We start from the raw sequence: 57,671 nt of genomic DNA, 5'->3' as shown, positions 1-57,671 counted from the left end.
CTTCGCGCAGGAATGTTTGCCGCTCAAGTACATGCCCGTTTCCTAACTCTTGCGGCAATAACGCCTCAACCTGCAAACCCAGCATAGCGCCCGTTTCGTATCCAAAGAGCTGCTGACAGCGACTGTTAGTAAAGACGATTTTCCCAAGTTCGTCGACAATGAGCATGGCCTCGGGAGCGGCTTCTAGTACGGCATTTGACCAAACTGCCGCTGAAAACTGCTCAGTAACATCGGTAAATAACATCTCCACCGACATTAACTCACCCGTATCTGATAATAACGGCTGCATAAACACATCGAGCCTTCTTAAATGCCCTTTTTCATCCAGCATTTCCACTTGGTGCGAAGGCACATTTTGGCCCTTTAAGGCCAAATCGGTATATTCCCAGTTCTTCTCATTGAGGGGATTAGCCGAGAAGAGCCTTTGATATTTGCGCTTGAGCAAATCAGGGGTAATCCCCAACACCTTAGTTACCCCCTCACTAACCTGGGCGAGTTGACCATTGGGTTCGAGGGAACAGTAGAAAGACTTTTCACTCATGCCATCAATTAGGCGCGCAAAGCGATTACCGCGGGAATCAAGAATGGCTTGTTCACGTTCTGCGAGTAATTCCGCCATTTGATTGAAGGTAGTACTCAGCGTCACAATTTCACTCACGGCACCTTTAGGTACAATGAGCTGCTGAGCTTTACCCTGTCCAAAGGACAAGATACCCGACTCGAGTAGCTCTAGCGGCCGAGTTAACCGTTTCGCCGCGAGATAACAGGTCAGCAATAATAAGAGGGTTAATAAACTTAAATTGAGGATGATGGATGCTAGATCATCAAGCAGGGAGTTGAATAAATCTTGTTCTGGCGCTAATACAATCACACGCCACTTTAATTGCGGTACAGTCGCAATACTCGCAAGATAAACAACATCTTGGTTATCAACAAACCTTGTTTGACCATCAAGCCTTTTATCCTGTAGCGTCCAAAAATCGGCATTTTTATTCTTATCGAGCCACTGGGCTGAAGTCGTTGCCAGCACTTTTTCTTTATCTATATGATAAATAAGCCGCCCTTGGTCGTCTAAAACCACCAGACGATTTGGTGCAATCCCCAATTGTTTTGGCAATCCATCTAAGGCTAAATCAACCGTCGCAACCCCAAAATAATTACCTACCGCACCAAAAGGAGCCGAATAGGTCAACATCAGAATATTCCCAGCCCCCTCATCAAAATATGCCTTTGACCAATAACCGTTCGCTTGATTGATAGCCTTGCTCCACCAATCCCAAGTACCATCGGTATAGTCGTAGCCTTCAGCGCCAATATCGAGATAATGGAGATCGTCGCTGCCACTGGTGTCGCGGTAAACATAGGGGGAAAAGAGCTTTCGATTGGGGAAGGTATTAGGTTTAAACGCGACTGCGGAGCCAAAAAAATCAGGGTTACGTTTGACTCGATTCATCAAGACACTTTTAACACTCTCAGTGTCATTCATGTCTTCTTTACTTGACAAAAAACCAATAAAATCAGCAAGACCTTGGGTGTTGGCCTGCGCATGCTCGAGCAGAAACTGCAGACGAGAAGCTGAATGACTCGCCTCTTGTGTCAGGCTATGGTAAAGCCGATTCTCTGTGGAGATATAACTAAACCAAGCGTTTACACCATAGACACTCGCCATAATTAAAATGAGAGGCAAGGCTATGTGGGATAAAATTCTACTGCGAAAAGTACGAAGTTTACTTTTTTCCATGGTGTCGCCCTAAAGCCCTCGATTTTATAAGCACTGCATTTAAAAATAGCACTTATAAAGTAAACGAAGAATTTAGTGGCGACAATGTCAAAGTTAAAATAATGTGAAGTAATTTATTGTTTTAAAAACACTAATAAGCCGTCTCTAAGGTTTGATTAGGTAAGATACGAGCAAAATAGCTTTGGGTTTCGGCGATAATGATATGCCTCAAGCCCACAATGGCGATCAAGTTAGGGATAGCCATCAAACCATTAACCGTATCGGCCAACAACCAAATCACATCCAGTTTGATAAAAGCACCACCCGCAATCAGTACCAAAAACACCACTTGATACATGCGTAATCCGCGCTCACCGACTAAGTAATACCAACAGCGTTCACCATAATAATGCCAGCCCAAAATCGTTGTAAACGCAAAACACACTAGCGCAATCGTCACCAAATACTGACCCACAAGCGCTGAGCCTCCCAGAGCAAAAGCAGCACTCGTCATCGCAGCACCCGCAGTTTCACCACTCCATACTCCTGTGATGATCAGCACTAAGCCCGTCATAGTACAAATAATGATGGTATCGAAGAAGGTGCCCGTCATGCTGACCAAACCTTGCTCAACGGGTTCATTGGTCTTAGCGGCAGCGGCGGCAATGGGTGCACTACCTAATCCAGATTCGTTCGAGAACACACCGCGGGCAATACCGATTTGAATCGCCTGCGCGACTGTCGCCCCTAAAAAGCCCCCCGCAGCTGAGAGTGGCGTAAAGGCAGATTCAATCACTAAAGCTAAGGCGGGTAAGATCTGCTCGGAAAAACCGACTAAGATCCACACGCAGGCCAGCACATAACCAATCGACATCGCAGGCACAAGTTTTTGCGCCACATTTGAAATGCGCTTTACGCCACCCAAAGTGACTGCGGCAACTAACACAGTCAACACGGTCGCGGTCAACCAAGTCGGCACTTCAAAGGCAATCGTCAGTGCATCGCTGATGGCGTTAACCTGTGCAAAAGTACCGATACCGAAAAAGGCCACACCAACCCCAAAAAGAGCGAACAATTTCGCCATCCAAGGCAGACCAAGGCCGCGCTCGATATAATACATAGGGCCACCCGCAATCTGCCCACGAGCATCGGTGGTACGGTACTTTACCGCCAACATACATTCAGCATATTTAGTCGCCATGCCGAAAAATGCCGCCAGCCACATCCAAAATAACGCCCCTGGCCCGCCCATTTTTATCGCCGTCGCCACGCCAACAATATTACCGGTACCGATAGTGGCGGACAGCGCCGTACAAAGCGCGGCAAAGGAAGATAAATCCCCATGACCTTTGGCGGGTTTAAACAACAATCCCATCGCCATCGGCAGACGAAATACTTGGATAAGCTTGAGACGCACAGTGAGGTAAACCCCTGTACCCACCAGCAAACAAAGGGTAATTGGGCCCCAGACGATGCCATTAATACTGGCAAGTAAAGCTTGAAAACTCATGATATTCCTCGAATATTAAACAACAAAATTAATAAACGGAGGAGGAAAAGAAATGGCTGTGACGCGCCGCAGTCGGACGCTATAGCGAACTATTTTGACCTAATCTCGGCCGAGAATCGCCTAAGCTGAACGCTAAAAGCGTAGCAAGCGAGAGCTCTACACGAGTGCTTTCAATAAGAGCAAAAGTGCTCCATCTCAAGCAAAAGAGTAAAAATAGCCCACGACGACAAACGACAGGGACTGTGCAGTCATCCTCTCCTCTGTCCTTTTGCCTGAGCGTTTCGCGTCACAGGTTATACAATAACACCACGACACTTTCGCCTTCGGCGCCACCTGATTGCACAATGAGTGCAACTGGTAGTCTCTCCAGAGGCTCGTCCAGTAACAGTCCACGCCTATCGGCACCTGAAAGAGTGCTTTGTTTTTATAAGAAGACTCGCTTCTGTAAAACCAAAGTTGCCTCGTCGGTGTGGGGTCAATTCCCCACTCTCCTGCTACCTTCATCCGAACGGATTGCTAGATTGAGATTTACTCCCAAGCTAACAGGACGCACAGAATGCAACAAATGCGGCGTCAGCTCAAGCCGTTTGCTCACAGTTCGCGGAGGATTTAATCCAGTTGACTATTTTTACACCAAATGACGATTTATGTTTTGTTACCCAGTGGATGATCCTATTACAAGAAAAATCAGTATCTATCTGAATAGAAAATGCTTTATCTTGAACATAAAATGGCAATGCTAAATTGCGGCCACTAAGTAAGTTGCCGCCGCAGTTTGAAACACGGCTTACCACACCCGCCGCCAATGGATATAAAGGAGTTGCTCAATGGCCGACGTCGCTAAGCTTAACCAAGTCACCAAAGGCTTTCGTGATGGTGAGCAATATCATCAAGTACTGCAAGCGGTTAATCTACAGATCCACAGAGGTGAAACCGTGGCGCTTACAGGTCCCAGCGGCAGCGGCAAAAGCACCTTACTCAACCTGATCGCCGGTTTTGAAATGCCAGACTCGGGTGAAATCTTGCTAGAACAAGCATCCACCTCAACTTGGCAAGATAAAGAGTGGAGCCGTTTCAGACGTAATTCCTTAGGTGTCGTGTTTCAGCAATTTAACTTACTCACGCCACTCAACGTGAAAGACAATATCGCCTTCTCCTTAAGTTTAACCGCGCAGCCATGGTCGCCTTGGTGTGACTATCTGGTTGAAAAACTTGGGCTGATGCCATTACTTCATCGCCAAGTTGAAGCCCTGTCAGGCGGTCAACAACAGCGTGTCGCCATCGCCCGCGCCTTAGCCCATAAACCGACCTTGCTACTGGCCGACGAACCTACGGGTAACTTAGATGATGTGTCAGGCAAACAAGTGATGGCACTACTGTGTGAACTGGCACGGGAAAGCCAAACTAGTATCTTGATGGTCACCCACAGCGAAGAATGCGCCGCCTTCATGCAAAAACGTTGGCATTTATCCCAAGGTGCAGTCGCTATCTATGAACAATAAACTGCTCACTAAGGCGACTCCCACAGAACTTAAGCAAACAGAACTTAAACAGGCTGGGCTTAAGCAAACAAGGCTAAAGTTAACTTGGCTGAGGCTGACGTGGCTCAGCCTAAAGGTTTTTATCGCCCATTATCGCCATTCGCCTATACAAGCAGGTGCCATTCTGCTCGGTATCGCCTTAGCTGTGACTCTGCTCATTGGAGTCAAGGCAACCAACGACAATGCCGTGCGCAGCTATAGCGAGGCGACTGAGTTACTGAGTCAACGCGCCGATGTGCTACTCACGCCGCCCCTTGGACAAAACACTTTAGATGAATCTGTCTATTTCGCCTTGAGACTAGCCGGATTAAGTCAGAGTCTCGCCGTCGTAAGTGGCAAAATCTCCAGTAAAAACGGTCAGTTCTGGCAACTGGAAGGCAGCGATTTGATCGCTGCATTAACACTACAAAAATCGAGAAGTAACGCCTCGACCGACACACCATCAGCTACCTCGCCACAGATGAATGACTTACCGCTTGCCGATCTCCTCAGCGGCGCAGCCACAGTAATCATGAGCCGCAGCCTAGCTCCCAAAGTGGCACCCGACGGTAAACTTGTTTTAGAAAATAGCACCTTAGATGTCATTGCAATTGATGACAGTTTTGGTCTCGGCAGCGCCATCTTGGCCGATATGTCCCTCGCCCAGCGATTACTAAACATGCAAGGCAGATTGAGCTATATCGCCATGTTCAGTGAGCGAGAAAACCTACCTAAACTAAAATCCCAACTCGACACTCTTGGCATTACGCCGCAAAAGGCCAGCTTTAGCCAGCAGGATCAAGGCCAAGCCTTGATTGCGCTGACCCGCAGTTTTCACCTTAATCTTAATGCCATGAGCATGTTAGCCTTCGTTGTCGGCCTCTTTATCGCCTATAACGGTGTGCGCTACAGCCTAATGAAACGGCAAAAACTGTTAGTGCAGTTATTGCAACAGGGAATAGAGCGCAGCGCCTTGATGACGGCACTGATGTTCGAATTAATTTTGTTAGTTGTCATAGGTTCAAGTCTGGGCTTTATCAGTGGTTTGCAACTCAGCCACTGGCTGCAACCTATGGTCGCCATGACCTTAGAGCAAATGTATGGCGCCCACTTGCTCCCCGGTATTTGGCAATGGACTTGGCTTTTTGAGGCAATTGTCCTCACCTTAATTGCCGCGCTCGCCGCTTGCTTGCCCTTGTATTTAGATCTTACCCGCCAAGCACTTGCACAAGGGGCGAATCGCTATCAGCAAATGCAGGCACACCGCAAAACCCATAGTATTCAATTTGCCTTAGCCTGTGGCTTATTGACCTTAGCGGCTCTGCTGTTTCCCTTCAGCCAAAGCTATAACATCAGCTTAGTGTTGCTCGGTATCGTCGCTATCGCTATTCCCTTATTGTTGCCACAATTATTGCATTGGGGCGTCAGTGCGTTAATGCCCTTGGCACGTCCTGGATTATGGCAATATCTGCTCGCCGAAACCCGTGAGCTTATTGCACCGCTTTCCCTTGCTATGATGGCGATCTTACTGGCGCTCAGTGCCAATGTGTCGATGAACACCCTCGTTGGAAGCTTCGAACAAACCCTGCGGACTTGGCTAGAAACCCGCTTGCATGCCGATCTCTATATCCGCCCACCGAGCCAGCGTATCGACACGATTCAAACACAATTGATGCACGATCCTAGAGTCAGCGGTCTTTATCAGCAGTGGCAGATTGAAGCCCTGCTTTCACTCCCAGCATCGACGGATAATTCGAGCGAGTTGACGATTCCAATTAGCCTACTCAGCCGCGATGAATTTTCGACTCGGCACACCAGTGCGCTTAAGGAAAGCCTGCCCACATTGTGGCAATCCTACTTTAATGCACCCGTTGTATTGGTGAGCGAACCTCTTGCCATCAAATACCAATTACAGCTTGGTGATACTGTGTCATTGGATGTGCTCGAGAAAACAGGTAACAGCAAAGCCATTATTGGCGGCATTTATTATGACCACGGCAATACCCGAAACGAGGTCATTATCAGCCAGCCACTTTGGCACCGGGCCCAGTTACCTGTACTGCCAGTGAGTTTAGCGGCGAGTTTTCACGGTAAAGAGCAAGGCAGTAGGATAAGTGAAGTGCAGCTTGATCAACTACAAGTCCAACTGGCGACTGAGTTAGGTTTATCCCAAGCGCAAATCTACAGCCAAACTAAGATTAAAACCCAAGCTATCGCTATGTTTAAACGGACTTTTTCGATTACCTTAGTGCTGAATAGTTTAACCTTGATTGTTGCCGCGATTGGCCTCTTTAGTGCCTGCTTAATGTTGACTCAGGCAAGGCAAGCGCCACTGGCACGGCTGTATTCCCTCGGCGTCAGTCGTAATGCACTGCGCGGCATGGTGTTTATGCAGATGCTGATTGTGGTGCTGATCACTTGCCTGCTCGCTATGCCAACGGGCGCGCTATTAGGTTACCTGCTTATTAATAAGATCACCTTGCAAGCCTTTGGCTGGACGATAAAAATGATTTGGGATTGGCAAGCCTATGGCCATGCAATACTGATTGCCTTAACCACCTGCACCTTAGCCGTACTCTTACCGCTGTATTGGCAAACCCGTAAACCACTGGTCGCCAGTCTGCAACAGGAGACACTGTGATGAAAACACTCAATCTAAACAGTATTGCATGGGCAGTGGTTGGGTTAATGCTTATCGGCGGATGCGATAAAACGCCATCGACGCAAAACACTCAGTCCAAATCCATGGCCAATGTGGTGGGGAAAACCTCTACTAATCAAGATGATTTAGCTTTTACGCCTGTTGTTCCCGGCTATAGATTTGAATTTCCGCGGGATCACTTGGCGCACAATGGCTTTCGCCAGGAATGGTGGTATCTGACCGCGAATTTAACGACAGAAACAGGTGAGCAACTCGGCGCTCAGTGGACGCAGTTTAGAGTCGCCCTTAAACCCCCTGCTCCGCAAGAAACAACTCTGCAAACAATCGCTCCACAAACAACAGTTCCGCAAGGAACAGATGTGATAGCTAAAAATGAATCCACGTGGGAGACTCAGCAGCTTTACTTGGCCCACAGCGCATTAACCTCGAGTCAAACTCATCTGACTCACGAAAAGTGGTCGCGCCGCCATAGCGAGTTTGCCGAGGTGAAATTAGATCCTTATCAAATCCGCCTCGATAACTGGCACTGGCAGAGCGAAACCAATGCACTCTTTCCCGCGACCTTAACGGTGGAGAATCCTGATTTTAGCTATCGACTTCAGCTTAATAGCCAAGCGCCACTGCAATACCAAGGCGTTAACGGCTATAGCCTTAAAAGCCGCGACGGCGAAGTAGCCTCTTACTATTACAGCCAACCCTTTATTGAAATTTCAGGTGAAATCAACCGCAATGGCAAAGTGGAGCGAGTCACAGGCCAAGGTTGGCTCGACAGGGAATGGAGCTCGCAATTTCTCACTAAAACGCAACAGGGCTGGGATTGGTTTGCACTTAGGTTAAATGATGGCTCGACGCTGATGTTGTTTCAGTTACGGGATCAGTCTCCGGCAGAGTCCGCAAAGAATGCACCTATCTCGGCATTTTATAGCGCCAGAAGAATGTTTGCCGATGGCACAGGGCGCAACATCAATTCCACTGACAATCCCAATGACATTCAGATGACGCCACTCAAATGGCAACACACAGTCAATGGCGGCTATCCCGTTAGCTGGCAAGTCAAAATCCCCAGCGAAAATATCGATCTCACTATCACCCCGCTCAATCCCAATAGCGCTATGCCATTATCAACGCCCTACTGGGAAGGCCCAGTGCAACTCTCTGGCAGCCATATGGGTACGGGTTATATGGAGCTGACGGGATATTAACGTCTATGCATACTAAACAATGTGAATATAACTAATTATTTCTAAATATGTTCTATCGCAGGATTTCGCAAGCATTCACGTCAACTATTGCTCTTACCCAGAAATTTTATATACACCTGTAATTGGTAAAAAAGTATTGGATTCCCATCTACACACTTGTGCTTCCGTTAATGTTCACGGGTTCCAGATATGCACAATAGTATTCTCCATAAATGTACTCATCACTATGCCCTAGTGACGACAGTGCTAAGCGCTTAAATATCAAACTGGGAGTTAGATCACTCGCAAAACTTTGATCCGGATCGACTATCGCTTTCAATACCTCTTGTGAGGTATACCCACATTTTTTATCAGGTCTAGACTCGCCAGTATCAGCACTCGGTTACCCTCCTTTTTAATCTTAGGCAACCGAGTTTACGCCACTACAGGTCATCCCATATGAGTCAGGAATACCACGTCACCAGCCTTGTGGTGCATGCCTCGCCTAAAGCCTTACAGCAGGTTGAAGCCAATATCCGCGCATTAGTGGGTACTGATATTCATGCAATTACACCCGAAGGAAAATTGGTCGTCACCCTAGAAGGGAGTAGCCAAAGAGCGATTCTTGACAATATTGAAGCCATCAATGCCCTGTCCGGCGTGTTATCTGCCAGCTTGATTTACCACCAAGTAGAACCATTAGCACAAGAGAGTGAGGAAATATTATGAGCATAAGCCGCCGCGAGTTTCTCAAGGCCAACGCAGCGGTTGCCGCTGCGACGGCCGTGGGCGTCACACTTCCCATTAAGATGGTCGAAGCCGCCGAACAAGCTGACAGTATCAAGTGGGATAAAGCTCCCTGCCGTTTCTGCGGTGTGGGGTGTAGCGTATTAGTGGGCACCCAAGCGGGCAAAGTGGTGGCCACTAAGGGCGATCCTGAAAGTCCAGTCAACCGTGGCCTTAACTGTATTAAAGGTTATTTCCTATCAAAAATCATGTACGGCAAGGACAGATTAACCACGCCATTGCTGCGGATGAAAGACGGCAAATACCATAAAGAAGGTGAGTTCACCCCAGTCAGTTGGGATGTGGCCTTCGATACTATGGCCGCGAAATGGAAACACAGTCTAGCCACCAAAGGTCCGACGTCAGTGGGTATGTTTGGCTCCGGCCAATGGACTATTTGGGAAGGTTATGCCGCCTCTAAACTTCATAAAGCAGGTTTCCTTACCAACAACATAGATCCCAATGCGCGCCACTGCATGGCCTCAGCTGTAGGCGGCTTTATGCGCACCTTCGGTATCGATGAGCCCATGGGTTGTTATGACGATTTAGAAGCCGCCGATCAGTTTGTGCTCTGGGGCGCAAACATGGCGGAGATGCACCCAATTCTGTGGGCACGAATATCCGATAGACGTTTAAGCAGTCCAACATGCCGAGTGCATGTGCTGTCGACCTTTGAGAACCGCAGCTTCGATTTAGCCGATAACCCTATGGTGTTCCGCCCACAGTCGGACTTAGTGATCCTCAACTTTATTGCCAATTACATTATTCAAAACAAAGCCATAAATACCGACTTTGTTACCAAACACACTAAGTTTGCCCTTGGGGTAGATGATATCGGCTATGGCCTGCGTCCAGATCATCCATTAGAGAAAAAAGCTAAAAATCCAGGCAATGGTAAATCCACGCCCATTAACTTTGACGAGTATGCCAAGTTTGTCAGCACTTATACGCTGGAATATGCCGCCAAGATGAGTGGCGTCGAGCCAGAGAAGCTGGAGATTTTAGCCAAAGCCTATGCCGACCCTAACGTTAAAGTCATGAGTCTGTGGACCATGGGCATTAACCAACACGTTCGCGGCGTGTGGGCGAACAACATGCTTTACAACATCCATTTGCTCACGGGCAAAATTGCCACACCGGGTAACAGTCCATTCTCGTTAACCGGTCAACCTTCGGCTTGCGGGACTGCCCGTGAAGTCGGTACTTTCGCCCACCGTTTACCCGCCGATATGGAAGTCACTAACGACAAGCACCGCGCCATTACCGAAAAGCTATGGCAAGTGCCTGAAGGGACAATTCCCGCCAAACCTGGCTACCATGCCGTACTCCAGAGCCGTATGCTCAAAGATGGCAAGCTCAACTGTTACTGGACCATGTGTACCAATAATATGCAGGCTGGCCCCAACATCAACGATGAAATCTATCCGGGTTTCCGTAATCCAGAAAACTTTATCGTGGTTTCAGATCCCTACCCAACCATCACAGCCATGGCGGCAGATTTAATTTTGCCAACGGCAATGTGGGTCGAGAAAGAAGGGGCTTACGGCAACGCCGAGCGCCGTACTCATATGTGGCATCAGCAAGTAAAAGCCCCAGAAGGCGCAACCTCAGATCTGTGGCAACTAGTCGAATTTTCGAAACGATTCAAAGTCTCCGAAGTCTGGCCAGCCGAACTGATAGCCAAACAACCGGAATACGCGGATAAAACCTTATATGAAGTGCTATTTGCCAATGGCGTGATCGACAAGTTCCCAACTTCCGATTGCAAAGCCGAATTAAACGATGAGAGCGAACACTTCGGTTTCTACCTGCAAAAAGGTATTTTCGAAGAATATGCAGCTTTCGGTCGTGGCCATGGCCATGATTTAGCCGACTTTGACCGTTACCACGAAACCCGCGGCCTACGCTGGCCAGTCGTTAATGGCAAAGAAACGCTGCGCCGTTTCGTTGAGGGGAGCGATCCTTATGTCAAAGCGGGTGAAGGCTTTAAATTCTATGGCAAGCCAGATGGCAAAGCGGTGATTTTCGCCCTGCCCTATGAGCCTGCCGCCGAAGAGCCGAATGAAGAATACGATTTGTGGATGTCGACTGGCCGCGTGCTGGAACATTGGCACACAGGCTCGATGACAGCCCGCGTACCAGAGCTTTACCGTGCCTACCCCGACGCGCAGATTTTCATGCATCCAGAAGATGCGAAAGCTCGCGGCGTACAACGTGGTGACGAAGTCATAGTGGCCTCACCGCGCGGTGAAGTGAAAACCCGAGTTGAAACCAAAGGCCGTAACAAACCGCCACGCGGCGTAGTATTTATGCCTTTCTTCGATGCGCGCCAGTTAGTCAACAAACTGATATTGGATGCGACCGATCCCCTGTCAAAAGAAACTGACTTTAAAAAATGCCCAGTGAAAGTCTTCAAGGCGGAGAATAACCAATGAGAAAAATACTCACCTTAACTGCGCTACTCGTCGCCATTACCGGCTGTTCAGGTCAGCAAACCTACACCAACGTAGCACCAGTTAATATTCAATCCCTCGCAGGAAACATGGCGATCACAGACACTCGCCCAGCCGATGCCATGGCGATTTATCCCAGTCGCGGCACCGCCATTGAGCGCAGTTTTAGCGAGCAACCACCGCTCATCCCACATAAGGACGATTACAAGATCACCTTAGATAAAAATGGCTGTTTAAGCTGCCATAGTTGGGACAAGGCAAAACGCATGAAAGCCACGCCAGTAGCTAAGTCCCACGTGATTGATGATAAAGGCACAGTTAACGGACATAACTATGCCTGTACTCAATGCCACGTCGCTCAGGCCGAAAACAAGCAACCACTCGTCGAGAATCAATTCTCCGGCAAGTAAATCTCCATCCCCTGCAGAGCAAAGCCATCCGAGTTTATGAGGGTGGCTTTTTTGCTATTTAAGCATCCAATCCTAATGAGTTGGCTTAGAGCCAGTAATGAGCATTCAAGTAAATATAAGACTAAACGTCTATCGCTGGTTCAGCATCCGTTGCTGAACAGTACTTTCACCAAGGAAGGGATTGAGCAGAAGTTAAAAAGGCAAAGTGAGAATAGAGGGAAATGAAAATAAGAGCAGAATCTAAAACACAGAAAAGTAAAAACCCAGCCTAGGCTGGGTTTACTTGTTGTTTTGCTTTATGCAAATCACCCGCTGGAGCCGTTTTAGTTACTTGCGCCGCTTTAGCGTTTTGCACATCTTTTGCCACAGGCATAGCCGCCTGCCACAAAGCACCTACCCACAGACTTGAACTTGATTTCATCGGTATTCCCCTGTTTTGTTAACAAGGTCAAAGTAATACTTAGGCTATCATTAGTAAAATGAATAAATTCCATAATATGGATTCCATTTGAGCATGAACATCCCAATCAAGACCTTACAGTGTTTTCTGACCTTAGTGGAAACTGAAAACTTTACCCGCGCCGCGCAGAAATGTTTTATCACCCAGCCGACACTAAGCAAAATAATCCAGAGACTTGAAGAAAGCCTTGGTGAAACCTTGCTGATCCGAAATAACCAAAAGGTTGAGTTAACTCAAGCTGGTCAGCTCTTTGAGCACAGTGCACGGGAAATCCTCGGCCAATGGCATAGACTGCAGGAGGACATGAGTAACCTTAGCGGTCTTAAATCGGGGCGGTTGCGACTGGGTGTATGTCCTATGATGAGCAGTCTTATTATTGGTTTGCTCACTAGCTATCGTAAGCGTTATCCGGGAGTTGAACTACACATGTATGAGTACGGTGGATTCGGCTGCGAACAAGCATTGCTCAATAACAGTCTCGATATCGCCTTTACCGCGCTACCCACGACCCATGAGACAGAACTCGTCAACCAACCCCTAACTAAGTACCCTTTACTCGCATGCCTGCCTGAAGGACATCCCTTAGCCGAGAAAGACCACTTAAAATGGCAGGACTTCCAGCCCTATCCTTTTATCCTCTATAACGAAGACTTCTCCCTCGCTAAACTGATTAATCGCCTCAGTCGCAAAGCAGGTGTTCAACTCAATATTGCCTTTCGCAGCGGCCAGTGGGATTTCCTTGCCGCCATGGTCGAAGCCGATATGGGCGTCGCTATTTTACCTGAGCCTATCTGCAATAGATTAAGCACCAGTAAACTGGTCTTTAAACCTATGCAGCCCGCAATGACATGGGATCTGGCGCTTATTTGGCGCCAAAGTTTACCTTTAACACCGGCAGCCAAGGCCTTGCTTGAATTGAGTAAACAAAAAACTGAACGCTGAGAAGATAAAGCGAGAACTAACATTATTTTAAACAACGGGATACGAAACTTCGTCAGCCGTAGCGGGTGATTACAGTTGGATCTCTCCCATAAAAAAACCGCTGCGAGCCTAGAGGCCGACAGCGGTTTTTATTAGCCAAGATAAGTTAAGAATTACTTCTTAGCTTCAGCAGCTTTACGTTCTTTAACTTGAGCAACAACTTTCTCAGCTACGCTAGCTGGACATTGGCTGTAGTGTGAGAACTCCATAGAGAACTGACCACGACCAGAAGTCATTGTACGTAAGGTACCGATATAACCGAACATTTCTGATAACGGTACATCAGCTTTAACGCGAACACCTGTTACACCAGCAACTTGGTCTTTGATCATACCGCGACGACGGTTTAAGTCACCGATCACATCACCTACGTTGTCATCTGGGCTGAACACGTCAACTTTCATGATTGGCTCAAGAAGTTGTGGTTTAGCTTTAGCGATAGACTGACGGAAAGCGCCTTTAGCAGCGATTTCGAACGCGATTGCTGATGAGTCAACTGCGTGGAATGCACCGTCAGTTAATTCGAACTCAACGTCTAACACTGGGAAGCCAGCGATAGTACCTGTGTTCATCATGCTCGCGAAACCTTTCTCAACTGCTGGCCAGAATTCCTTCGGAACGCTACCACCAACAACTGAAGATTTGAACACGAAACCAGTGTTTGGCTCACCTGGGCGGATGATATATTCGATCTTACCGAATTGACCAGAACCACCAGATTGTTTCTTGTGAGTGTATTGATCTTCAACCATTTGAGTAATGGTTTCACGGTAAGCAACTTGTGGCTCACCTACGATCAATTCAACACCATAAGTACGCTTCAGAATGTCTACTTTGATATCTAAGTGAAGTTCACCCATACCTTTAAGGATGGTTTCACCTGAATCTTCGTCAGTTTCTACGCGGAATGATGGATCTTCAGCGATCATCTTACCGATAGCGATACCCATTTTCTCAGAACCGCCTTTATCTTTTGGCGCTACTGCAATAGAGATAACTGGCTCTGGGAACACCATAGCTTCTAAAGTAACTGGGTGTTTCACGTCACATAAAGTGTGACCAGTTTGAACGTTCTTCATACCCACGATAGCGATAATGTCGCCAGCTTGAGCTGATTCAATTTCAATACGGTCGTCAGCGTACATTTCACACATACGGCCGATACGTTCAGTTTTGCCAGTCGCGCTGTTCAGGATGGTATCACCCTTCTTCAGACGGCCAGAGTAGATACGTACGAAAGTCAGGGCACCGAAACGGTCATCCATGATTTTGAACGCTAACGCTTTTAATGGCTCATCAGCAGAAACGATAGCGAATTCGCCAGTTTCGTTGCCTTCTTCGTCAGTCAATGGTTGTGGATCAACTTCGTCTGGTGCTGGTAAATAATCAACAACAGCATCAAGAACCAGTTGCATACCTTTGTTCTTGAACGCAGAACCGCAGTATGTTGGGAAGAATGCCAGTTTGCGAGTACCAGTACGAATACAACGCTTGATGTCTTCGATAGATGGCTCTTCGCCTTCCATGTACGCTTCCATCACTGCATCGTCTTGTTCAACTGCAGTTTCGATCAGCATTTCACGGTATTCTTCAACCATGTCAACCATATCAGCAGGAACGTCTAATACTTCGAAGTTTTCTGGAATACCAGAATCATCCCACACGTATGCTTTACGAGTTAATAGGTCAACAACACCAGTGAATTCGTCTTCAACACCGATTGGCAGAACCATAACCAGTGGAGTTGCAGCTAATACGTCTTTAGTTTGCTTAACAACGCGTAAGAAGTCAGCACCCATACGGTCTAACTTGTTTACGAAGATAATACGCGCAACTTCAGATTCGTTCGCATAGCGCCAGTTAGTTTCTGATTGAGGCTCAACACCGCCTGAACCACAGAATACACCGATACCGCCATCAAGCACTTTCAGAGAACGATAAACTTCAACGGTGAAGTCAACGTGTCCTGGGGTGTCGATAACGTTGAAACGGTGATCTTTCCAGAAGCAACTTACAGCAGCGGACTGAATAGTAATACCGCGCTCAGCTTCCTGTACCATGAAGTCAGTGGTAGATTCACCATCGTGAACTTCACCGATTTTATGGATCTTACCGGTTAGCTTAAGGATACGCTCGGTGGTCGTGGTTTTACCCGCGTCAACGTGAGCGAAGATACCAATGTTTCTGTATTTGGATAATTCGGTCATGATTCAACTTTAATGAGTAGTTTAAGAAGTAGACGGAGTATGCGACAAACACCGACACACCGCACATCAGATTATTTTAGGCGCATATTGTAAATTGGAACCCTGCTCGGCGCAAATGGCTAGAGTACTTTTTCACGATAAAGTCGCGTAATAATTTAGGTAAATAGCCATAAACACGAACTAAAACAGATAAGTAAAACACTTTAGCTTATTTTTCACTCAATCAATAAAAAACCTTAAATAAACCTCATTTTAATGGGATAAAGCGATTTTCAAGGAATTTCTATCATATCGTCAGTACAAACATCAAACATTAACCTGCAAGCATGGATGCTAGAACAATCATGTTATACCTATCTCCAAAATAGAGATGACATCCGCGACTCACTTCAATCACAGTCTTTTAGCCAAATAACCACAAATCAGTCTTGAGTAAACCCTTACGTGTCGATGCACATTTGATTACGCCCTTGTGCTTTAGCACGATAAAGGGCTCGATCTGCACGCTCAAAACACAATTGTATAGGTTCGTTTTCTGCGAGCTTAGCGACACCAAAACTACAAGTTAAGTGAACATTGTCAGTAAATTGATAATTGTTAATCCTCTGCGCAATCCGCACACACAAGCTTTCAACTAATGGCAATGATGACTGTTGGCAGAGGATCACAAATTCTTCGCCACCCCAACGTGCGACCACATCAGAATCACGCACACAGTGCTGTAATACCTGTGACACTTGCTCAAGGATCCGATCACCGACGTTATGCCCTAGCGTGTCATTAATCTCTTTAAAGTAGTCGATATCAATCATTACAAGACACATGCCTGCCCCAGCGGATTTATCATGCTGCTCGTTATTAATAAAAAAGCGATTAAAGTAATGTCGGTTATACAATTTAGTTAAGGGGTCGTGGGTAGATAAAAATTCGAGTTCGGCATTTGACGCTTCAAGCTGTTCGCGTAAAGTTTCCAACTGCTTATTCTTATCGGTTAATCTTCGATTATATTGACTCATAAAGTAAGTTCTCGCCCCCAACATTAGGAGCAACAGACACGTCGCACAGATAATTTGATACACAAGCGAATAGTTAGTCTCATCTATCACAGTCACATTATTCCACTTCTGATAAATCGTGATCCGCTCTTGCTCACTCACAGTGTTTAAGGCTTTATTTATCACAGGTAACAAGGACTCTTGACCATAAGCGACCCCCATCCGTAACTCATCTTCCGGCCCGCCCCAACCCGCAATTTTTAAATGTTCAAATCCCATTTGTTGAATGTAAGCGTTAACCGAAAACATTGACCCAACAAACAGATCTGCACGTTTATCCAGAACCGACTGCAATCCCGCAGGTTCACTGGCAACAGTAAGCATCTCTATCTGAGGATAATAATGCTGAATATACTCAGCTAAACGATAACCTTTTGGCACGGCTAAAATACGCGTATTGATATTCTCCAATCCTTGCAGAAAAGGCTCTTCTTTAAGTGAAACAAGCACATTGGGTGAGCGGAAATAGACATCACTGAAGTGCAGATAAGTCTCGCGTATTAGCGTTTTATTCAACATAGGGGTTAAATCGCACTGACCACTTTGCAAAAAAGATAAAGTTTCGGTCCAAGAAGATGTCGGCACTAGCTGAAACTTAAGGGAAGAATGTGACTCAACATGACGAATATAATCCGATGAAATGCCCAGATGTTTACCTTCTCGTATTCCTTCATAGGGCAGCCAATCAGGATCAACGCAATAACGGACCATAACAGCAGACTTGACGCTAACATCTTGATCCGCAAGTTTAGTACTAGACGCGAGGAAACGATCAGCATTCACCAGTAATGGCATACACAGCAATAGCGACAATAACCTCAATAAGCCACGCAATTCCATTGAAATTTCAACCTAAAAGCTGATGCTAGATGGGGAATGTAAAAAAGTGTATACGTGAAAACCACACAATACCAATTCCCATCATTGCTTATACGAAACGCTCGTTTGTCCATTGTGTCTTAACGCCTTCGTACATCAGCAAAACTTATTTTCATAAGGTGATCAGTTGATGGGAAAGAACGTTGCTAAGTTCACTCAGTCCTAAATTCACTCAATCTGAGTTTGATATCACATTTTAAAAAGCCAATATTTATCGCTTGTTTCATCATCAGGGCTATCCTAAATCCCCCCTTACTCGCCATCCAAAGCCATCATAGCGTCTTTTGCAAACTGCGCTTATAGGAGCCTTAACTTCTACAGCTACGTTCTTTGGCCGCTATACCGCGATCATGATGGACTGTGCGGGTGGCATCAAACAAAGATGGCAGAAGATTTTTTAATCTGAGATAAAGCTGCCGCCTTATTCTCCGGAACTGAATCTGATAGAACAGTTGTAGCGGATATTAATAGAATTGATATAAAGCCAAATGGTGCACATTATTCGTATCGTGGAAGGTAAAAAAGGGATTATCGAGAGAAAAATAGGAGGAAAACTGACTAATTAAATAGACACTAGGCTGTATTTAACAAATTGCAGACGCAAAAAAGCCAGCTTATTCAGCTGGCTTCGTTGCATCTCAATGAGATAATTAGGCGCTTGGCGATGACCTACTCTCACATGGGGAGACCCCACACTACCATCGGCGCGTTTGCGTTTCACTTCTGAGTTCGGGATGGGATCAGGTGGTTCCACAAGGCTATTGTCACCAAGCAAATTCTGTTTATTACCGTGTCCATCTCTGGCTCACGTTAATAATAATTCGGAAAGCTGATTTTCTTTGTTTGAGTTCAAACTTTATCAAGTATCTGTATTCTGTCTAAGGCTTCTTTGTAAAACCCATCTGGGTTGTATGGTTAAGCCTCTCGAGTCATTAGTACATGTTAGCTCAACGCCTCACAACGCTTACACACCATGCCTATCAACGTCCTAGTCTCGAACGGCTCTTTAGAGGAATTAAATTCCTAGGGATGACTCATCTTAGGGCTCGCTTCCCGCTTAGATGCTTTCAGCGGTTATCGATTCCGAACGTAGCTACCGGGCAATGCCATTGGCATGACAACCCGAACACCAGCGGTTCGTCCACTCCGGTCCTCTCGTACTAGGAGCAGCTCCCTTCAATCATCCAACGCCCACGGCAGATAGGGACCGAACTGTCTCACGACGTTCTGAACCCAGCTCGCGTACCACTTTAAATGGCGAACAGCCATACCCTTGGGACCGACTTCAGCCCCAGGATGTGATGAGCCGACATCGAGGTGCCAAACACCGCCGTCGATATGAACTCTTGGGCGGTATCAGCCTGTTATCCCCGGAGTACCTTTTATCCGTTGAGCGATGGCCCTTCCATTCAGAACCACCGGATCACTATGACCTACTTTCGTACCTGCTCGACGTGTATGTCTCGCAGTTAAGCTGGCTTATGCCATTGCACTAACCGTACGATGTCCGACCGTACTTAGCCAACCTTCGTGCTCCTCCGTTACTCTTTGGGAGGAGACCGCCCCAGTCAAACTACCCACCAGGCACTGTCCCTAATCCCGATAAGGGACCTAGGTTAGAACATCAAAACTACAAGGGTGGTATTTCAAGGACGACTCCATCATGACTAGCGTCACAACTTCAAAGTCTCCCACCTATCCTACACATGTAGGTTCAATGTTCAGTGCCAAGCTATAGTAAAGGTTCACGGGGTCTTTCCGTCTAGCCGCGGGTATACGGCATCTTCACCGCAATTTCAACTTCACTGAGTCTCGGCTGGAGACAGCGTGGCCATCATTACGCCATTCGTGCAGGTCGGAACTTACCCGACAAGGAATTTCGCTACCTTAGGACCGTTATAGTTACGGCCGCCGTTTACCGGGGCTTCGATCATGAGCTTCTCTTGCGATAACCCAATCAATTAACCTTCCGGCACCGGGCAGGCGTCACACCGTATACTTCCTCTTGCGAGTTTGCACAGTGCTGTGTTTTTGATAAACAGTTGCAGCCACCTGGTATCTGCGACTCCCGTCAGCTTAGAGAGCAAGTCTCATCACCAACAGGAGCGTACCTTCTCCCGAAGTTACGGTACCATTTTGCCTAGTTCCTTCAGCCGAGTTCTCTCAAGCGCCTTGGTATTCTCTACCCGACCACCTGTGTCGGTTTGGGGTACGATTCCCACTAACCTGAAGCTTAGAAGATTTTCCTGGAAGCATGGCATCAACTACTTCAGTCCCTTAGGACCTCGTCATCAGCTCTCAGTGTGTACATTAAAGTACGTGTCCCCGGATTTGCCTAAGAACACCACCTACCACCTTAAACGCGGACTACCAACGCCGCGCTAGCCTAGCCTTCTCCGTCTCTCCATCGCAGTTAGCGGAAGTACAGAAATATTAATCTGTTTCCCATCGATTACGCCTTTCGGCCTCACCTTAGGGGTCGACTCACCCTGCCCCGATTAACGTTGGACAGGAACCCTTGGTCTTTCGGCGAGGGGGTTTTTCACCCCCTTTATCGTTACTCATGTCAGCATTCGCACTTCTGATACCTCCAGCGTGGGTTACCCCTTCACCTTCAACGGCTTACAGAACGCTCCTCTACCGCGCACAGTAAACTGTGCACCCGTAGCTTCGGTGACTAGCTTAGCCCCGTTACATCTTCCGCGCAGGCCGACTCGACTAGTGAGCTATTACGCTTTCTTTAAATGATGGCTGCTTCTAAGCCAACATCCTAGCTGTCTAAGCCTTCCCACATCGTTTCCCACTTAGCTAGTACTTTGGGACCTTAGCTGACGGTCTGGGTTGTTTCCCTTTTGACGACGGACGTTAGCACCCGCCGTCTGTCTCCCGAGTAGTACTCATTGGTATTCGGAGTTTGCAAAGGGTTGGTAAGTCGGGATGACCCCCTAGCCTTAACAGTGCTCTACCCCCAATGGTATTCGCTCGAGGCGCTACCTAAATAGCTTTCGAGGAGAACCAGATATCTCCCGGTTTGATTGGCCTTTCACCCCCAGCCACAAGTCATCCGCTAATTTTTCAACATTAGTCGGTTCGGTCCTCCAGTTGATGTTACTCAACCTTCAACCTGCCCATGGCTAGATCACCGGGTTTCGGGTCTACACCTTGCAACTAAACGCGCAGTTAACACTCGGTTTCCCTACGGCTCCGCTATTCGCTTAACCTCGCTACAAAATGTAAGTCGCTGACCCATTATACAAAAGGTACGCAGTCACGGTCTCAAGAACCGCTCCCACTGCTTGTACGTATACGGTTTCAGGTTCTATTTCACTCCCCTCACAGGGGTTCTTTTCGCCTTTCCCTCACGGTACTGGTTCACTATCGGTCAGTCAGGAGTATTTAGCCTTGGAGGATGGTCCCCCCATATTCAAACAGGATGTCACGTGTCCCGCCTTACTCGTTTTCATCAATGGTTAGTTTTCATGTACGGGGCTATCACCCTGTGCCGCTGCGCTTTCCAACGCATTCCACTAACACCCCACTGACTTAAGGGCTAATCCCCGTTCGCTCGCCGCTACTAGGGGAATCTCGGTTGATTTCTTTTCCTAAGGGTACTTAGATGTTTCAGTTCCCCTCGTTCGCCTCGCAACACTATGTATTCATGTTGCGATAACAGCTTATGCTGCTGGGTTCCCCCATTCGGACATCGTTAGCTCAAATGCTTGTTACTAGCTCGCCAACGCTTTTCGCAAGTTACTACGTCCTTCATCGCCTCTGACTGCCAAGGCATCCACCGTATACGCTTAGTCGCTTAACCATACAACCCAAATGAGTTTCACTCACCTGCGCCGCATTGCGACCAGCTTGGTTTTACTTGTCTCACTTCTGACCAAAGAAGTGGACGCGCCTTAGACGTAAACTATTCAGCAAAGAATAATTTACTATTGAATATTCAAGACACTTAATAAAGTGTTTGAGAACTCATGTTCAATGCTTTCGCATTAAACGTTTTGTAATTAATCACATGACAGACTCATGTAATTAAATACTATCAGCTTTCCAAATTGTTAAAGAACAACATCTACCTGCAAGAGGGATGTTTCGCTCTGACTTCTCCTGAGAGAAGCTAAACAAGCAATCTGTGTGAACACTCAACAAACATTAAGTTAGTCGTATAGGTAAGGAGGTGATCCAGCCCCAGGTTCCCCTAGGGCTACCTTGTTACGACTTCACCCCAGTCATGAACCACAAAGTGGTGAGCGCCCCCCCGAAGGTTAAGCTACCCACTTCTTTTGCAGCCCACTCCCATGGTGTGACGGGCGGTGTGTACAAGGCCCGGGAACGTATTCACCGTGGCATTCTGATCCACGATTACTAGCGATTCCGACTTCATGGAGTCGAGTTGCAGACTCCAATCCGGACTACGACGAGCTTTGTGAGATTAGCTCCACCTCGCGGCTTTGCAACCCTCTGTACTCGCCATTGTAGCACGTGTGTAGCCCTACTCGTAAGGGCCATGATGACTTGACGTCGTCCCCACCTTCCTCCGGTTTATCACCGGCAGTCTCCCTAGAGTTCCCACCATTACGTGCTGGCAAATAAGGATAGGGGTTGCGCTCGTTGCGGGACTTAACCCAACATTTCACAACACGAGCTGACGACAGCCATGCAGCACCTGTCTCACGGTTCCCGAAGGCACTAAGCTATCTCTAGCGAATTCCGTGGATGTCAAGAGTAGGTAAGGTTCTTCGCGTTGCATCGAATTAAACCACATGCTCCACCGCTTGTGCGGGCCCCCGTCAATTCATTTGAGTTTTAACCTTGCGGCCGTACTCCCCAGGCGGTCTACTTAATGCGTTAGCTTGAGAGCCCAGTGTTCAAGACACCAAACTCCGAGTAGACATCGTTTACGGCGTGGACTACCAGGGTATCTAATCCTGTTTGCTCCCCACGCTTTCGTGCATGAGCGTCAGTCTTTGTCCAGGGGGCCGCCTTCGCCACCGGTATTCCTCCAGATCTCTACGCATTTCACCGCTACACCTGGAATTCTACCCCCCTCTACAAGACTCTAGTTCGCCAGTTCGAAATGCTATTCCTAGGTTGAGCCCAGGGCTTTCACATCTCGCTTAACAAACCGCCTGCGCACGCTTTACGCCCAGTAATTCCGATTAACGCTCGGACCCTCCGTATTACCGCGGCTGCTGGCACGGAGTTAGCCGGTCCTTCTTCTGTAGGTAACGTCACAGATATAACGTATTAAGTTACACCCTTTCCTCCCTACTGAAAGTGCTTTACAACCCGAAGGCCTTCTTCACACACGCGGCATGGCTGCATCAGGGTTTCCCCCATTGTGCAATATTCCCCACTGCTGCCTCCCGTAGGAGTCTGGGCCGTGTCTCAGTCCCAGTGTGGCTGATCATCCTCTCAGAACAGCTAGGGATCGTCGCCTTGGTGAGCCATTACCTCACCAACTAGCTAATCCCACCTAGGTTCATCCAATCGCGGAAGGCCCGAAGGTCCCCTCCTTTCCCCCGTAGGGCGTATGCGGTATTAGCAGTCGTTTCCAACTGTTATCCCCCTCGACTGGGCAGATCCCTAGGCATTACTCACCCGTCCGCCGCTCGCCGGCAAAGATAGCAAGCTATCTTCCCGCTGCCGCTCGACTTGCATGTGTTAGGCCTGCCGCCAGCGTTCAATCTGAGCCATGATCAAACTCTTCAATTAAAGTTTTGTTGCTTCCGTCTTGCGACTTCAGCGGCTCAATGAATTCTGATTTTTTTGTTTCTCGCTAAAAGAAACAAACTGTACATATTACTATGAACACTCATTGTTACATTGATTTAAATTTTTGACTGCCAACCCGAAGGTTAAGCAGTTTCGATTAACTCAACACCTGTGAGTGTCCACACAGATTTCTTGTTTTATCTTGTTAAAGAGCAACTCAATATTCGTAAGAGAACTTGAGTACCACACTGAGCGTTGAACGCTTCCAGTTGGCTAGGGCTGCGTATTCTACGCATTTCCCGTTTCGCGTCAAGGAGTTTTTGCAAACTTTCTTTTCGCTCATCAATCAGTAAACTCATCAATGAACCGTCACATCAGGCTGCTAAACGCTGTCTGCCGTGTCAGTGGATGCGCATTATAGGGAGCAGGAGATTTTGTGCAACCCCTATTTTAAGGAAATTTGCAGTTAATTCTAATTATCTAATCTAGCCACACCATATCCACCACTTACCCCCAAAGTTATCCACACCCCGCTCATTTTAGACTCAGTTTCAACTTAAAATGAGGTTTGATGAGCCTCTATATACGAATAAAGCACGGAGATTCCGTTGATTCTCGAGGCCAGAGGTGGATTCTTGATGCAGCTTGTTCTAATAAATGGGCGAACGATAGATTAAAGAGACTCTTTGCCGACTTAATCAGAGATACAGGTCGTATTGCACAAAGCTGATATTGGCCACTTGTTAGTGATGAGCTTATCTATTAAAGCTAAGTTGATTCATCAAAGACGTCATGCACATTAAGAGTAGCATGTGCGCTTACCTATATTTAGTGACAGGATATTTAGTGACAGGAAATTTAGTGGCAATAATTTAGAAGCAAAAAAATACCCGCCAATGCGGGTATTTTCTCATTCAGCTATGGCGTTAAACGCTGAGCTTATTCTTCAACAGGCGAGACCACGAACAGTAAGTCGCCTTGAGACACTTGCTGACCATTGCTGTTCAGGATGCGCTCGATACGATACTTCTTATCTTCAGGGTACAGAATCGCACTCTGACGGTTAAAGCCGGCTAAGGTCACTTGCGAGAACATCTTCATCGCTTCTGTTAGTGCTAGCGTTTGATCGACTGTGACTATGTCACCTTCTTTCACGAAGTCCGCTTCACCCGGTGCAGAAGAGGTATAGAAGATACCTGCGCCTTGGGCTAACACTTTCAGTTCGTTACTTTCGCCAACACGCAGTGACTCAGTGTCTACTTCCACAGTTTCAGCGGCAGCTTCCATTTCTGCTATCAACGCAGGAATGTCGAGCTCAGCCATTAAGCGTGGTAGATAGTTAGTGTCGTAAACACCTTCGTTGAAGGTACCATCTTTCAGGATCAGCTTGAGTAACGGAATGTTAGTCGCGATGCCTTTCAGCACTACACTGTCTAAGTATTCGTACAGTTTGGCAATGACATCTTCACGGTTTTCACCGCGCATGATGATTTGCGCAATCAAGCTATCGTAGTATGGCGATACTTCTTTACCTGGCGCAGCAATCGAAATGATTTCCACATCTGGATGATCTGGGAACACACACTCAGTGATCTTGCCCGGATTTGGGATCAGTTGCAGTATACCATGGCTATCAAGCGCCGCTTTCTCAGCCGTCACACGTACTTCCATCGCATAACCAATTTCTTTCGGTTCTAACGCTGCAATCGAACGGCCAGCAGCAATATCAAACTGCGCGCTAACGATATCAATACCTGAAGTCGCTTCCGTAACTGGATGCTCAACCTGCAGACGCGTGTTCATTTCCATGAAGTAGACTTCGTTTGCATCTAAGTTATAGATGAACTCAACGGTACCTGCGCCCATGTAATCGGTCGCGTCGCCTAAGGCACGGGTATAAGCCAGCACTTGTCGCTTCAGCTCATCCGGCAACATAGTTGAGCCAGATTCTTCGACCACTTTTTGGTTGTTACGTTGAACCGAACAGTCACGCAAACCTAATACTTTCGCGTTGCCGAACTTATCACGCAGTAACTGCACTTCGATGTGACGCAGTGATGTCACATATTTCTCTAAGTACAAGTCACCGTTACCAAAGGCTGCAGCCGCTTCGGTTGCAGTTTTTTGGAATAAACCAATCATGTCTTCAGGACGTTTTACAACCTGAATACCTTTACCGCCACCACCTTGTACCGCTTTAAGCAGTACTGGATAGCCGATTTCGCTCGCCACGTTTACGGCTTGTTCAGCATTGGTCAGAATACCGTGCGAACCAGGCACAACAGGTACGTTTTGCGCTTGCGATGTCTTAATTGCGTTCGACTTGTTACCCATAGTCGTCATTGAATGCACGCTAGGACCGACGAAGTTAACACCGTTATTCACACACAATGCAGCAAACTGCGGGCTTTCTGATAGGAAACCGATACCTGGATGCAATGCATCAACCTGTTCATATTCGGCTACTTTCAGCACAGAGTATGCGTTCAAGTAACTTTCATCCGATGTGTTACCACCGAGACAAACTAACTTGTCGGTTTCTTTGAGCATGTCCGCGGGCACTGATGTCATATCAGGATCAGACGCCACTAATACCACATTGATATTATTGTCGTGAGCCTTACGAATAAGTTTCACAGCTGTACAACCACGAGCGTGAACCAATACTTTGTTAATTGGCTTCATTAACTTACGTGGATCGTTCTGCACGATCACTTCTTCTTCAACAGTAGCTTCAACCACTAAGGTCGACAGTGCATTGATGATCACATCGTTGATTTTTGCCGAAGGCATTGGCATCAGAGGATCGATACCCGCTAACTGAGAGTCTAAATTGTCGCTGAATGGGTTATGGACTAAGCCCGCCATCGCACCAGGAACTTTTGACAAATAGTTAGAAAGCGTTGCCGTTGATGGTAAGTAAGCTGGCACCACCATTTGACCTGCGAATGGCATGTTAGTACCAGACAGATAGTAAGTTTGCACCAATGGGTGAGTCACAAAACTCGCCTGCGCACCACCGGTACAGTCACCAAAACCAAACATCAATACTGGCAATTCGTTATCACGAATAAAACGCGTAATACGATCGTTCACAACGGCCATAGAGAATAGCGCCGCGGCACCTTCTTTAGTCTGCATCCCGCCTGAACTGATAAAGCACACAACGGGTAACTTACGCTTAGCACACTCAATCAATAGTGCAGAGAATTTCTCAGCACTGGCCATATCAAATGCACCCGCTTGGAATGCGGTGTTAGACACAGCCACACCCACACGCACTTTTTGACCTTTTTCTTTAAAGTCAGCAATACCTGTGATCAAACCACATGGGCGAATGCCTTTATCTAATGCGTCTTCAATCGATAAACGGAAGCCTGGGAAGTTGAGCAAGTTAGCCGACATTTTGTCGCCGTTGATCTCTTCGAAATGGGTAAAGAACTGCTTCACCACATTTTCCCAAGTCATGTTGCCTTTACGTTTTTCGTCACGCAGCACTTTTTGGATCAATAGATCCTGATAACCCATGGTCAAGCGGTTCCAGAAGTCCTTACGACGACCGATACGCACAGGGTTGATCGCACCAGTGTACTTGCTGGTATCGCTTTCACTATCGAAATACTCAGGCAGTAAACGCTCGAAGAAGTAAGTCAGTACCACGAATAGACTGTCGTTAAGTTGTGGGAAACCCACACTCTTCCACTGCTCTACTCGCACCAACAAATCGGCGCGGTTCGATTGACCCATAAAATACTTGAGCCACTTATAGAACTTAGCTTTGTCGTTCGAGGTATCTTGCGTCGACAATGCATGGTCAATTGACTTGTGCAACAGGTTGTTCACTGAGTTACGTGACAAACTCTTTGACATCATGGCTTCTTTCGCGATTGACGCTAAGCTGCCCACAACGTTGTCATACAAGGCATTGAAGATCAGAATGTTATGGCATTGCCAAATAAAGTCTTCACGCAGTTCTTCATTTACCACCACATCAAGCACAGTCAGCTGATTCAGCTCAGGCCATTTAGCTTGAGTCACAGACTTTGGCAAACTTTCTAAGTGTTGAATCAGCCCTTTAAAGTTGTTAGCCGCATTGCTCTTCCAGCGATGATACAAAGACCAGCTGATGTTAAATAACAGCGCCTTACGTGCTTTTTTATAGTTCTCTTTTGGCTCCCCCAAAATCAAACGTGTCAGCATGTTACGCTCGGTAGAGACTTCGTCACGTTTAGCGACAAAGTTAGTCCACAATTTATTCAAATCTTCGTCATAAACTAGCTTGTCAGGGTTAGACAACCAAGCTTGGAACACACGGTCTTGTTCCTGTTGAATACGTGCCAACAGATCACCTTCTGGCACACTAGCACGTGACAGACGACCATATTGCTCTTGAGAAATAGAATGGATACGGCTACGTAGCGTTAAATAACGCAAATAGCGATAGGCGCTACCGAACAAGTTATGGTGACTGGTCGGGCTCGTTGCCACAGCCAATTCTGCGTTCAGTTCCAAAGCCATCAAGTTTTTAGATGGATTAAGGAAACGAGTTAAACTGCGATCATAATGCTCACGTAAATCTTTAGATTCACGCACAAAATTCATCGCTGCACGCTCAACCGCTTCTACGCTGCTAATAATAGCGCGGCGCAGATTGTGCTGACGCTCGTCGCGATCGCCCGGTGAAAAGTCGATAATACCGTCGATACAACCTGAGGTATAAAGCTCTTCTGGTGATACACCCACAGATTTCGCACATTCTTGCCAAGATAAGTTGTACTTACGGGCAATACTTTGCAGACCTTGTGGCTGGATCGTGTTGAAAATACCGTCACGCAACGACAACAGAATGTTCGCCGCCGCTAATGGAATTGCGCCACCAGAATAACCAGCACCAATTACGATACCGACTGTCGGTACGTCAACGTTGGCACTTTCTGCGATGGCTTTAGAAATTGAATGCGCTTGGTTTTGGCTGTTAGCGATTTCGCCAGCATCCGCCCCTGGGGTATCAATTAAATAGATAATAGGCATAGACAATTCGGCGAAATGACGAATTGCTTTACAAGCGGCGTAATGATGCTCAGGCATCCAAGCACCGTTAGCGGTAGTGCGTTCTTGGGCAATAAAGCCAATACGACGAGTGCGTGAACCAAAGTTCAGCTCGACCTCAGCACTGTAAAAAGAGCCCAAGTGAGTTTCCGTAATCAAACGACCTTTAAGATCGGCAATAATACGTTTTGCACCAGGACGACCTTTATCTTGGGTCGGCTGGATCACTTTAGCAACGTAACCGTCGACATCTAAAGATGCCAAGTCTTTTAAGTTTGCTTGAATAGCATCCTCATTTAAAAGACCTTTAATTTCTTCCGATAAACTCTGTTTACTGTGCTTAGGAAACAGAGAAAAATCTTTTGCCAAATGCTCGGCCTGTAAAAAAAGCGGATCGGGCGTTTGGGCTTGAGTCATGTGTTTGGGCTGATTATTGCTGGTCATCAAAAGATCCTCTGCTTAGCCTCTGAAAATTTTTAGCCAATAAATATAACTTTGTTATCCCGTCAAATGCCATTAAACTGCATAGGACGCTTTGTTCCAAATATGAGACAGTGGGAATAACATGCCAGATTTAAACGGTATGATGCTATTTGCAGCCGTAGTTAGAGCGAAGGGATTCTCCCAAGCTGCACGTGAAACCGGCCACCCAAAATCCACCATAAGTCGCAAAATCGCGCAGCTAGAAGAACAACTTGGCGTGCGATTACTACAGCGCGACACCCGTAATTTGAGTTTGACCCAAATCGGGGCACTCTTTTATCAACACTGTGATTCGATTCGCAATGAGGTAGAAGCGGCCAAGGCAGTTATCGAGAATACTCACGATGATGTGTCAGGATCATTACGCATTGCAATCCCAGTGTCATTTAGCCAAGAACTTATCGCTAACCTCTGTAGCGGATTTATGCGTTTATATCCCAATGTTGAATTGGATGTCCAGTTTACCGACAACGATATTGGTTTAGTCGGTGAAGGATATGACATAGCCATCAAATATGGTCCACTTCAATCGTCGGACTTAGTCGCAAGATTACTGTTTGAACGCCAGCCAATTTTAGTGGCAAGCCCTGCATACTTAAAACTCAAAGGCACACCCGCGACCCCAAAGGAACTCAGCCTGCACAGTGGGATTTTATTGGGGACTTCTCGCTCAGCACCAATTTGGCCACTGGGTAAAGGTTCGCGTAAAACCATGGCGAACTTTCAGCGTAAAGTGAGGGTCAACAGCCCGATAATGGTGAAGCAATTAGCCATAGATGATTTTGGCATCGCCATGTTATCCAATTCAGCCTGTAAAACCGAACTTGCTAATGGACAGCTAGTACCGATTTTACAGGAATGGCCGATTGAACCTTTTAAGGTTTACGGTGTTTATTCGAGCCGACGCCAACTGGCCACCAACATCAGTGTCTTCTTAGACTTCTTCGTAAAACGCTTCAGCAGCCAAGAAAGCCTGCAATCCCTAATGGGTTAACGTTTCCCGTCGCATCAAGGAAACCTGTTTCAAGAAAGCCCAATAAAAAAGCCTAGATCTGAGTCTAGGCTTTCAGTATCAAGATTGATGTCAGCCAAGTAGGCCGCTTCATACGCAATTCTCGCAAGGTTTAGATACGCTATGCTTACGCGACCTAGCATGGGCTAAGGAATAACGCGTTCCCGTTTTAAGATTTCCTTAGTAATGGCTTGACGCAATGGTAAACCTGCGGCGTCGGGAATATCCATATTCATCGCAAAAAACCATACATTATCATCGAGTTCAACCCAACCTACCCACCAGCCAATGCTTGGTTCTGCTCTGACTGCATAACCGGTTTTCGCACGGATAATATAGTCAGAATTCGCTTCAGTCAGCATGGCTTGCTTAACAATACGTAAACTGCGCTCAGAAGCGTGTATCTTGTTGTGATAAAGCTTACGTAGGAAATCGATTTGCTCCGTAGCCGAAATTCGTATGCCACCATCTAACCAAAAGCTATCCAAATTTCCCGAAATATCCTCATTACCATAATCAAACGAGGCGATCATCTTCGACATACGCGCCTCACCAATTTGGCGAGCAAACTCTTGGTAGACAGGCACAACCGAATACTTCATTGCAGTAATAAGGTTATGATCACGATTCCAAGTTGCGATATCTCGACTTTTACCATCCCACTTAAAGACTTGATGCTCATCCTTCACCACGCCAAGCTCTAGCGCGATCAAACTGTTAGGAATCTTAAACGTCGATGCAGGTAAAAAACCTTGATTGGCACGTTTAAGATTATTAGTGAATCCCTGTTGCTTGTTTTCATTCCATAACACCACTACGCCTTTAGTTTGGTGCTGAGTAAAACTAGCATCCCAACTGCGGGTTTCTTGCCACTCCTTAGCTGTAGTAGATGCAAAAGTCGGCGCCACTAAGCTTGACGACACTAAAATAGACGACATCACCAGCACAGCCGATATGGTGAACAAACGCATAAAGTCTCCTTGTAGAAAAATAAACAATCCAATGAACTAAAAAAGTGATTAAGGCTATCACTTAGGGTTTTGGCAAGCCCTAGCAAACTGCTGACCAATTGTGGCAAAAAAGAGGCAAACTAGACCCTATTGCACTGTTGCAGATGGGTTAATGCCAGCGCCACATGATTTGTGATAGAAGATATTGGCATAAGATGACAAAGATCACTGAGCTTAACTTTATTACCCTCAGCTTGTAGTGCATACTTTTTGGCATAAGAGACTATCCGCACGAAAAAAATAATCATTATTTCCAATGAATAACATCTAATCACTACAGGGAAGCCAAACATGTTGAAGCCAGTGTTAACACTCATCCTCACCACCAGCTTAATGACTACAGCCAGTGCCGTGCAGTTATTTGGTGACGTTGAAGTTTCCCGCCTACCAGCAGCCGAAAAAACCATAGGCGACGTAGTAACTCGCTATCAAGCACTTGACGATGGTCTGGCTCAGCTGAGCTCAAAGAAAAACGAAGTTGACGCCACCCAATTAGCGGCGCGCCAAGGACACAGATTATGGCAACAAGCTGTCCGCGATGTGCAGTCAGGGCATTTTGACGACCGACCTTTATACTGGGCTCGCCTTGCCATGCTTAATAGTCTAAAAACCACCAGCGCCAACTTTAAAATGGCCGATTGGCAACAAGATATATTAATGAGTGCAGTTGAAAAGGCCTCACGGGGTTTTAGCGATATTCAATATGGTGATGATGTCCAAATCAAAATATTCCTCACGGGTTTCGATCCTTTCTTCCTCGACAAAGATATCACCCAGAGTAATCCTTCAGGTCTAGTCGCCCTCGCCTTGGATGGTTTTCGCTTTGAAATTAATGGGAAAACGGCGCAAATAGAAACCGCTATGGTGCCAGTGCGTTTTGAAGATTTTGACCAAGGGCTTATCGAGTCGCTATTGAGCCCGATTTATCGCGATCCCAAAACCCAATTTGTGTTCACCGTTAGCATGGGCCGAACTGATTTTGATATTGAACGTTTCCCAGGGCGAAATCGCAGTGCAGCGGCGCCCGATAACCAAAACGTACTCACTGGCGGCACTAAAACCGCACCGGTTGCCCCAAAGCTTAATGGTAAAGATTTTATCGGCCCCGAATTTGTGGAATTTTCACTGCCTGTTTCGGCTATGCAAGTCAAAGATGGTCAATGGAAAGTCAATGATAACCATACTGTCACTACCCTTGCCAGCGGCGAATTTAGTGCAACATCATTAAACGAACTGCAAAACGAAACCTCAGTCGAAGGCTCTGGCGGCGGTTATCTCTCTAATGAAATCTCCTATCGCGCCATAGTCTTGCAGCAAAAGTTTAATAGCCATGCCAAGGTCGGCCACATTCACACACCAAGAGTCAAAGGCTATGATGCCGATACTGAGCAAGCCATAGTCGAACAAGTACGCACTATGGTGATGCAGGCGGCAGCGAGTTTATAGCCAAGTCACACTGGCTGAAACTGGCCGAAACTGGCATTGTCAGATAGCGTTCGCTATGATGCGAACGCTTCTGATGTGAACGCTTAGGCAGGCTTAATCACCGATAAGTTTTAAGCACTCAATTTTATCTTTAACCGACGAGATCCAACGCTAACCCTATGCTGAAACCCGCTGACTTACTCAATGCCTTACGCCGTCGCAGCAGTGAAGCACTTGCCCCGCTGACAAAATCGACGTACGCAGCCTTGGGCCAAAGCCAAGATAAGTCGCAGGTGATAACGAGTCCACCAGCACCAAATCCGGCTCAGGCACATATTTTCACCGGTTCATCACGCCCACTCTCGTCACTACAAATTCAAGTACTAGAGCGAATTGAAGCCTGTTATCAAGAGGCCGAGATATCGCTTAAGCGCACTTTTCCACGCCCAGTCACTCAATTTAGTCTAAGGGGTAAGAGCGCGGGTACGGCTCATCTGCAGCAGAATCGCTTGCGATTCAATCCTGTATTGCTACGCGAAAACAGCGAGGCATTTCTGACTGAGGTCGTCCCCCACGAAATTTGTCATTTGCTGTGTTTTCAGCTTTTTGGCAAAACCAAGCCCCACGGTAAAGAATGGCAATCTTTGATGTTAACGGTATTTAAGGTCAATCCGAGTACCACACATAGCTTTAATACCACTTCAGTTACGAGTCGCGATGTTGAGTATCGCTGCGCCTGTGGACCGATTCGACTGAGTATTCGACGCCATAACAAGGTGTTGCGTGGTGAAAGTCGTTATATTTGTAAACGCTGTAAGACCCATTTAACTGCGAACTAGCGACTTTCAGCAAACAAAACTCCCACCTAAGTACGACTCAATTTGCATAAACAGCGATATTTCCCTTACCATCACGCCATAAAAGATGAGCCAAAGGCTCGCGTAGTGTTTGTTATTTTGGGATAAATTTTGAACATAGCTTCTTTAACCGTTAATTCACGGCGACTTTTGTTGTGCCTAATCACTTGGGCGGCGACCTTATCTGTGCCCGCAAGTGCCTCAGTGTCACATCCCAGCAGTTTCAGCCAAGCGAAAACCAAGTCACAGGCGCTCTACGCAGGCAGTCGCCAAGGTACTCTGCCCGCAGTCAGCTTTTACTGTGGCTGTGAAATTCAGATCAAAGGCAAATCGTGGAAACCCGATCTCGCCAGCTGTGGTTATCAAGTCCGTAAACAGGAAACCCGCGCTAACCGTATCGAGTGGGAACACATAGTCCCCGCCTGGGAATTTGGCCATCAACTCCAATGCTGGCAAAAGGGTGGCCGTAAAAACTGTGCCGATAACAGTAATGAATTTAATAAAATGGAATCGGACATGCATAATTTGGTACCCGCAATTGGTGAGGTCAATGGCGATCGCAGCAACTTCCGATTTAGCCAATGGAACGGTAAGGCCGACCAATATGGCCAATGTGCTATGGTAGTCGACTTTAAGAATCGTCAAGCACAACCTCCCGCGAATACCCGCGGTAAGATAGCCAGAACCTACCTCTATATGCAGCAGACCTATGGTCTTAAAATCGCCTCTAGCCAATTAAAATTATTTAAGGCATGGGATAAAACCTATCCAGTTGATACTATTGAGTGCAAACGTGATAACGCCATAGCGCAAACCCAAGGTAACCATAACCCCTTTGTGCAGAATGCCTGTAATGCGCCACCACAGCGTCAACAATTAGCCGAATAAGGTCGACAATGAGAGTCCCAAGAATTTATCAACCTCAGCCATTAGCCATCAATCAACAGTTGAACTTAGACGAAGATGGCGCGGCCCATATCGGCAAGGTGCTACGCATGGGTAACGGCGAACATATCAGTCTATTTAATGGCGATGGCAATGATTATCTTGCTGAAATTGTCGATGCAGGTAAGAAGCATGTCACAGTAAAACTGCTCTCCTGTGAGGCCAATTTATCTGAGTCGCCACTCAACTTGCACTTAGGCCAAGTGATTTCCCGTGGCGATAGAATGGAGTTCACCATTCAAAAATCAGTCGAGCTTGGCGTGAATACGATTACGCCGCTGTTTTCAGATCGCTGCGGTGTGAAACTCAACGGCGAACGCCTAGAAAAGAAAATTCAGCAATGGCAGAAGATCGTTGTGAGCGCCTGTGAGCAATCGGGACGCAGTCAAGTGCCCGTGGTTCGCCCAGCGATGGACTTACACGATTGGTGCAGTGAGCCGACCTCAGCGCTTAAACTCAATTTGCATCCACGTGCCGCACACGGTATCAATGGCTTAGATTTGGCGCATACCCGCGTGCGACTATTAATTGGCCCAGAAGGCGGTTTGTCGGCGGAAGAAATCGCCATGACAGAAACCTATCAATTTACCGATGTGTTGCTTGGCCCCAGAGTGCTACGCACCGAAACCGCCTCGCTCACCGCCATTACGGCACTGCAACTCAGATTTGGTGATTTAGGCTAGACCGTCCACAGCCGCACACAGCGGTGGTATGGCACCCCATTATCCAATAAATGCTTTTTTGCCTGCAAACGGCGACAAATAAGGAACAGATTAATGATAAAACTCGGCATAGTGATGGACCCCATCAGTGAGATCAACATTAAGAAAGACTCCAGTTTTGCCATGTTAATGGCCGCGCAGGAAAGAGGTTATCAGCTGTTTTATATGGAAATGGCCGATCTTGCCATGGTCAACGGTGTGGCTATGGCCAATATGCGTCCGTTAACTGTTTTCAATGATGCGAGCAAATGGTTTGAACTAGGTGAATCTCAAGACACGCCGATGAGCGAACTCGACGTGATCTTAATGCGTAAGGACCCGCCATTCGATACTGAGTTTATCTACGCAACTTACATGCTTGAACGCGCCGAAGAACAAGGCGTGTTGATCGTTAACAAGCCGCAAAGCTTACGTGATGCTAACGAGAAACTGTTTACCGCATGGTTTAGCGAATTCACGCCAGAAACGATCGTAACCCGTGATGCCAAACGTATCCGAGCTTTCCACCAAGCGAAGGGCGATATTATTCTTAAGCCACTTGATGGTATGGGCGGCACCTCGATTTTCCGCGTGAAGCAGGACGACCCAAACCTTGGGGTCATCATAGAAACCTTGACCAGCTATGGCCAACAATATGCCATGGCGCAAGCCTTTATCCCTGAGATAACCAAAGGCGATAAACGCATTTTAGTGGTCGATGGTGAGCCTGTGCCCTACGCCTTGGCGCGTATCCCAATGAAAGGCGAAACCCGTGGTAACTTAGCGGCAGGCGGAAGCGGTGTGGCTCAACCTTTATCCGACAGCGATTGGGCAATTGCCCGCGCCATTGGTCCAGAACTTAAAAAGCGTGGACTGATTTTTGTCGGCCTCGATGTCATTGGTGACAAGCTAACTGAGATCAACGTAACCAGTCCAACTTGTATCCGTGAGATCCAAGCAGCATTTAATGTCGACATCACCGGCATGTTAATGGATGCTATTGAAGCACGCATTAACACCAAAGCATAAAAATTTACCAACGAGTTTGTTGATTTAAGGCGCTTTGACATCACAAGCGCCTAGCCACTTTCTAGGGATGTGATATGAGTTTCACCAAAGCGCCATTCTTGTTACTCGGCATAGGTTTATTACTATCGACTCCGACTTGGGCCAACATAGAAACAGGTCCAACGAAAGCACCGTCGCGTCCCAAAAATATTGTCATCATGATAGGTGATGGTATGGGACCGTCTTACACTAGCGCTTACCGTTACTACAAAGATAATCCTGACACAGAGGAAGTCGAACAAACCGTATTCGACCGTTTACTTGTAGGTATGGCGAGCACTTATCCCGCCAGTGTCAGTGGTTATGTTACCGACTCAGCCGCGGCAGCAACGGCGCTCGCCACTGGCGTTAAATCTTACAATGGGGCGATTTCGGTCGATACCCAAAAGCAACCGCTGCCGACCATACTCGAAAAAGCCAAATCCCTTGGCTTCAGCACAGGTGTGGCTGTCACATCCCAGATAAACCACGCCACGCCTGCAGCCTTTTTAGCCCACAACGAGAGCCGTAAAAACTACGACGCTTTAGCACTCAGCTATCTAGAAACCAACGCCGATGTATTCTTAGGCGGTGGTCAAAAATACTTTACCCCTGAACTATTAGCGCAATTTAAAGCCAAGGGGTATCAACATATTACTCGTTTTGAAGATCTCGCCAGCATCACCCAACCTAAAGTGCTAGGCTTGTTTGCCGAAGTCCAATTACCTTGGGCGATTGATGAAAAAGATGCGAAAAAACTCAGCACTTTAACCCAAAAAGCGCTCAGTTTACTGTCGCAGAATGACCAAGGTTTTGTATTGTTAGTCGAAGGAAGTCTCATCGACTGGGCGGGTCACAATAACGACATCGCCACTGCTATGGGTGAGATGGATGAATTCTCCAATGCCATTGAAGTGGTTGAGCAATTCGTGCGTGAACATCCTGATACCCTGATGGTGATCACCGCCGACCATAACACCGGTGGCCTATCGATTGGCGTCGATGGAAAGTACAACTGGAACCCTGAAATCCTACGTAACATTTCAGCCAGTACCGACACATTAGCCTTAGCCGCCATCAGCGGTGAACAATGGCAGGCCGATCTTGCCCGCGGTTTAGGTTTTGAGCTCAACGAAGAAGAAATCGCAAAATTAACGGTCGCCAGAATGCAGGGATTAGAAACCATCGCGGTTGCAATTCGCCATGTTATTGATAAGCGAACTGATACAGGTTGGACAACCGACGGTCACACTGGCACAGACGTACAAGTGTTTGCCGCAGGTCCCGCATCTGAGCTGTTTAACGGCCATCAAGACAATACTGATATCGCCAATAAGATTTTCAGCTTATTGCCAAAACCGAAGAAACCGAAGAGCTAAGCGTTAATCGATTCCTTTCATTAAAGGCAATCACATAAGGCAACCGCATAATGCAGTTGCCTTTTTTATTGGGTCTTTTTATTAGGGATTTTATTAGGTCTTAGTGCAGTGATTCGATGCAAACTGGCTCGGGCGTGAATAACGGGTATAATGCCCACACTTAAGTCTATCGGTGCCAGTAACTGTGTTAACTAATCCATCGCAAGTCATTATTCGTAATCAAGACAGCCTAAGCCAACATAAGGTGTTAGTGCTCAATCATGAAGCCGATCTACTGCCAAAAGCCCTGCTCGATGTCGCGGCCTCGGTCGATGCCCTCGCCTTGGATTATCACCATTATTTACACTTAGCGCCGCACGCGAATTCAAAACTGCGTTGCTACTTCGGCCACGAACTGCCACATCAAGACCCAATTAAACCTGAAAAGTACGATACGGTTATCGTTTATTTCCCCAAGGCTAAACCCCTCGCACCTTATCTGTTTAACCTCGCCGCCAGCCATCTTGTGCCTAACGGCCAGCTATTAGTCGTTGGGGAAAACAAAGGCGGCATTAAGTCTTTAGTTAAACTCTTGCCTGAGTATTTTGCGACGGGGATGAAACTCGATAACGCCCGCCACTGCCTGCTGTTTGGTAGCCATTTAGAGGGCAGCGCCCCGGCAATGAAACTTAGCGACTGGGTCAGTCAGTATCAACTCACAACGCCGCAAGGCGAGATCAGTATCTGTAATTTAGTCGGGGTATTTAGCGAAAAACGGTTAGATCTCGGCACTGAATTATTATTGTCACACCTACCAACACTCTCGGGTCGAGTGCTCGATTTTGGTTGCGGCGCAGGCGTGATCACCGCAGCCCTACTAAAAGCACAACCAAGCCTATCCCTTGAATGCGTTGATATTAATGCCATGGCGTTAGCTTCTTGTGAACTCACCCTGGCGGCCAATGGCATGACAGCCAAAGTGTATCCGTCCGATGGGCTCACGCAAACCACAGGAAAATTTAACGGCATTATCTCTAATCCGCCGTTTCATGATGGCCTCGCCAGCACCACCAGCATAGCGCAGAACTTTGTCACCGATAGTGCTAAGCAATTACAACATAATGGTATTTGGCAAATAGTCGCCAATCGCCACCTGCCCTATTCCGATATTATCGCCGCCGAATTTGGCCAATTGAAAGTGGTTGCCGACAACAACAAGTACAAGTTGTATTACTTCCAGCACAAATAGATGTTTGATTAATAACGCGCAGATGCTTTCGCTGAAGCGCGTTATTGGCAACACCAGCCACTCACTCTTATCCCAATCCCTGTTTGTTTGCAGATAAAACCTCACTTTCATCGTGTTACAAAATTCAATATTGTGATCTGCCGCATGCCAGCGATTCTGACAATCCCCCACTTATAGTCACTCAACAGCCGTTCCTAACATAGGGATTCGATTTAAAACATCAAAATAATGGTTAAACCCAAAATCAATATAAGTTGTGGTTTATTCAGTAATTTTTGTTATAAAACCAGAGATAACACTGATTATAAGACTCAATTTTTTATAAAAAACTATTTTAAAATTCACTCATAGACCATTAACAACAAAATGACAACATTTGCTGATTTTGCAGCCAAAAAGGCTTCTTTACCCTAAGTTTCTACTGTTATACTCAAAACAGCTTCTTAACAAGAATAAAACGCAATTACTAGGAATGCCCCTATGCTGGACCCTGAACTCATAGAGCTAAACAGCGATAAGACAAAAGCTGAATTGCGCCTGATCCCGAATGTCCATGGTCCAGTCACCCATGAAGACATAATGCGCCTGTTGTCTTTACCTGAATTCGCCGCCCTGTTTCCGCTAGAGCCAGCCATTACTAAAACCGTCGCTAAAATCAACTCTCTTTGTAATCAAGACGATGGAAAATTTGAGCTCTATACTACTTTGGCCGAACGTCGCGATGGCAGCATAGCTATCGAGATTAGTCCCGATAAAATGCAAGCCAGTCTTAAACTTACCGCAGCATGGGGTGGTAAACAGATAGATTTGCCAGAGATCCTCACTCATCTCAAAAAAAACAACGTCTGCATGGGGCTAAGCAAACTCAAAATTCAAGCTCTACTAAAGCAACTCAGCACACTCAAGCCAGGGGAAATCTGCCAAAGTGAAATAGCCCAAGGCAAAGCCCCTGTTAATGGACTCAATGCGGTATTAGAACGCAAAGTATTCCTTGCGCGCGAACGCTTGCTTCAGCCACAAGAGCGCGAAGATGGCAGTGTCGATATGCGCAATTTAGGCGCAATGATCGTTGTTAAAGCCAATGATCTCTTGATGGTTAAACATTTAGCCACCGAAGGCACTCCGGGCTACAACATCAAGGGCGAAGTCCTTAAACAAAAACCAGGTAAGGATGCCGTGCTTCAAGTGGGAACAGGCACAGCCTTTCATCCCAAAGATCCCAATAAGCTGATCGCCACAGTGCCGGGGCAACCCGTCGAAACCCGTACAGGTATGAATGTCGATGATGTACTGCAACTTAAAGATGTCGACATCAGCACAGGCCATGTCACCTTCAAGGGCAGTATTTTAATTACAGGTGATGTCCACGAGGGCATGATAGTTAAAAGCTCAGGCGATATTACCGTGATGGGGTTTGTAGACTCCGCCACCCTTGAAGCAGAAGGCGATGTCACTGTGAGTAAAGGCATCATTGGCCGCCAGATTAAAGCCAATGAATACTCTACCAATATCTATTCTCAAGGCCAGATCAGCGCCCAATTTGTACAATATTCTCAATTAGTTGCCAAAGGTAATATCTTAGTCACTAAACAGTTGCTGCACAGTAATACCAAAACCGCCGGCAGTTTAACGGTCAGCGATCCTAGCGGTCGTCGTGGCGATCTGGTTGGCGGAGTCGCACACGCTGAAAAAGGCATCACGGCGGTTGTCATAGGTGCAACGGCAGGGACTAAAACTGACGTTTACTGCGCAATGGGACAGGCTGAACTCAAGCAAGATCTCAAGCTACTCGATGAGAGCGTTAAAGCTATGGTCGTCGCCAGTTTAGATATCGAGGCTCGCCTCAATAAACTGCCCCCCAAGTCAGAATGGCAAGCTGACGCGGTTATGATTGAGCAAATCAAGATGATGCTTGATGAAAAGAATCGCATCATGGACGAACGTACCCGTGAAGAGCTTGAATTCGATACCTTTAAACAAGAAGTCGAAGGCTACTACGAAAAATACCGTATCGAAGTGCTTAAACACGTATTCCTTAACGTTGAGCTGCATATAGGTCCAGCAAATCACCGTACGGCACGTGAACACGGCACTTGTTGTATTGCCAATGTTAATCAAGAGATTAACTTTGACTATAACGCCAAGGCCAAAGCTGCACCGAGCACATAAGGTTCACTAGGGTTCTTAACTTATTGGTCGCTCAGCCAGTGCTGAGGCGGCTTTCGCTCGGTAGCCAAACCTCTGAACTCGTTCTGGCCTCTATCTATCTTCTCCAAGCGTGGCATACTGCTCACAGATAAACGCACGCAGCAGTATGCCAAGTCACCTTCTTGCTAAATCCTAATCCTTGTCTACTGCCGCCGATTGATCTCAGAGAATACCTCAGAGCCCATTTTAAACTTCCTAAGGATCTGAAATGACTAGCGTTAAGATGTCGAGTATTGAATGGCCAGCGATTGTAAAACTGACTCAAAATGACGAATTACTTTACCTAGAACATCAAAGAGATTGGCTCGAACTGGCCTGTCTCTATCAGCATCACTTCATCGAAACCGATCAATTATTAGACTCCAAAGGGCAGCGATACCTTATCAGTGCCTGTCCACAAAAAATCCATGAAGATCCTGTTGGCGAATTACCTCGATTACTGCGCCAAAAACAGGATTTGCCACTCAATGAATTTATCAAATGGGTTCAAAATCATGCCCAAGCACTAGGACAATGTTGTGTTGCTAAACTGGCTTTCACGACAATTGCCCAAGGCATCGAAATTGTTCGTACCCTCGATGAATAAACAGCAAGCACATGATAAGCCATAATAAATGGCTATCAATAACTCAGTTAATCAATAAAAAACAATATGACCTTAAAAGCTAATATCCTCATAATCAATTCACAGGCATAATTTGCCGCGGTGTAACAGCGCTAAGCCAGACGGTAAAGCGCTTAAGATGCACTCCAAAATAACCGTTTTCTGCGTCGACTCAAGAGATGACGTTTAAGTTGGCACTAAATATACAAACAGATGGAACCGAAATTGGAACTACTTAAGATTGACTGCTTAGGCAAACAACTGCGCTTAGAAGGCTCGCTCGCGGGCTGGCAACAACTCTACTGGGACAACACCTTAGTCTCACAAAAAGAAGCTTCCGTCGATAATGGCGGCCTCAAAGTCCATGTCTTTGAGCTCACCCATCACAGCAGCCCATTGGTGACAGAAAGTGGTGAGCAAGCCATCGCCATGACAGAAGCTAAAATCCAAGTTCGCCTCGAAACCGATCTCGTTTGGCAGCCTTTCCGCCTCGATTACTGCTTGCTGATGGATGACAAGATTATCGACCAAGGGCGACGGACAGAGAAAGATATCGAACGCCAAACACCAGAAACGCCCATCGTTAAGCAGCAAAAAATCAGCATGATAGGACTCGCCTCCCTCGGCTTTAAGCTGTTAAAGAGCGCTAAAGTCATAAAGGTAGTGTTAGCGGGCGCCAGTGTTGCCGCTTATTCTTGGCTATTCTCCTTCCAATTCGCCCTCGCACTTATCGCCTGTTTGGTATTCCACGAATATGGCCATATTCGCGCAATGAAATATTTTGGGATGAAGACCAAAGGGATTTACCTTATTCCCTTTATGGGCGGACTCGCGCTCTCCGATGAGAAAATTAATACGCGTTGGCAAGATGTGGTGATTTCTATCATGGGACCGACCTTTGGGCTCTTGATGTCCATCGCTTCCTTGATTGCTTACCACGCAACGGGCAATGTGTTTTTTGCTGGCCTTGCCGCCTTTAATGCGCTGCTTAACCTATTTAATTTATTGCCTATTCTGCCACTCGATGGCGGGCATATTTTAAAGAGCATCAGCTTTTCGATGAACAGCATTATGGGCTTGGTCGCCTGCGCCGCAGGTGCCGCTTTTGGTGTGTATATCAGCTACACCTTAGGCTTAGCGCTATTGGGCTTCTTGCTGTTGATCGGTAGCTTAGAAATCATCTTCGAGTGGCGCACTCGCCATCAAAGCCACCTGCTGCCATTAGACAGATACGGGCAAATCTTCTCGGTTATTTGGTACTTGCTCACGGTTGGTGCCTTAGTCGGCATCATCTGGCACTTAGCGGGAACGGGCGATGATATGCTCAGCTTGCCGCTGCAAATATTACGCAGCTAATCCGCTTAACGGCTAAGCACAGATTCAAACACTCACCCTGAGCAATATAAAAAACCGCTATTAATAGCGGTTTTTTATTTTTCTGTCGCGCTGTGATGCTTTTACAAAAATGCGCTATTCCTTTGCCAAAGGCGGAGCGATATCGCTGCCGCCAAGGGCTTGATAAAGCGTCGCTTGGGCGGTGAGTTGGTTATAGCGATTCTCGAGTAAAGCCGCCTCGGCGCTGCGACGATTCTCTTGGGCATCAATCCAATTCTGAATACCGATAGCGCCATTGCGGTACTGGCTCTCATAAATGGCTTCAACGGCCGCCGCTGCACTGAATTGCTGCGCCAACTTCTCCCCTTGATAGCGATATTGCTGCTTAGCCGAAATCGCGTTATCGACATCTTCAAAGGCGGAATAAAGCGTCTTGCGATAATTCACCACTGCGGTTTGATAATCGATATCGGCAATGTCATTATTGATTTGCATTTGATTCCACTGCAAAAAGGGCAAGACTAGCCCTGCGCCTAAACTGCCAACGGGATTGCGTAACAACTCTTTTAACTCAGAGGTCGACTCCCCAACACCGCCGGTTAAACTCAGGCTTGGGAAATAACTCGCATAGGTCGCATCTTTACTCGCCAAGGCGGAGCGCAGTTGATACAAGGAGGCCTTCACATCTGGGCGTCTCACTAACAAATCTGCGGGTACACCCACGCTAACATCAGGTACTGCTACGTCGGGGAGTTGCTTAATCTCAACCCAAGTTCCCCCTGAAGCTAAACTCTGCACTGGATCAGCGGCTGGCGCTTGATTGAGTAATATCGCGAGGGCATTTTTAGCCACAGTTAATTGCTGAATAAGCTGGCTATGGGCAGCCTCTTGTCCCGCCATACTGCGCTGAGCTTCAAGCACATTCACTTGCGTCACGGCCCCAGAATCATACTGCCTTTGGGTTAATGCCAGCGTTTGCTGACTGTACTCGATACTCTTTTGGCTTAAATCAATCCGTTGATTTAAATAACCTATCTGCCAATACAAAGATGCGGTGGTCGCCACTAGGCTTTGGGTAGTACTTTCCCTATCTTCGGCGCTCGCCAGCGCAGCCCATTGAGCTTGGTCGATATTGGCCGACACTTTGCCCCACAAATCCACCTCATAACTCACGGACAATTTCGCTTGATAACTCTTAGTCGCATCGCCACCCTCCAGTGGCTGATTACGGGAAGCGTCAAGGTTTGCCGATAACTGTGGGTATAGATCATCCCGCGTTAGCCCTGCCTGCAAGCGTGCTTTACGCAGCGTTAAGGTCGCCAGGGTTAAGTCATTGTTAGTGATCAACACTTGGCTGACCAGCTTATCGAGCTCGGGCTGATGAAACTGCTGCCACCAAGGGTCGACTTTTACTTGCTCGTTCACTGTGGTGTGTTGCCACTGTTCTGGAATTGCCAATGCAGGCGGTTCAAAGTCTGAACGCATAACACTGCCGCAGCCACTTAGCAAAGCGATTCCCAAAGCCACGCCTACAGCAATAGTACTGCTACGAAGCGAAAATGGCTGATTAAAAAGTTTAGTATTCATGGTGTTATTACTCTCTGGCTAATGCATCAACGGGATCTAACTGCGCCGCATTGCGGGCGGGTAAGAAACCAAATAGCACACCAATTAAGGTCGAACAGGCAAAGGCGGCAACGATGGAGGTGGTGGAATAAATCATTTGGAAACTGCCTCCCGTTTGAGCAAACACCACGCCAATCAAGTAGGACAAGGCGATGCCTAAGGTGCCACCGCACAAACACACTAAAATGGCTTCGATAAGGAACTGGCGCAAAATATCACTCTGGCGCGCACCCACCGCCATACGAACACCGATTTCACGGGTCCGCTCAGTCACAGACACTAACATAATGTTCATCACCCCAATTCCGCCAACGACAAGGGAAATCACCGCGATAGCCGAGATCAGTAAGGTCATGGTCGCAGTGGTTTTTTCGATGTTCTGCCTAATGGTATCGGTATTGATAGTGAAGAAATCTTGCGTGCCGTGGCGCATTTTAAGCAGCGCGATAATGCCCTGCTCCGCCGCGTTACTCGGCACAGTTTCATCGAGTCGAACGGTAATACCATCCAAATAATTTTTACCCACCATACGGCCAGAAACTGTGGTGTAAGGCACCCATACATTAAGCGCATCGCTGTTACCAAAAGCACTTTCTTTGGGTTGAGTCACACCTATGATACGTACGGGTAAATCTCCAAGGAAAATCACTTGCCCTATCGCCGAGTTATTGTCGGCAGCGCTGTTAGGGAAAAGCTCCTTACGGGTGTTGTCATCAATCACCGCATCTTGGGCGAGCGATGCGACACTGGCATCATCCCAAAATTGGCCCTGCGCTAACTCGTACCCTCTTACACGGAAAAACTCAGGTCCCACACCATTCACCGATGCCGATACCGCTTTATTACCAAAACGAACCGTGGCAGTAGAGCCAATGCTTGGCGTCACGCTATCAACATAGGGCAGATTTTTAAGGGCATTGGCGTCCGTAGCGGTTAAGGTGCGCACCCGCGCCGAGCGTCTATCGCCAAAACCAGAACCGGGGCGAATATCAATCGTGTTAGTCCCCATCGAACTGATACTTTTGAGGATGGCCTGCTGCGAGCCTTCACCTAAGGCCACCACAGAAACCACAGAGGCGATACCGATAATAATCCCGAGCATAGTCAAGAAGGTACGTAACCTGTGGGTCGACATCGCCACCAGCGCCATTTTAAGCGCTTCGACATATCTGTCCCACGAAGCCACCCGCGCACGCGAGCTGTCTTTTGCTGCCACTGCACCGCTAGGATTTTGTGGCGCCATATTTTGTAACGTTGAGCTTTGCGACGTCGAAGTTTGTGACGTCGAGCTTTGTGGCTTAGCCGTTTGTTTATCCTGACTGCGCTCATCGCTGATGATCACGCCGTCTTTGATTTCGATAATGCGGTCGGCATATTGCGCCACGTGCATATCGTGGGTCACGATAATGATGGTATGACCGTCGCTGTGCAGCTCCTGCAACAACTGCATCATTTCTTCGCCGCTGTGACTGTCAAGTGCACCTGTTGGCTCATCCGCAAGGATCACATCGCCGCCATTCATCAAAGCGCGCGCCACACTGACCCGCTGCTGCTGTCCGCCACTGAGCTGATTGGGTTTATGGTCAAGCCTGTCGCCAAGGCCTAAACGCGTTAACAAATGCTCGGCCCTGTCTTTACGAACCGTGCGTTCTTTACCCGCATACACAGCAGGCACTTCGACGTTGCCTATGGCGGTCAAATCGCCCAGTAAATGATAACGCTGAAAGATAAAACCAAAGTGCTCGCGGCGCAGCTGTGCTAACTCATCAACGTCCATAGTCGAGGTATCTTGGCCGTTGATAAAATACGCGCCCTTTGACGGCTTATCTAAACAACCAAGAATGTTCATTAGGGTCGATTTACCCGAGCCAGAAGCACCAACTATCGCCACCATCTCGCCACGGCCAATCGACAAGTTCACATCTTTCAGCACAGTGAGTTGCTGCTCACCCGCCTGAAAAGTGCGATAACAACCTGAAATTTCAAGTAATGCCGTTGTCACTGTTAAAACCTCACGCTAGGTGGGCGACGTAATTTACTGCTGCCATCATCGGAAGACGGCATGCCAAGCACAACCTGATCGCCTTCCTTCAAACCCGCGGTGATTTCAGCATTGATTTTGTTGTTAATCCCCACTGTGACATCCACATATTGCACTTGGTTATCAACTAATACAGGCACTTGATATTGCGGGCCGCTGCGGGCTTTACGCTCGACAGACCTAGCCTCTGGCGCCGCGGATTTCTCCCTCGGCTTTATACGCAATATCTGCGCAGGCACTAATAGCGCATCATCGGCCTTAGCTAACACTATAGACACCTGCGCCGTCATGCCGATACGCAAGGTGCGGTCAGGGTTTTCTACATCAAACAGACCATGGTAATAAATGGCGTCTGAGTCGCTAGAGCTCATATTGCTATCGTCGCCATCCATCGAAATCGGCCCAGGTTCAATCGCCCTCAAAACGCCGCGGTAGGGATGATTCGGTTTTCCAAGGACAGTGAAATACACGGCTTGACCCGGATGGACATTGACAACATCGGCTTCGGAAATCTGCGCTTTAACTGTCATGGTATCCAGCTGCGCCATTTCAACTATGGTCGGTGTTGTTTGATTAGCGTTAACGGTTTGCCCCACTTCCACCGCGGAATACACCACAGTGCCATCCATCGGCGCGGTAATTTTGGTATAACCTAAATCGATTCTGGCACTGTCGACGTTAATCTCAGCCTGTTGTTTTTGCGCTTCTAATTGCTCAAGCTCGGCTTGATAAACCGTTAGATTAGCATCGGCCACTTCATAATCGGCACGAGAACTGGCCTTATCGGCAAGCATTTGCTGCTGGCGGCTAAATTCCAATTTAGCTTGGCGGATCTGCGCCTGTTTAGCACGGAACTGAGCATTGATACTCTTGAGTGATGCGAGGGCATCCTTCAAATTATTCTGCTGCGCTAGGCTATCAATCTGAGCAATCAAATCGCCTTTCTTTACTTCATCACCCAGTGCCAGCGGCAAACTTAAGATTTGCCCCGATACCTGTGCGCCCACACTCACCAGTTTGGATGCCTGCAACATGCCATTGGCCAGCACTGAGTTTTCGATATCGCCACGGCGCACCGCTTCAGTTACATAGGTAGGTGCTGTTTCAGGCTTATGCCACATAAAATAAGCACCGCCACTAAGGAGTATTAAGCCGCTTAACGCGAGCAGCAATTTACGCTTTGAGGATTTTATCATCGGTATTGTCGTGTCCATCAATGCTAAAGACAGCAAGCATTCATCTTGCTAAGGAACTGAAATTGTTCCAACAGTATATAGAGTTAGCCAAAGACAGTAGACGAAGGAAGTGTCGTTAACAGGTAAAGATTTGCAAATATCTGTGTAGAAATTGACAAGGAAAGCACGATTGAGTAGTGCTTAGGCAGCAATGTGTGTTTTAGTGCAAAGGTTGTTTACAGAGTAATAAATGGTATTAGCTTAAATAAGATACTAGACATGATTATTCATCAACCTCCTATAATCGATTATGCACTGTCACTCCAGTGACTCGCAGCAAGTACATCCTTGTATGCTCGAACGTGGCATATATGGACCCGTCCGGTTTGCAAAACATTCGATAGCGATTTTGAGAAGAGTTCATTGCACCCATATATTTGGCCTGTTATTGAGGGATTCCTCTGGCCCTGATGGATATCTGCTTCTACTGTCCTTATCATCCTTGCGGCTTCATTATGAGCCTATGCCCGACTAAGGTTTTCAGTAGATCAGTCTGACTGTCTCATCATCAAATCAAGTGTCTTAGCAACTTGCTGGTTGGTTAATTATTAACGTTTATTGACTCTATTCAGCACTATACTGGAAGTCGATATTCTTCGTCATGCGCCGCGATAACCCATGCCATTCTCGCGAGTTTATTGGCGACGGCTACACAGGCTCGGTTAAAACCTCGGCGTTCTGCTAACAGGATTGCCCAGCAACTAAATTTATCCTGTTTATGACAACTGTGTTGCAACACGGCTCTGGCGCCGTGGATGAACAGGGTACGTAAGTAAGCATTTCCCCGCTTGCTTATTCCAAGGAGGTTATCTTTACCTCCACTGCTGTGTTGCTTGGGAACCAAGCCACACCAAGCTGAAAAGTGTCTACCATTACTGAAATCTTTACCATCACCGACGGCCGCATAAAAGGCGGTAGCGGTTACTGGGCCAATACCAGGGATAGTCTCTAACCGCTGGCAAATCACATTGTTTTTAGTTTCAGTTAGCACTTGAACGTCACAACCCTTAAGCCGTTTTTCTATATCACTAAATTCTTCATATAACTGATAAAAAATGGCCCGACCTTTAGTGGTCAGCGCATTGGTTTCATCCGCTAAAATATCTGGGAACTGTACTTTAAAAGCCGATTTACTTTTGGTTATCACAATGCCGTATTCCGCTAACATCCCTCTGACTTGATTGATTAAGGCGGTTGATTGTTTGTTTAAACGCTCACGCATGCGGTGGAGAAGTTGTACATCTTGTTGCGCGACGCCTTTTGGCTTCACAAAACGCATGTTGGGTCGCTGCGCCGCTTCTGCGATGGCTAAGGCATCGTTGTAGTCATTTTTATTACCTTGCCGAAAAGGCACCACAAATTGAGGGGCGATCAACTTGACGTTATGACCCAACAGCTCAAACTCTCTGGCCCAGTAATTTGCTCCACCACAGGCTTCCATCACAATCAGACACGGCTCTATTTGAGCGAGAAAGGGAAGCAAGTCCTTACGTCTAAGCATTTTCTTTTTAATTAACTTGCCCGCTTTATCGACGCCAACAGCATGAAAAACAGACTTTGCGATATCTAAACCGATTGTAGTAATCTTCATAGGTGGACCCGTCCTCTTTCTGATGAGTTTTAGCGACTACATCGTGGCCCATTGCGAGGCCGATTAAAAGTGGATGGGTCCATTCCATTATCCATGCCACGAACGGTCACTTCCATGAAAGTACCTAATCCTGTTAACTTTTGTGCATCTCTATCAGTCTTAATCAGCTAAGATAAAAGGCAGAAAAAATTATTGAGGTTCTGAGGTAAAACATAGCTAATTGTTTTTTTGTTACATTTAAATGCCATGTTAGCTTCTGTTTTCAATGTATCCCTGATGAACTCCGCAACAAAGAACTTTCAGCCACACAAAGTACTCATCCATACTGGGGTCTAATTCCAAATCATTATCCGACTTGCTTGAGCCTGACTGAAGTAACAAACGTCCCGTATAAGGAATCAGTTCAACATAACCTATTTCAAACTTTACACTCTCATCTACAATGCTTGGCAACCATTCAAGGAATGTTGGAAATTGATAAATAAATTTATCTGTTGCCGCTAGAAACAATTCAACCACATCAATGAAATCTTCAGTTTCGGATTCACTAGGTATGTAATATTCATGTTCTACAGCATTACGAACGGTATTAAGTTTCTTTAGAATTCTTGGAGTTACGATCCCACATTTCTGACAAAAATCTAAGTAATCATGGAAATTTGGAAACCCTTTTCTACTTGAAGAAAAGCCAAAAGCTTTCGCTATTGTTTCCACTTGTAAGTGCAATGCTCTTTTAGCATTTGACAAAGCATTTACCAAAATTCTGCTAGTTTTTTCTGGTGAACCAACAGTAATATCTTCTATCGCAAACTCTAAATATCGCCTCGGAGTTGTATCTACTGGGTACGAAATCTTATCTGAACTTGTAGAAAAGTGAGGATCTAAATCATCATAATTTGATGGTAGTGGAATCAATTATACTCTCCATGTAATAGAAGCAAACATTAAGTTCAATGGCAGAATTTTAGTCTATTTTTATAGGGTTAAAAAATAAAAATGCTCGGATGAGCTGCACTCCTTGGTCGACTCTTGATTAAAAATCAGGTGGTAAAGCCTCACGGCTTTGATTTTCTCTAAAAAATGAAACAAAAAGAAACGACCTAATACCTAGTCAACCCATTGCGAAAACAATGACGCCAAGTCACAGGCAAAACCAATGATTAACTGAATGAATCACTCAATTCGACTAATTCATGCTGGCGAGGATCACCTGCGTGGCATCAAAACAGGCGAAACATGATTCGCCGACAGCCAAACTCTGCATTTGGGTGAGTGGCATCACTGAATAGATGATGTCTTTGCCATCAATATCTATGGCTAATTCGGCCTTATCACCAAGTTCAGTCACGCTCAGCAAACGACCACTTAGGCAATTTTGCCCATCCACTTCACAGACATGAGTCGTCGCCAGTACAGCGGGGGCTTTAAACAGTAACAACACAGATTTATCCAGGGCTAACTGCAAGCGTTCGCAGCTCGAATGGGTCACTGAAATCTGAATCTGTTGTCCGCCCGCTAAAGTCACGCTGATGTTGTCATTTAATCCAAATGAATCAATGCTATTGATACGCCCCGTTAACTGATTGCGGGCGCTGGTGTTGAGAGAGAAATGCGCCATCACATCCAATAAACTGTGCATATCGACGGACTCATCGAGCAAGGCAGCCAAAGCCATTTCTTGTACTTGGGAGGTGATGGAATACACCTTAAGCAACCGTTCGCCAAATTCGGTGAGTTTAGCGCCGCCACCGCCTTTGCCGCCCTTTTCGCTACACACTACGGGTTCGGGCATGGCGGTGTTCATCTCATTGATCGCGTCCCACGCCGCTTTATAACTGATCCCCGCAAGCTTGGCACCTTGACTGATCGAGCCTGTGTTGGCAATCTGCTCAAGCAGGCTTATCCGCCTAGGATTGGCGAAGGGCTTATCCCCGAGGGAAAGCGTAAGTAATGCATGTAAATCCATCGTCTATCCAGCACCCAAGTCTGACTTGAGTCCTATTGTCCTTCATCGTCTTGAGGATACCAATAAGATTGCCGAGATATTTCAGCGGATGAATGCCATTAATCCGCAAGAAACCGCACACAGATCACTAATTGATTGCTTAGGGCTTGAATGATCGATGTATAGATTGGTATATAACGATCTCTTTTTATCACGGAGGAACACAATGAAATCCATTTACCTTAAGCAATTACTGCGTTTTACCACGGCTTCATTATTCACAATGGTACTGACATCTAGCCCAATTTTTGCGGCAGACAATGAGCAAGTGACTGTTTTTGCAGCAGCATCGCTCACCAATGCCCTTAACGAAATCGGCCAGCAATATGAAAAAGAACACAATACTAAGGTGATATTCTCCTTCGCCTCTTCCTCAACACTGGCAAAACAAGTGGCCAATGGTGCACCCGCCGATCTGTTTGTCTCGGCGAATCAAAAGTGGATGGATTATCTGGTCGATGCTAAAGCGGTCGATGTTAACAGCCGAAAAACCTTGTTAAAAAATACCTTAGTCTTGATTGCCGAGAAAAATAGTCCCATCACAGAAGTCGTGCTCAATGGCGATTGGGATATTAAAGCCGCATTAAAAGGCAGTCGTATGGCTGTTGGCGACCCTGATCATGTACCCGCTGGACAATATGCCAAGCAAGCCCTCGGAAACCTCAAGCTGTGGCAAGCCGCTGAGCCCTTACTCGCCCGTGCTAACAATGTCCGTGCCGCCCTCGCTTTGGTTGAACAGGGTGAAGCGACGCTTGGCATAGTGTATTCAACCGATGCGAAAGTCGCCCAAAAGATCAAAATCGTTGGCACCTTCCCAGAAACGAGTTACAGCCCAATTGAATACCCTATCGCCTTAGTCAAACAAGAATCGACCACAAGCGCCAAAGCGTTCAATGAGTATCTGCAGGGCCCAAGCGCAAAAAATGTGTTTGAGAAATATGGCTTTGGAGTGAATTAGGGTGCTGAGTGGTTCTTTGTTAAGCGGCTCATTTTTAAGCGGCTCTCTGCTAAGTGGCTCTCTTTTAAGCGACTATGAAATTGCCGCACTGCTGCTCAGTTTAAAGGTGTCATCCGTTGCCGTTATCGCCAGTTTACCCTTGGGTATTTTGTGCGCTTGGTTACTGGCAAGGGTCGAGTTTCCTGGCAAGGCTATATTTGACAGTGTGCTCCATCTACCACTGGTGTTACCGCCCGTGGTAGTGGGTTACCTCTTGCTGATCAGCATGGGCCGCCAAGGTTTTATCGGCCAGTGGTTATTTAATTGGTTTGGCATCAGTTTTAGCTTTAGTTGGCGCGGTGCGGCCCTCGCGGCGGCGATAGTGTCATTCCCGCTGATGGTCAGAGCCATACGCCAATCCTTTGAAACCGTTGATATTCGACTCGAGCAGGCCGCACGCACTTTAGGTAGCAGTCAATGGCGAGTATTTCTCACCATCACACTGCCGCTCACCTCTCCAGGGATAGTGTCAGGCATGATTATCGCCTTTGCCCGCAGCCTAGGGGAATTTGGCTCGACCATTACCTTCGTTTCTAATATTCCCGGTGAAACTCGTACAATTCCGCTCGCCATGTACTCTTTTATTGAAACCCCAGGGGCAGAATATCAGGCCATGCGCCTGTGCATTATCTCGATCGTTATCGCGCTCGCGTCTTTACTCGCCTCCCAATGGCTGAGTAAAAAAGCCCTGCAGAGGACAGCAAGCGTATGCTAAGGATAAATATTGAAAAACGGCTCGGACAACTGCAACTGAAAGTCGATACCCAATTGCCATTGCAAGGCGTGACAGCCGTTTTTGGCCGCTCGGGTGCGGGTAAGACCTCGCTCGTGAACCTACTTGGCGGGCTTTCGACCCCAGATAGCGGTGAAATCCGCCTCGGCGACAAACTGCTTTATCAACAAGGCAAAGTGAACCTTCCCCCAGAGAAACGCCAAATTGGCTATGTATTTCAAGAAGCACGACTGTTCCCGCACTATAGCGTGAAGGGCAATCTCAACTATGGTGTGCGTAAAGCTAACCCAGTCTTGTTCGATAGAATTGTGCAACTACTAGGGATTGAAAAACTCCTCAGTCGTTATCCCAGCACGCTATCGGGCGGTGAAAAACAACGGGTTGCCATTGGCCGTGCCCTGCTGACATCACCTGACATGCTGCTGATGGATGAGCCGCTGGCATCACTCGATTTACCCCGTAAACGCGAGTTGCTGCCCTACCTGCAAACCTTATCTCAGGAACTAAAACTGCCAATAGTGTATGTGAGCCACAGCCTAGATGAGATCTTACAACTGGCGGATTATATGCTGGTGCTGCATCAGGGGAAATTGATCGCCCAAGGGGCCTTAAGTGAAGTGTGGAATAGCGAGCAAATGCGGCCTTGGGTGCCATTGCAGGAACTCAGCTCACTCCTCAGTGCAAAGGTCGCCGACAGACATCCCGACTACCCCATGACGCGACTCGTGATGGATGATGGAAACTATTTGTGGGTAAGTGGCTATCTGGCTGAAACGGCAAAGAAACTCAAAGTGCGTATTCAGGCAAATCATGTCTCGGTTTGCACTGAGATCCCCAAAGGCTCAAGTATCCGCAACCTGCTAAAGGGAGAAATTAAAGAGTTATACCCCAGCGATAACGGCGAGCAAATCCAATTAAAAATCGCCCTAGGCCGCGATGAACTTTGGGCCAACATCACCCCTTGGGCCTGCGACGAACTGCAACTCACTCATGGAAAAGCGATTTATGCACAAATCAAAGGCGTGACTATGACGCAAATGGATATCGCCGAATCCCACTAGCTCAACCTAGAGCACCGTTCGAAAACCAAATTTCAGGCACAAAAAAACCGACTCTAGGTCGGTTTTAGTTCCTTCATCTGAAGGATTTGGTACCAGTGGCCAGACTCGAACTGGCACGCTTTTAAGGGCGGGGGATTTTGAATCCCCTGTGTCTACCGATTTCACCACACTGGCATATCAAATATGCACTTAGAAGCAATCAAAACAACTGGCTGTCTCTAAGTGCTGGGAATTATACCTTTGCTTATGACAATGGCAAGTCTTTTGCCGCGACTTTAATACAAATTGCATTTAACCGCTCAAAAATCATGCTCTTGGGGTTATTCTGCGCCATGGGATAATAAAAAAGCGGTATATTCTTTATCACTTTTTTGGATATGGTTTACCAACCAAGCTTTCAAGAAAGCCATTAATTCATCGGCAACATCTTCACCTCTAACAACCCGCTTTTGAAAATCAAGTACTTGCCCAACTAACTTGCCGTGCTTTTCCTTGTGACTGTCAGTTTGAGGGTAACCAAAACGCGCAAAGAGTTCCTCTTCATAGGCAAAGTGATTGGCGGTGTAATCCACTAACCCTTGTACGATACGTTTGATGGCTTCAAGTCCATACTCTTCATTTAATGTGCGGTGTAATTCATTGATCAATGAGACTAAGCGCTGATGTTGACGATTGATCTCTGGCATTCCTATGTCTAACTCAGGCCCCCATTTCACAAAGAGTTTATTTTGCGCCTGACTCGAATTAAAAAATGCCGCATTCACATGGAATCGATGCAGCAAGGAGCCGATTTCCTGCGACATGTTATACACTTTCAAACTCGATAAGTTAGTGTTGTTGGTGTGGGAGGCATTACTCAGGGCTAGCTCAGCCATCACACTGATATTTTTATTAATTTCCTCAGCTACTGTATGTTGTTGTCCCGATGCTGTGGCAATTTGGTGGGACATATCGGTAATGGTCTCCACCTGAGCGACAATCTGCCCGAGTGCACTGTGAGCTTGATCAACCATATCAGCCGTTTCGTCGGCAATCGCCACGTTTTTCAACATGACTTCAACACCATGTTGTGCGCCTTTTTGTAATGCGGCGATTTGCTGCTGGATCTCAACCGTTGCTTCGGATGTTCGTTTAGCAAGATTACGCACTTCATCGGCAACTACAGCAAAACCGCGGCCATGTTCACCCGCTCTCGCACTTTCAATGGCAGCATTTAAGGCGAGTAAATTGGTCTGTTCGGCCACCTGCGAAATGGTTTCAATAATGCTACTGATATTGTTGCTGTCGGCGGCCAAGTGCTCGATCACGGTTCGAGTATCATGGATCTGTTGCGACATAGCGCCAATTTTAGTGACTATGCCATTCATGATTTGATCGCCGCGCTTAGCAGAACTTTGGGCAATATCAGCTGCCTGCGCAGCACTCACCGCATTTTGCGATACGGCTTGTACGCTTGAAACCATCTGCGTCATTGCACTGGCTGCCAGTTCAGTTTGATGCTCTTGCTCTAACACGCCTTGCTTTGCCTGTTCACTGATAACCTTGATATCCGAGGCGACTTTTTTCATCCCTTCACAGGTATCAGATAAAGACAAAATCGTACGGCTGACATCCTCACCCATGCGATTAATGTTATGTACTACCTTAATGAACACACCCGCATCTTTCTCTTCCAATTGATAACTTAAATCTCCCTCGCCTAAGTGGTGTGCTGCACGTTCAAGTTGTCTCAAATTACGAATTAATTTATTTATGTTGAACATTAAAATGGCGGCGAGCGCGCTTAAACACAAAATAGCAACAAAGTGCCCTGTGATCACCAAACAATAGAGGGGATAAATCAGCAACAATAGTGGCGCAAAGATAGAATTATATCCCATTGAATCCTTGTGACTTTTTTTAGAATCCATTTTTTACTCCTTTAAAAAACTGATATCGCGCCTTCATATAAAAACAAGAACGAATAAATGGAATAGCGCGTTAACTGAATATCGATCGAGTTGAATAGGTTAATCCTAGACGCTAACGGAAGAAGAAACAAAGCTAAATTGTTTGAACTCGTCGCTGTTAAGCACATCCTTAAATTTGACCAAGATCACAGAGTTAACTAAGGGTTATGACTTTGTATTCCTATGTCGATTTTTTATTGATCGAGATCAGTATTTTAGCTATCGAATACCGCTAATTTAGCGAGGACTTCACAGGAAAGAGGATTTCAGTCATGGCATTTTGGTTAGATCTAATGTTTGGTAACCCCATAGGCTTACTTTCAATGATCGTTATCTTTAGCACAATAGGGATAGTGTCTTATATCACTTGGATGTTCATTGTGAAGTCGGCACCGAAACCATAGTTTTTGCTCCAGTTGTTCTTCATGTTTCTTGTATAAATGCAAAATCTAGGGGGTTTTATCACCCCCATTTTTTGTTGTCTCGCATGTTAAAAATGCTAACTAAACCATAGCTAGCACTCATCCGAGTGAGGTAGAACACGCCTATGCTGCGTGTTTTCTGTTTTGTACTAATCCATTCAAAAATTGCGGGCGCGCCTTAATCAACGACTGCATTTCTTCTTGGCTCGGCTCACCGGCTGGCAAACGCAGCACATCACGGTTGAGGTACATACGCGCTTTCATGGCAATCTTATAGTCAGCGGTCGGTCCCTGAATTGCATAATGGCGCTCATTACCGAGCTTCTCTAAGATACAGGCATTCACTAAACTTTTTACAGCGGGTTCATTTTGCGGCAGAGTCAAAATCGTGGCGCCTTGAAGAAAGAATTCCCTCACTAAAGCTCGCTCAGCGGGATCAAGTAGATTCACTTTAGCTTCAATCGTCTCAATAACGCGCTTATCACTTAAATGACGGATAGACTCATCTAAGCCTAAGTTAATTAATTGACTCAAAAAATAAGCGATAGAAACGATTAGACCTAATCCAACAAACTGTGCATGTTCTGGCACAAATTTATCGAGCGCCAGCACTGCCAGCACATTAGGGGGAATAAGAAGTAAGACAGAACAACTCACCATAAGCCACAGCATGACTCTAAACATCATTTTCTTCGGGCTAAAAAACTTAACTGAATCCAGCTTGAGTTTAAACATAGTGCTATCCCAGTGACAAAAAATTGAACTTATCGGCTAATAAGCAAATTTAATGCCACAAATGAAGACAATTTCGTTGATTTTATCTGCGAGAAAATGCACTTTCTGGATCTGTAGGTCTATGCTTATAAGCATCTCAAGCCGCTATTGCATAAAGAAAATTTAAGATGCTGACATTCTTTAGCCAACTTATCAAAAGCCCCATAGGCAGGCACCTTACCCTGTCTATTGTACTTTTTAGTTCTGTTATCACCTTAATCACCACTGCATATCAGTTGATCAGTGATTATCGCAATGATGTAGTGCGTATCGATAGAGTATTTTCCAACATGGAAAAGGTGAACTTAGATGTGCTCGCCGCCAGTATTTGGGTTATTGACGAGCGGCTCATTAACACTCAGCTCAATGGGCTAATTCAGCTGCCCGATATTAACTATATTTCGATTAA

General features: G+C 46.7%; 38 protein-coding genes, 1 tRNA gene, 3 rRNA genes and 1 riboswitch (2 of these 43 only partly in view). Of the genes, 23 read left to right on the top strand and 19 right to left on the bottom strand.

Annotation, left to right across the window (positions count from 1 at the left end; all coding sequences use genetic code 11):
• Nucleotides 1-1,741 carry the start of a PAS domain S-box protein gene (locus CKQ84_RS12335; protein WP_105251513.1) on the bottom strand. 3,584 nt of this gene lie to the left of the window's left edge, so 1,741 of the gene's 5,325 nt are visible here — the first part of the coding sequence; it begins with the start codon at nt 1,739-1,741; its stop codon lies beyond the left edge, outside the window.
• Between the two features lie 130 nt (nt 1,742-1,871).
• The gene (locus CKQ84_RS12330; RefSeq protein ID WP_105251512.1) at nt 1,872-3,230 is read right to left on the bottom strand and encodes a sodium:alanine symporter family protein; all 1,359 of its coding nucleotides are present in this window, start codon (nt 3,228-3,230) and stop codon (nt 1,872-1,874) included.
• Nucleotides 3,231-3,480: 250 nt separating this feature from the next.
• Nucleotides 3,481-3,610: riboswitch (glycine riboswitch) on the bottom strand.
• A 447-nt stretch (nt 3,611-4,057) separates the two neighbouring features.
• Here CKQ84_RS12330 and CKQ84_RS12325 point away from each other — a divergent pair.
• The 6 genes from CKQ84_RS12325 to CKQ84_RS12300 all read left to right on the top strand — a co-directional run bounded on the left by CKQ84_RS12325 (nt 4,058) and on the right by CKQ84_RS12300 (nt 12,242).
• Nucleotides 4,058-4,732, top strand: a complete 675-nt coding sequence (locus CKQ84_RS12325; RefSeq protein ID WP_105251511.1) for an ABC transporter ATP-binding protein — start codon at nt 4,058-4,060, stop codon at nt 4,730-4,732.
• Nucleotides 4,722-7,391, top strand: coding sequence for an FtsX-like permease family protein (locus tag CKQ84_RS12320; protein ID WP_105251510.1), 2,670 nt, complete (start codon nt 4,722-4,724; stop codon nt 7,389-7,391). Before CKQ84_RS12325 ends, CKQ84_RS12320 begins: the two co-directional genes overlap by 11 nt.
• The gene (locus tag CKQ84_RS12315) at nt 7,391-8,614 is read left to right on the top strand and encodes a lipocalin-like domain-containing protein (RefSeq protein WP_173913178.1); all 1,224 of its coding nucleotides are present in this window, start codon (nt 7,391-7,393) and stop codon (nt 8,612-8,614) included. Before CKQ84_RS12320 ends, CKQ84_RS12315 begins: the two co-directional genes overlap by 1 nt.
• A 438-nt stretch (nt 8,615-9,052) precedes the next feature.
• On the top strand, nt 9,053-9,322 hold the full coding sequence (locus CKQ84_RS12310; protein ID WP_105251508.1) for a chaperone NapD: 270 nt from the start codon (nt 9,053-9,055) through the stop codon (nt 9,320-9,322).
• Nucleotides 9,319-11,814: a nitrate reductase catalytic subunit NapA gene (gene napA / locus CKQ84_RS12305; protein WP_105251507.1), complete on the top strand. Its 2,496-nt coding sequence runs from the start codon at nt 9,319-9,321 to the stop codon at nt 11,812-11,814. Before CKQ84_RS12310 ends, napA begins: the two co-directional genes overlap by 4 nt.
• Complete coding sequence (locus CKQ84_RS12300; RefSeq protein ID WP_105251506.1) at nt 11,811-12,242, top strand: nitrate reductase cytochrome c-type subunit; 432 nt, start codon at nt 11,811-11,813, stop codon at nt 12,240-12,242. Before napA ends, CKQ84_RS12300 begins: the two co-directional genes overlap by 4 nt.
• 268 nt (nt 12,243-12,510) lie before the next feature.
• Here the strand turns inward: CKQ84_RS12300 and CKQ84_RS12295 are convergent, their stop codons facing one another.
• The gene (locus CKQ84_RS12295; RefSeq protein WP_081729124.1) at nt 12,511-12,663 is read right to left on the bottom strand and encodes a hypothetical protein; all 153 of its coding nucleotides are present in this window, start codon (nt 12,661-12,663) and stop codon (nt 12,511-12,513) included.
• 93 nt (nt 12,664-12,756) lie between these two features.
• Here CKQ84_RS12295 and CKQ84_RS12290 point away from each other — a divergent pair, with 93 nt between their 5' ends.
• Nucleotides 12,757-13,644 carry a LysR family transcriptional regulator gene (locus CKQ84_RS12290; RefSeq protein ID WP_105251505.1) on the top strand — a complete coding sequence of 296 codons (888 nt, stop codon included), beginning with the start codon at nt 12,757-12,759 and terminating at the stop codon, nt 13,642-13,644.
• A 152-nt stretch (nt 13,645-13,796) separates the two neighbouring features.
• Here the strand turns inward: CKQ84_RS12290 and fusA are convergent, their stop codons facing one another.
• The 6 genes from fusA to CKQ84_RS12260 form a co-directional block, all read right to left on the bottom strand.
• The gene (gene fusA, locus CKQ84_RS12285) at nt 13,797-15,890 is read right to left on the bottom strand and encodes an elongation factor G (protein ID WP_105251504.1); all 2,094 of its coding nucleotides are present in this window, start codon (nt 15,888-15,890) and stop codon (nt 13,797-13,799) included.
• Nucleotides 15,891-16,330: 440 nt separating this feature from the next.
• On the bottom strand, nt 16,331-17,785 hold the full coding sequence (locus CKQ84_RS12280; protein ID WP_105251503.1) for a diguanylate cyclase: 1,455 nt from the start codon (nt 17,783-17,785) through the stop codon (nt 16,331-16,333).
• Between the two features lie 695 nt (nt 17,786-18,480).
• Nucleotides 18,481-18,596 (bottom strand): 5S ribosomal RNA (gene rrf / locus CKQ84_RS12275).
• 139 nt (nt 18,597-18,735) lie between these two features.
• Nucleotides 18,736-21,638 (bottom strand): 23S ribosomal RNA (locus tag CKQ84_RS12270).
• A 362-nt stretch (nt 21,639-22,000) separates the two neighbouring features.
• A 16S ribosomal RNA gene (locus tag CKQ84_RS12265) occupies nt 22,001-23,545 on the bottom strand.
• The 16S, 23S and 5S rRNA genes sit together here, the layout of an rRNA operon.
• Before the next feature lie 939 nt (nt 23,546-24,484).
• On the bottom strand, nt 24,485-29,038 hold the full coding sequence (locus CKQ84_RS12260; RefSeq protein WP_105251502.1) for a biotin carboxylase N-terminal domain-containing protein: 4,554 nt from the start codon (nt 29,036-29,038) through the stop codon (nt 24,485-24,487).
• A 121-nt stretch (nt 29,039-29,159) separates the two neighbouring features.
• Between CKQ84_RS12260 and CKQ84_RS12255 the strand changes: the two genes are divergently transcribed.
• Nucleotides 29,160-30,071 carry a LysR family transcriptional regulator gene (locus tag CKQ84_RS12255; protein WP_105251501.1) on the top strand — a complete coding sequence of 304 codons (912 nt, stop codon included), beginning with the start codon at nt 29,160-29,162 and terminating at the stop codon, nt 30,069-30,071.
• A gap of 164 nt (nt 30,072-30,235) precedes the next feature.
• Here CKQ84_RS12255 and blaOXA read toward each other — a convergent pair whose 3' ends face one another.
• On the bottom strand, nt 30,236-31,060 hold the full coding sequence (blaOXA, locus tag CKQ84_RS12250; protein ID WP_105251500.1) for a class D beta-lactamase: 825 nt from the start codon (nt 31,058-31,060) through the stop codon (nt 30,236-30,238).
• Nucleotides 31,061-31,390: 330 nt separating this feature from the next.
• Between blaOXA and CKQ84_RS12245 the strand changes: the two genes are divergently transcribed.
• From CKQ84_RS12245 to CKQ84_RS12195, 10 genes are all read left to right on the top strand, one after another.
• Nucleotides 31,391-32,545, top strand: a complete 1,155-nt coding sequence (locus CKQ84_RS12245; protein ID WP_105251499.1) for a hypothetical protein — start codon at nt 31,391-31,393, stop codon at nt 32,543-32,545.
• 158 nt (nt 32,546-32,703) lie between these two features.
• Complete coding sequence (locus CKQ84_RS12240; protein WP_105251498.1) at nt 32,704-33,363, top strand: SprT family zinc-dependent metalloprotease; 660 nt, start codon at nt 32,704-32,706, stop codon at nt 33,361-33,363.
• A gap of 126 nt (nt 33,364-33,489) precedes the next feature.
• Entirely contained in the window at nt 33,490-34,269 is a 780-nt protein-coding gene (gene endA / locus CKQ84_RS12235) for an endonuclease EndA (RefSeq protein ID WP_105251497.1), read from the top strand.
• 8 nt (nt 34,270-34,277) lie between these two features.
• Nucleotides 34,278-35,009 (top strand): 16S rRNA (uracil(1498)-N(3))-methyltransferase, encoded by a 732-nt coding sequence (gene rsmE / locus CKQ84_RS12230; RefSeq protein ID WP_105251496.1) that lies wholly within the window; start codon nt 34,278-34,280, stop codon nt 35,007-35,009.
• 93 nt (nt 35,010-35,102) lie between these two features.
• Nucleotides 35,103-36,056 (top strand): glutathione synthase, encoded by a 954-nt coding sequence (gshB, locus tag CKQ84_RS12225; protein WP_105251495.1) that lies wholly within the window; start codon nt 35,103-35,105, stop codon nt 36,054-36,056.
• Between the two features lie 74 nt (nt 36,057-36,130).
• On the top strand, nt 36,131-37,453 hold the full coding sequence (locus CKQ84_RS12220) for an alkaline phosphatase (protein ID WP_105251494.1): 1,323 nt from the start codon (nt 36,131-36,133) through the stop codon (nt 37,451-37,453).
• Nucleotides 37,454-37,637: 184 nt separating this feature from the next.
• On the top strand, nt 37,638-38,681 hold the full coding sequence (locus CKQ84_RS12215; RefSeq protein ID WP_105251493.1) for a methyltransferase: 1,044 nt from the start codon (nt 37,638-37,640) through the stop codon (nt 38,679-38,681).
• A 480-nt stretch (nt 38,682-39,161) separates the two neighbouring features.
• Complete coding sequence (locus tag CKQ84_RS12210) at nt 39,162-40,850, top strand: DUF342 domain-containing protein (protein ID WP_105251492.1); 1,689 nt, start codon at nt 39,162-39,164, stop codon at nt 40,848-40,850.
• A 247-nt stretch (nt 40,851-41,097) separates the two neighbouring features.
• Complete coding sequence (locus CKQ84_RS12205) at nt 41,098-41,475, top strand: DUF4144 family protein (protein ID WP_028759298.1); 378 nt, start codon at nt 41,098-41,100, stop codon at nt 41,473-41,475.
• 231 nt (nt 41,476-41,706) lie between these two features.
• The gene (locus CKQ84_RS12195; RefSeq protein ID WP_173913176.1) at nt 41,707-42,849 is read left to right on the top strand and encodes a site-2 protease family protein; all 1,143 of its coding nucleotides are present in this window, start codon (nt 41,707-41,709) and stop codon (nt 42,847-42,849) included.
• 114 nt (nt 42,850-42,963) lie between these two features.
• Here CKQ84_RS12195 and CKQ84_RS12190 read toward each other — a convergent pair whose 3' ends face one another.
• From CKQ84_RS12190 to CKQ84_RS12165, 6 genes are all read right to left on the bottom strand, one after another.
• Nucleotides 42,964-44,415: an efflux transporter outer membrane subunit gene (locus CKQ84_RS12190; protein WP_105251490.1), complete on the bottom strand. Its 1,452-nt coding sequence runs from the start codon at nt 44,413-44,415 to the stop codon at nt 42,964-42,966.
• Between the two features lie 7 nt (nt 44,416-44,422).
• Complete coding sequence (locus CKQ84_RS12185) at nt 44,423-46,456, bottom strand: MacB family efflux pump subunit (protein WP_105251489.1); 2,034 nt, start codon at nt 46,454-46,456, stop codon at nt 44,423-44,425.
• 2 nt (nt 46,457-46,458) lie between these two features.
• Nucleotides 46,459-47,691, bottom strand: coding sequence for an efflux RND transporter periplasmic adaptor subunit (locus CKQ84_RS12180; RefSeq protein WP_105251488.1), 1,233 nt, complete (start codon nt 47,689-47,691; stop codon nt 46,459-46,461).
• Between the two features lie 613 nt (nt 47,692-48,304).
• Complete coding sequence (locus CKQ84_RS12175; RefSeq protein WP_105251487.1) at nt 48,305-49,321, bottom strand: IS110-like element ISSba19 family transposase; 1,017 nt, start codon at nt 49,319-49,321, stop codon at nt 48,305-48,307.
• A gap of 249 nt (nt 49,322-49,570) precedes the next feature.
• Entirely contained in the window at nt 49,571-50,236 is a 666-nt protein-coding gene (locus tag CKQ84_RS12170) for a hypothetical protein (RefSeq protein ID WP_105251486.1), read from the bottom strand.
• A gap of 271 nt (nt 50,237-50,507) precedes the next feature.
• Entirely contained in the window at nt 50,508-51,287 is a 780-nt protein-coding gene (locus CKQ84_RS12165; protein WP_105251485.1) for a TOBE domain-containing protein, read from the bottom strand.
• Between the two features lie 205 nt (nt 51,288-51,492).
• Here CKQ84_RS12165 and modA point away from each other — a divergent pair, with 205 nt between their 5' ends.
• Genes modA through modC form a run of 3 tightly spaced genes read left to right on the top strand, consistent with a single transcriptional unit; the run spans nt 51,493 to nt 54,117 of the window.
• Nucleotides 51,493-52,284 (top strand): molybdate ABC transporter substrate-binding protein, encoded by a 792-nt coding sequence (modA, locus tag CKQ84_RS12160; protein ID WP_105251484.1) that lies wholly within the window; start codon nt 51,493-51,495, stop codon nt 52,282-52,284.
• Nucleotides 52,285-52,300: 16 nt separating this feature from the next.
• Nucleotides 52,301-53,038: a molybdate ABC transporter permease subunit gene (gene modB / locus CKQ84_RS12155; RefSeq protein WP_105253055.1), complete on the top strand. Its 738-nt coding sequence runs from the start codon at nt 52,301-52,303 to the stop codon at nt 53,036-53,038.
• Nucleotides 53,032-54,117, top strand: coding sequence for a molybdenum ABC transporter ATP-binding protein ModC (modC, locus tag CKQ84_RS12150; protein WP_105251483.1), 1,086 nt, complete (start codon nt 53,032-53,034; stop codon nt 54,115-54,117). The genes modB and modC overlap by 7 nt, the downstream gene beginning before the upstream one ends.
• 87 nt (nt 54,118-54,204) lie before the next feature.
• Here modC and CKQ84_RS12145 read toward each other — a convergent pair.
• Nucleotides 54,205-54,291 (bottom strand) — tRNA-Leu (locus CKQ84_RS12145).
• A 146-nt stretch (nt 54,292-54,437) separates the two neighbouring features.
• A complete protein-coding gene (locus CKQ84_RS12140) occupies nt 54,438-56,027 on the bottom strand; it encodes a bacteriohemerythrin (RefSeq protein WP_105251482.1) in 1,590 nt (529 codons plus the stop codon).
• A gap of 311 nt (nt 56,028-56,338) precedes the next feature.
• Here CKQ84_RS12140 and CKQ84_RS12135 point away from each other — a divergent pair, with 311 nt between their 5' ends.
• Nucleotides 56,339-56,470, top strand: coding sequence for a DUF3149 domain-containing protein (locus CKQ84_RS12135; RefSeq protein WP_105251481.1), 132 nt, complete (start codon nt 56,339-56,341; stop codon nt 56,468-56,470).
• Between the two features lie 141 nt (nt 56,471-56,611).
• Here CKQ84_RS12135 and CKQ84_RS12130 read toward each other — a convergent pair whose 3' ends face one another.
• Entirely contained in the window at nt 56,612-57,223 is a 612-nt protein-coding gene (locus CKQ84_RS12130) for a superinfection exclusion B family protein (RefSeq protein WP_105251480.1), read from the bottom strand.
• A gap of 167 nt (nt 57,224-57,390) precedes the next feature.
• Here CKQ84_RS12130 and CKQ84_RS12125 point away from each other — a divergent pair, with 167 nt between their 5' ends.
• A protein-coding gene (locus CKQ84_RS12125; protein WP_105251479.1) for an ATP-binding protein crosses the window boundary here: on the top strand, nt 57,391-57,671 show its beginning. Its footprint extends 1,345 nt past the window's final position; the window shows 281 of its 1,626 coding nt (coding positions 1-281); it begins with the start codon at nt 57,391-57,393; its stop codon lies off the right edge, out of view.

This window comes from Shewanella sp. WE21, assembly GCF_002966515.1.
GTDB lineage: Bacteria > Pseudomonadota > Gammaproteobacteria > Enterobacterales > Shewanellaceae > Shewanella > Shewanella oncorhynchi.
The sequence above is the reverse complement of the archived record's forward strand: the minus strand, read 5'-3'. Positions and strand labels throughout refer to the sequence as shown.

Coding starts and splice junctions, on each gene's coding strand:
- CKQ84_RS12135 (WP_105251481.1), top strand. CDS start 56,339: ATGGCATTTTGGTTAGATCTAATGTTTGGTAACCCCATAGGCTTACTT.
- CKQ84_RS12295 (WP_081729124.1), bottom strand. CDS start 12,663: ATGAAATCAAGTTCAAGTCTGTGGGTAGGTGCTTTGTGGCAGGCGGCT.
- CKQ84_RS12315 (WP_173913178.1), top strand. CDS start 7,391: ATGAAAACACTCAATCTAAACAGTATTGCATGGGCAGTGGTTGGGTTA.
- CKQ84_RS12220 (WP_105251494.1), top strand. CDS start 36,131: ATGAGTTTCACCAAAGCGCCATTCTTGTTACTCGGCATAGGTTTATTA.
- gshB (WP_105251495.1), top strand. CDS start 35,103: ATGATAAAACTCGGCATAGTGATGGACCCCATCAGTGAGATCAACATT.
- CKQ84_RS12240 (WP_105251498.1), top strand. CDS start 32,704: ATGCTGAAACCCGCTGACTTACTCAATGCCTTACGCCGTCGCAGCAGT.
- fusA (WP_105251504.1), bottom strand. CDS start 15,890: ATGACCGAATTATCCAAATACAGAAACATTGGTATCTTCGCTCACGTT.
- CKQ84_RS12165 (WP_105251485.1), bottom strand. CDS start 51,287: ATGGATTTACATGCATTACTTACGCTTTCCCTCGGGGATAAGCCCTTC.
- blaOXA (WP_105251500.1), bottom strand. CDS start 31,060: ATGCGTTTGTTCACCATATCGGCTGTGCTGGTGATGTCGTCTATTTTA.
- CKQ84_RS12260 (WP_105251502.1), bottom strand. CDS start 29,038: ATGACCAGCAATAATCAGCCCAAACACATGACTCAAGCCCAAACGCCC.
- CKQ84_RS12255 (WP_105251501.1), top strand. CDS start 29,160: ATGCCAGATTTAAACGGTATGATGCTATTTGCAGCCGTAGTTAGAGCG.
- modC (WP_105251483.1), top strand. CDS start 53,032: ATGCTAAGGATAAATATTGAAAAACGGCTCGGACAACTGCAACTGAAA.
- rsmE (WP_105251496.1), top strand. CDS start 34,278: ATGAGAGTCCCAAGAATTTATCAACCTCAGCCATTAGCCATCAATCAA.
- napA (WP_105251507.1), top strand. CDS start 9,319: ATGAGCATAAGCCGCCGCGAGTTTCTCAAGGCCAACGCAGCGGTTGCC.
- modA (WP_105251484.1), top strand. CDS start 51,493: ATGAAATCCATTTACCTTAAGCAATTACTGCGTTTTACCACGGCTTCA.
- CKQ84_RS12300 (WP_105251506.1), top strand. CDS start 11,811: ATGAGAAAAATACTCACCTTAACTGCGCTACTCGTCGCCATTACCGGC.
- CKQ84_RS12130 (WP_105251480.1), bottom strand. CDS start 57,223: ATGTTTAAACTCAAGCTGGATTCAGTTAAGTTTTTTAGCCCGAAGAAA.
- CKQ84_RS12325 (WP_105251511.1), top strand. CDS start 4,058: ATGGCCGACGTCGCTAAGCTTAACCAAGTCACCAAAGGCTTTCGTGAT.
- CKQ84_RS12195 (WP_173913176.1), top strand. CDS start 41,707: ATGGAACCGAAATTGGAACTACTTAAGATTGACTGCTTAGGCAAACAA.
- CKQ84_RS12140 (WP_105251482.1), bottom strand. CDS start 56,027: ATGGATTCTAAAAAAAGTCACAAGGATTCAATGGGATATAATTCTATC.
- CKQ84_RS12245 (WP_105251499.1), top strand. CDS start 31,391: ATGTTGAAGCCAGTGTTAACACTCATCCTCACCACCAGCTTAATGACT.
- CKQ84_RS12205 (WP_028759298.1), top strand. CDS start 41,098: ATGACTAGCGTTAAGATGTCGAGTATTGAATGGCCAGCGATTGTAAAA.
- CKQ84_RS12280 (WP_105251503.1), bottom strand. CDS start 17,785: ATGGAATTGCGTGGCTTATTGAGGTTATTGTCGCTATTGCTGTGTATG.
- CKQ84_RS12290 (WP_105251505.1), top strand. CDS start 12,757: ATGAACATCCCAATCAAGACCTTACAGTGTTTTCTGACCTTAGTGGAA.
- CKQ84_RS12210 (WP_105251492.1), top strand. CDS start 39,162: ATGCTGGACCCTGAACTCATAGAGCTAAACAGCGATAAGACAAAAGCT.
- CKQ84_RS12320 (WP_105251510.1), top strand. CDS start 4,722: ATGAACAATAAACTGCTCACTAAGGCGACTCCCACAGAACTTAAGCAA.
- CKQ84_RS12330 (WP_105251512.1), bottom strand. CDS start 3,230: ATGAGTTTTCAAGCTTTACTTGCCAGTATTAATGGCATCGTCTGGGGC.
- CKQ84_RS12180 (WP_105251488.1), bottom strand. CDS start 47,691: ATGATAAAATCCTCAAAGCGTAAATTGCTGCTCGCGTTAAGCGGCTTA.
- CKQ84_RS12175 (WP_105251487.1), bottom strand. CDS start 49,321: ATGAAGATTACTACAATCGGTTTAGATATCGCAAAGTCTGTTTTTCAT.
- CKQ84_RS12310 (WP_105251508.1), top strand. CDS start 9,053: ATGAGTCAGGAATACCACGTCACCAGCCTTGTGGTGCATGCCTCGCCT.
- CKQ84_RS12190 (WP_105251490.1), bottom strand. CDS start 44,415: ATGAATACTAAACTTTTTAATCAGCCATTTTCGCTTCGTAGCAGTACT.